The sequence below is a fragment of the Polaribacter sp. 11A2H genome, from assembly GCF_011379025.1.
Lineage (GTDB): Bacteria > Bacteroidota > Bacteroidia > Flavobacteriales > Flavobacteriaceae > Polaribacter.
Map to the genome: position 1 here is coordinate 519952 of NZ_WTLD01000001.1, position 51484 is coordinate 571435.

At 29.3% G+C, this 51484-nt stretch carries 46 protein-coding genes; 14 read left to right on the plus strand and 32 right to left on the minus strand.

Features of this window, described 5'->3' with window-relative positions; translation table 11 throughout:
- The 3 genes from GQS58_RS17015 to GQS58_RS17335 all read left to right on the plus strand — a co-directional run.
- On the plus strand, nt 1–917 hold a 917-nt coding region (locus GQS58_RS17015; RefSeq protein ID WP_205860358.1), incomplete at its 5' end, for a hypothetical protein.
- Between the two features lie 28 nt (nt 918–945).
- Complete coding sequence (locus GQS58_RS02250) at nt 946–2907, plus strand: tetratricopeptide repeat protein (protein WP_205860359.1); 1962 nt, start codon at nt 946–948, stop codon at nt 2905–2907.
- A gap of 5 nt (nt 2908–2912) precedes the next feature.
- A complete protein-coding gene (locus GQS58_RS17335; protein ID WP_166382406.1) occupies nt 2913–3548 on the plus strand; it encodes a response regulator transcription factor in 636 nt (211 codons plus the stop codon).
- Nucleotides 3549–3611: 63 nt separating this feature from the next.
- Here the strand turns inward: GQS58_RS17335 and GQS58_RS02260 are convergent, their stop codons facing one another.
- Complete coding sequence (locus tag GQS58_RS02260; protein ID WP_166382408.1) at nt 3612–4604, minus strand: hypothetical protein; 993 nt, start codon at nt 4602–4604, stop codon at nt 3612–3614.
- Nucleotides 4605–4754: 150 nt separating this feature from the next.
- Between GQS58_RS02260 and GQS58_RS02265 the strand changes: the two genes are divergently transcribed.
- Nucleotides 4755–5159, plus strand: coding sequence for a hypothetical protein (locus tag GQS58_RS02265; protein WP_166382410.1), 405 nt, complete (start codon nt 4755–4757; stop codon nt 5157–5159).
- A gap of 86 nt (nt 5160–5245) precedes the next feature.
- Here the strand turns inward: GQS58_RS02265 and tssD are convergent, their stop codons facing one another.
- A complete protein-coding gene (gene tssD / locus GQS58_RS02270; RefSeq protein ID WP_166382412.1) occupies nt 5246–5647 on the minus strand; it encodes a type VI secretion system tube protein TssD in 402 nt (133 codons plus the stop codon).
- A gap of 172 nt (nt 5648–5819) precedes the next feature.
- Here tssD and GQS58_RS02275 point away from each other — a divergent pair, with 172 nt between their 5' ends.
- The 8 genes from GQS58_RS02275 (at nt 5820) to GQS58_RS02310 (ending at nt 11090) form a co-directional block, all read left to right on the plus strand.
- On the plus strand, nt 5820–5987 hold the full coding sequence (locus GQS58_RS02275; RefSeq protein WP_166382413.1) for a Lacal_2735 family protein: 168 nt from the start codon (nt 5820–5822) through the stop codon (nt 5985–5987).
- A gap of 15 nt (nt 5988–6002) precedes the next feature.
- Complete coding sequence (locus tag GQS58_RS02280; protein ID WP_166382532.1) at nt 6003–6404, plus strand: DUF2452 domain-containing protein; 402 nt, start codon at nt 6003–6005, stop codon at nt 6402–6404.
- A 1-nt stretch (nt 6405) separates the two neighbouring features.
- Complete coding sequence (locus GQS58_RS02285; protein WP_166382415.1) at nt 6406–6696, plus strand: TIGR03643 family protein; 291 nt, start codon at nt 6406–6408, stop codon at nt 6694–6696.
- Between the two features lie 102 nt (nt 6697–6798).
- Nucleotides 6799–8256: a cryptochrome/deoxyribodipyrimidine photo-lyase family protein gene (locus GQS58_RS02290; RefSeq protein WP_166382417.1), complete on the plus strand. Its 1458-nt coding sequence runs from the start codon at nt 6799–6801 to the stop codon at nt 8254–8256.
- Nucleotides 8256–8882, plus strand: coding sequence for a flavin reductase family protein (locus tag GQS58_RS02295; RefSeq protein ID WP_166382419.1), 627 nt, complete (start codon nt 8256–8258; stop codon nt 8880–8882). The genes GQS58_RS02290 and GQS58_RS02295 overlap by 1 nt, the downstream gene beginning before the upstream one ends.
- A 103-nt stretch (nt 8883–8985) precedes the next feature.
- Entirely contained in the window at nt 8986–9114 is a 129-nt protein-coding gene (locus GQS58_RS02300) for a DUF2256 domain-containing protein (RefSeq protein ID WP_166382421.1), read from the plus strand.
- The gene (locus GQS58_RS02305; protein ID WP_166382423.1) at nt 9111–10592 is read left to right on the plus strand and encodes a cryptochrome/photolyase family protein; all 1482 of its coding nucleotides are present in this window, start codon (nt 9111–9113) and stop codon (nt 10590–10592) included. Before GQS58_RS02300 ends, GQS58_RS02305 begins: the two co-directional genes overlap by 4 nt.
- Before the next feature lie 9 nt (nt 10593–10601).
- Nucleotides 10602–11090: a CIA30 family protein gene (locus GQS58_RS02310; protein WP_166382426.1), complete on the plus strand. Its 489-nt coding sequence runs from the start codon at nt 10602–10604 to the stop codon at nt 11088–11090.
- A 268-nt stretch (nt 11091–11358) separates the two neighbouring features.
- On the opposite strand, the gene GQS58_RS02315 is transcribed toward GQS58_RS02310, so the two are convergent.
- The 27 genes from GQS58_RS02315 to GQS58_RS02445 form a co-directional block, all read right to left on the minus strand.
- The gene (locus tag GQS58_RS02315; protein ID WP_166382428.1) at nt 11359–12477 is read right to left on the minus strand and encodes a Fic family protein; all 1119 of its coding nucleotides are present in this window, start codon (nt 12475–12477) and stop codon (nt 11359–11361) included.
- A gap of 226 nt (nt 12478–12703) precedes the next feature.
- Nucleotides 12704–14002, minus strand: a complete 1299-nt coding sequence (locus GQS58_RS02320) for a hypothetical protein (protein WP_166382430.1) — start codon at nt 14000–14002, stop codon at nt 12704–12706.
- Nucleotides 14002–14307: a hypothetical protein gene (locus GQS58_RS02325; RefSeq protein WP_166382432.1), complete on the minus strand. Its 306-nt coding sequence runs from the start codon at nt 14305–14307 to the stop codon at nt 14002–14004. Before GQS58_RS02325 ends, GQS58_RS02320 begins: the two co-directional genes overlap by 1 nt.
- 12 nt (nt 14308–14319) lie before the next feature.
- Complete coding sequence (locus GQS58_RS02330) at nt 14320–14748, minus strand: hypothetical protein (protein ID WP_166382434.1); 429 nt, start codon at nt 14746–14748, stop codon at nt 14320–14322.
- A gap of 114 nt (nt 14749–14862) precedes the next feature.
- The gene (locus GQS58_RS02335; protein ID WP_166382436.1) at nt 14863–15264 is read right to left on the minus strand and encodes a hypothetical protein; all 402 of its coding nucleotides are present in this window, start codon (nt 15262–15264) and stop codon (nt 14863–14865) included.
- A gap of 16 nt (nt 15265–15280) precedes the next feature.
- Nucleotides 15281–15700 (minus strand): hypothetical protein, encoded by a 420-nt coding sequence (locus GQS58_RS02340; RefSeq protein WP_166382438.1) that lies wholly within the window; start codon nt 15698–15700, stop codon nt 15281–15283.
- A gap of 16 nt (nt 15701–15716) precedes the next feature.
- Complete coding sequence (locus tag GQS58_RS02345) at nt 15717–18560, minus strand: DEAD/DEAH box helicase (RefSeq protein ID WP_166382440.1); 2844 nt, start codon at nt 18558–18560, stop codon at nt 15717–15719.
- The gene (locus GQS58_RS02350; RefSeq protein WP_166382442.1) at nt 18560–19960 is read right to left on the minus strand and encodes an EH signature domain-containing protein; all 1401 of its coding nucleotides are present in this window, start codon (nt 19958–19960) and stop codon (nt 18560–18562) included. The genes GQS58_RS02345 and GQS58_RS02350 overlap by 1 nt, the downstream gene beginning before the upstream one ends.
- Complete coding sequence (locus tag GQS58_RS02355; protein ID WP_166382444.1) at nt 19947–20645, minus strand: OmpA family protein; 699 nt, start codon at nt 20643–20645, stop codon at nt 19947–19949. The genes GQS58_RS02350 and GQS58_RS02355 overlap by 14 nt, the downstream gene beginning before the upstream one ends.
- Nucleotides 20646–20650: 5 nt before the next feature.
- The gene (locus tag GQS58_RS02360; RefSeq protein WP_166382446.1) at nt 20651–22444 is read right to left on the minus strand and encodes a MotA/TolQ/ExbB proton channel family protein; all 1794 of its coding nucleotides are present in this window, start codon (nt 22442–22444) and stop codon (nt 20651–20653) included.
- 10 nt (nt 22445–22454) lie between these two features.
- Nucleotides 22455–24071, minus strand: coding sequence for a hypothetical protein (locus GQS58_RS02365; RefSeq protein ID WP_166382448.1), 1617 nt, complete (start codon nt 24069–24071; stop codon nt 22455–22457).
- A 63-nt stretch (nt 24072–24134) separates the two neighbouring features.
- Nucleotides 24135–25445, minus strand: coding sequence for a 5-methylcytosine restriction system specificity protein McrC (locus GQS58_RS02370; protein WP_166382450.1), 1311 nt, complete (start codon nt 25443–25445; stop codon nt 24135–24137).
- Nucleotides 25446–27062, minus strand: a complete 1617-nt coding sequence (locus tag GQS58_RS17105) for an McrB family protein (RefSeq protein ID WP_240914544.1) — start codon at nt 27060–27062, stop codon at nt 25446–25448. It lies immediately after the preceding gene.
- Nucleotides 27063–27092: 30 nt separating this feature from the next.
- Nucleotides 27093–28517 (minus strand): restriction endonuclease subunit S, encoded by a 1425-nt coding sequence (locus tag GQS58_RS02380; RefSeq protein WP_166382452.1) that lies wholly within the window; start codon nt 28515–28517, stop codon nt 27093–27095.
- Complete coding sequence (locus GQS58_RS02385) at nt 28510–29949, minus strand: class I SAM-dependent DNA methyltransferase (RefSeq protein ID WP_166382454.1); 1440 nt, start codon at nt 29947–29949, stop codon at nt 28510–28512. Before GQS58_RS02385 ends, GQS58_RS02380 begins: the two co-directional genes overlap by 8 nt.
- A 5-nt stretch (nt 29950–29954) precedes the next feature.
- Nucleotides 29955–30506, minus strand: coding sequence for a GNAT family N-acetyltransferase (locus GQS58_RS02390; protein WP_166382456.1), 552 nt, complete (start codon nt 30504–30506; stop codon nt 29955–29957).
- Nucleotides 30506–32962, minus strand: coding sequence for an EcoAI/FtnUII family type I restriction enzme subunit R (gene hsdR / locus GQS58_RS02395; RefSeq protein WP_166382458.1), 2457 nt, complete (start codon nt 32960–32962; stop codon nt 30506–30508). Before hsdR ends, GQS58_RS02390 begins: the two co-directional genes overlap by 1 nt.
- 103 nt (nt 32963–33065) lie before the next feature.
- Nucleotides 33066–33377, minus strand: coding sequence for a DUF6804 family protein (locus tag GQS58_RS02400; RefSeq protein WP_166382460.1), 312 nt, complete (start codon nt 33375–33377; stop codon nt 33066–33068).
- Entirely contained in the window at nt 33367–33906 is a 540-nt protein-coding gene (locus GQS58_RS02405; protein ID WP_166382462.1) for a hypothetical protein, read from the minus strand. Before GQS58_RS02405 ends, GQS58_RS02400 begins: the two co-directional genes overlap by 11 nt.
- A gap of 10 nt (nt 33907–33916) precedes the next feature.
- The gene (locus GQS58_RS02410; protein WP_166382464.1) at nt 33917–35680 is read right to left on the minus strand and encodes an AAA family ATPase; all 1764 of its coding nucleotides are present in this window, start codon (nt 35678–35680) and stop codon (nt 33917–33919) included.
- A complete protein-coding gene (locus GQS58_RS02415) occupies nt 35681–36379 on the minus strand; it encodes a hypothetical protein (RefSeq protein ID WP_166382466.1) in 699 nt (232 codons plus the stop codon).
- An 11-nt stretch (nt 36380–36390) separates the two neighbouring features.
- Nucleotides 36391–38916: an Hsp70 family protein gene (locus tag GQS58_RS02420; RefSeq protein ID WP_166382468.1), complete on the minus strand. Its 2526-nt coding sequence runs from the start codon at nt 38914–38916 to the stop codon at nt 36391–36393.
- Nucleotides 38917–38926: 10 nt separating this feature from the next.
- The gene (locus GQS58_RS02425) at nt 38927–39868 is read right to left on the minus strand and encodes a hypothetical protein (RefSeq protein ID WP_166382470.1); all 942 of its coding nucleotides are present in this window, start codon (nt 39866–39868) and stop codon (nt 38927–38929) included.
- Entirely contained in the window at nt 39868–41514 is a 1647-nt protein-coding gene (locus GQS58_RS02430) for a CFI-box-CTERM domain-containing protein (RefSeq protein ID WP_166382472.1), read from the minus strand. Before GQS58_RS02430 ends, GQS58_RS02425 begins: the two co-directional genes overlap by 1 nt.
- Nucleotides 41515–42088: 574 nt before the next feature.
- Nucleotides 42089–43483 (minus strand): tRNA uridine-5-carboxymethylaminomethyl(34) synthesis GTPase MnmE, encoded by a 1395-nt coding sequence (gene mnmE / locus GQS58_RS02435; protein WP_166382474.1) that lies wholly within the window; start codon nt 43481–43483, stop codon nt 42089–42091.
- A gap of 96 nt (nt 43484–43579) precedes the next feature.
- The gene (locus GQS58_RS02440) at nt 43580–44455 is read right to left on the minus strand and encodes a mechanosensitive ion channel family protein (RefSeq protein WP_166382476.1); all 876 of its coding nucleotides are present in this window, start codon (nt 44453–44455) and stop codon (nt 43580–43582) included.
- 52 nt (nt 44456–44507) lie between these two features.
- Nucleotides 44508–45008, minus strand: coding sequence for a Dps family protein (locus GQS58_RS02445; RefSeq protein ID WP_166382478.1), 501 nt, complete (start codon nt 45006–45008; stop codon nt 44508–44510).
- 177 nt (nt 45009–45185) lie between these two features.
- On the opposite strand from GQS58_RS02445, the gene GQS58_RS02450 reads away from it, so the two are divergent.
- Nucleotides 45186–45524 (plus strand): DUF4870 domain-containing protein, encoded by a 339-nt coding sequence (locus GQS58_RS02450; protein ID WP_166382480.1) that lies wholly within the window; start codon nt 45186–45188, stop codon nt 45522–45524.
- Nucleotides 45525–45926: 402 nt separating this feature from the next.
- On the opposite strand, the gene GQS58_RS02455 is transcribed toward GQS58_RS02450, so the two are convergent.
- The 3 genes from GQS58_RS02455 to GQS58_RS02465 are packed head-to-tail and all read right to left on the minus strand — an operon-like array spanning nt 45927 to nt 47366.
- Nucleotides 45927–46358 (minus strand): DUF4268 domain-containing protein, encoded by a 432-nt coding sequence (locus tag GQS58_RS02455; RefSeq protein WP_166382482.1) that lies wholly within the window; start codon nt 46356–46358, stop codon nt 45927–45929.
- Between the two features lie 3 nt (nt 46359–46361).
- Complete coding sequence (locus tag GQS58_RS02460; RefSeq protein ID WP_166382484.1) at nt 46362–46775, minus strand: hypothetical protein; 414 nt, start codon at nt 46773–46775, stop codon at nt 46362–46364.
- Nucleotides 46776–46784: 9 nt separating this feature from the next.
- The gene (locus tag GQS58_RS02465) at nt 46785–47366 is read right to left on the minus strand and encodes a tRNA-(ms[2]io[6]A)-hydroxylase (protein WP_166382486.1); all 582 of its coding nucleotides are present in this window, start codon (nt 47364–47366) and stop codon (nt 46785–46787) included.
- A 592-nt stretch (nt 47367–47958) separates the two neighbouring features.
- On the opposite strand from GQS58_RS02465, the gene GQS58_RS02470 reads away from it, so the two are divergent.
- Nucleotides 47959–49779: a cation:proton antiporter gene (locus GQS58_RS02470; protein WP_166382488.1), complete on the plus strand. Its 1821-nt coding sequence runs from the start codon at nt 47959–47961 to the stop codon at nt 49777–49779.
- Nucleotides 49780–51484 lie beyond the last annotated feature (1705 nt).

Below are 51484 nucleotides of genomic sequence, written 5' to 3' on the forward strand. Positions count from 1 at the left end.
AAAAAAAAAAAAAAAATCATAATTACACAGCCTTTTTTGAAGATATGCAAGAAGAAATCAATTTTTATAAAACAGGAGATGATGATTATTGTAACACCATGAATATGTGTGTTGAAGCACTTTTAGAAATGGGGAATTATGAAGAATGTTATAAATACGCCATTTATAATTACGAACAAGGGAAATTATTGCCTTATTTAAAACCTCTATTTAACTGGATTTGTTTTTATACATTTTTAAAAAAACCAGAAGATATAGGAGATGTTACAAGTGCCGATTTAATAGATAATCCCACTACATTTATCGCATATAGAAACAATGGCTTTATACAATGGATGTTAGGCGATAATACTGCTGGATCAGTATCTTTAAAAATGGCTGCAGAACTTTCTAGTAACAAAGCATGTTATTTAAAATTAGCATTAATATGTTTAGATGAAGGTTTTGATAAAACGTCTGTTCTAGCTCTTTGTGAGGACATTAAAAAAGAAGTTCCTGAGGCCAAAGATTGGCAATTAGGCTTCGATTATGCGAATTTATTAAAAGGAGAAAATAGACATAAAGAAGCTTCGGTTGCATATAAAGATTTATTACAAAGTTATCCAAATCAATCGTTCGTGAACCTTCCTAAAGATGAATACAATGTAATGTTAAGAGTCTTTAAAGATTTTTCTAAAGGATTAAATGATGTAGAAGGTTTTACAAAGTACAACGCGATGTATTTAAGTAAAGATAATCCGTCTGAAGATGCTTTATTAGAACAATTAGAAGTTGCAACAACAAATTATAAAGAAGATGTGTTTTTACAATATAATTTGTTAGTAGGAGTCTCTAAGTTAGATTTAGAATTTGAAAATGGAGAACTAGAAATGTTAAAAGAACTGAAATTAAAAATAAGAAACACTTATTTCGCTTAAAGGTATTAAGTTTACTTTTTTTTTAGAAATGAAGCAATTTACAAGATATATAATTTTAGTCCTTTTTTTAGGAATTTATAATGTGACTGTGTCGCAAGCAATAGAGAATTCAGCTCGTATAGATTCGCTTACTTTAGAATATCAAAACAACTTAAATTCTAATCCCCAAACAGCAAAGAAAGCAGCTAAAGAATGGCTTAAAGAAAGTAGAGAATTAAAAATAGGGATTCAAGAAGTTAGTGCGCTTTATGCTTTAGGAAACCTAAGTAACATTACTGGAGATTACAAAAACACCATTAAGTATTCAAGTGAAGCAATCTCTTTACTTCATAAATTAAAGCTAGAAAAAGGTTTGGCTGCTTGCTATAATATTATGGCATCTGCTTATAAGCATTTAGGAGAATATCCGAAGGCTATTGATTACTTTATGCAGTGTTTAAGTTATTCAGAAAAAACAAATGATAAAATACAAGAAGCAAATGCATATCAAAATATTGCGACACTTTATTTGCTTCAAAAGGAATATAAAAAATCTGCAGAAAATTTAGATCGTGCAGCCAATCTTTACAGAGAATTAGGGGATGATGATGGTGTTTTAACCACCTTATTTAATTTTGCTAATATTTTAAAAGAAGAAGGGAAGTTTGACCAAGCACGCAGGCATTATAAAACAATTTTAGATTACAGAGAGCGAGAAGGAAATAAAGCTGTTATTGCTTATGTAAATATTAATCTTTCTCAAATGTTGGTAGAGGAGGAGCGTTGTGGAGAAGCTGTAATTGCTTTAAAGAAAACATTAGCACTTTTAAAAGAGTTAAAATTTCATTCTGATATTGCTATTGTTTTAAACGATTTGGGTTTATGTGAAGCTAAATTAGGTCATAAAAAAGAAGCTATTAATTACTTTAAAGAAGCCTTGTCTATTGGTGATAAACAATCTTTATCGGTTTATAAATCTGATATTTATAAGAATTTAGCACAACTTTATGAAGAAGAAAAAAACTTTAAAAAAGCATTAGAATTTTATCAAAAAGGAGTTGCTACCGTTGCGGAACAAAAAACATTAGATAAAGAGAAATATGTAGCGAAAATTCAAGAAGGATATGAAACACAGTTAAAAGAAGCTAGAATTTTACTTTTAGAAAAAGAACAAAAATTAAGCGAAGTAGAGTTGCAAAAAGTAGAACTTACGGTTAAAAGACAACGTATTGTTAGAAATGCTTTTATAGCTGGATTTATATTGGTCTTGATTATTTTAATGATACTTAGATTATCTTACGTTAAACGTTTGCGCATTCAAAAAGAATTGAATTTACAACAAGAAGAAAATGCAAAACAAAAAATTACAGATATGATGAAGGATCATAAATTATCTGTAATAGAACGTTATCAAGAAGGACAATATGAAGAACGATCTCGATTAGCACGCGAAATTCATGATGGAATTGGAAGTGATTTGGCGGGTATAAAAATAGCTTTTGAACATTATACAGAAAATCATAAAGACGAATTACAATCTAAAAGAATTGCAAATGCTATAAATAATGCTTGTGTAGATGTACGTAGTCTTTCTCATCAATTACATCCGCTTTCTTTTTCTAAAATAGGTTTTACTAGTTTTTTAACCGATTTTATTGATCAAATAACAAAGAAATCGAAACTTGATATTCAAGCCTATTTTTTTCCGGAAGAAGATATCGATAAATTACCTGCAGAACTTTTAGCTGATGCCTATAGAATTGTACAAGAGTTAATAAATAACATCTTAAAACATGCAGAAGCAACAAAAGCAGATGTACAATTAACCAAGCATGAAGACCATTTAAATATTGTAATTACGGATAATGGTAAAGGATTTATAAAGAATAAAAAACAAGGAATTGGGCTACGTAATATTAAAGAACGTTTACAAAAAATAAAAGGTACTTTAGATATAGATAGCAGTTCTAGTCATGGAACTTCAATTACAATAGACATTCCAACAACATAAATATTGTGAAAAAAACAAACATCATTATTGCAGACGATCACCTTATGTTTTTAGAAGGCATAAATACCATATTAAGTGATATGGAAGAAATTGGTGAAATACATTTAGCAACAGAAGGTAAACAAGTAATTCGATTATTAAATCAGTTTGAAGTTGGTTTAATTATTAGTGATATCAGCATGCCTAAAATGGACGGAATTGAGTTACTAACCGAAATAAAGAAAAAGCATAGTAAGGTGAAAATTATTATGTTAAGCATGTTAGATAATCATAGAACGGTACATAAAGTAATACAAAAAGGTGCCGATGGTTTTGTACCAAAATTTACAAGCAAAGATGAATTACAGAAAGCAGTACGTACTGTTTTAGGAGACGAACAATATTTTTCTAAGTTGATAAAAGAGCGTTATATGGAAAGCGTTTTTAAGCGTAAGAAATATAAAAACATAGAACTTTCTCCTAGAGAAAAAGAAGTGTTAGCACTTTTAGGAGAAGAATTAACTTCTAAAGAAATTTCTGAAAAACTATTTATTTCTGTCAATACGGTGGAAACGCACCGAAAAAATATTCTTTTAAAAACAGGTTCTAAAACAACAACAGGAGCTGTAAAATATGCCATAGAATCTGGTTTATTTGATTAATAAAAAAAGAGGCTTTAAACATATTAAAGCCTCTTTTTTTATCTAAAATTTGAAATGAAATTATTATTTAGTTCTAATTCCTTCTTTTTCTATCGTTTCTATAATTTGTCTTAATTCTTTTACATAAGACATTTTATCATTTTCTTCTGTTAACAATTCTCCACGATATATAAATTTAGAATCTAAATCAAAATAGACCACATAAAGTCCTGTTTGTGGGTTTTTCCATTTCCCTTTTCCTTCATTTGTAATTCTCTTATCCTCTAAGTATTGTAACCAAGCACCTTTAGATAAAGAAGACTTGTCCATATAAATTTTGCTATGCTCAGTAATTTTATAATAAGGATACGGAGTTTCTAATTTCGCTTGAATGTTTTTATGAACCATTGTTTTTAAAACATCAAAATCACTATTAGATTCTGATAATAAATACGGTTTTCTCTGCCATTTACCATCTTCTATTTCTAATGGAATTATTATAAATCCTTCGGGATATGTAAGTGTTTTAATAACTAAACTAAATTGAAAGCTGGTATTTAATTCTTTAAAATTTTCATTTAAGCTAACCACAAAACGTGTAGTTACATCTTCTAGTTCATTTGGTTTTAGATTTCTCTTAAAATTTAATTCAATAGTTTCTGTAGAAAAAAATATTTCAGGAATTTCATTTTTAAAATCGGCTATCACCGCTTGTCTTGTTTCGTATTGTTTTATTGCATCTTGGTATAAATCATCAAAAGTCATTAAATCTGATATTGGATACATAGGCAAAGTATCATTTTCTAAAATCTCTTTTACATTAATGTGTGTGTAAAATTCAATTTCCGGAATGTCTTTATCATATATTAAGACACTAAACATATTAGGGTCCATTGTGGCTGCGTTAAAAAAACGTTTTAAATCACTAAAAACAAGTCTACCATTATATTCTCTTTGTAAATAGGTTTCTAAATTTAAAGATGCTTTCTTTTTAGATATTCCAATATAATTAGAACAACCTGCTACGATTAATACTAAAATTATTAAGCAGATTATTGACATAATTGTAATTTTCATATATTCTTATTTTATAAAATAAATGTAGACGAATCTATTGATGCTGTACTCACGGAATTCAGTGAGTTTTAAGTATCACTTAATGGTGGTGCTAATTTAAGAATCTCTTCTAATACCTTTGATACATTACTGAAACTAAAAACACCCATTATGAAATTAGAAGAAGAAAAAGCTGCAAAAGTAATAGAAGATCAGTATTTAGAAGGTTATCAAAAAGAGATTAATGAGATTGTTGGTAAAGAAATTCCGATTAACATCAACTGGAATACTTTTGAAATAGACTTCATTAAATTTGTGCCAAGTATTTGTTTACAACGCCTTACAGATGGTTTAAAAGCAGTTTGTAAGGACGAAAAATCAAAAGAAGTTGTAGCGAAAAAGATAAACTCAATTAATGTATTTTGTATACCTAATGAAGAAGCCGAAGCTAAAAAAGAATTAAAATTAGATACTGGTGTATTTTCGTTAACGGCTTGTTGGGGAGGTCACCAAAGTGGCTATTTTACAGACTTAGAAATTTGTGAGTATTTAGAAAGTAGTTTGCAGCAATCTTAATTATTTTTATGTTTTATAAATTGAATAAAAAAAGCCTTTAAGATGTTCGTCTTAAAGGCTTTTTAGGTAATTAAATTAAATATATCTTAATTCATTTTTACATCATTAAAAACAACACCTGTTAAAATTCCACTAAAATAAGTGTCTTGAGATTGTACGTTGTTCTCTGAAAAAGATTGATTGTAATTATGAATAATTGCATTGTCAAAAACAAAATTAATTACAGGTTTATCTTGATTTTGATGATAAATTTTTAAACTACCATACCATTCTCCAGGTTTATGAGATAACCATTCTAAAAAAAAAGTATCTATTTCATTACTCATTACGCCAGATAAATTTACATCTAATCCTCGTTCTTGCTCTTCGTTTGGGTGAAAAGTAGAAGATAGATTATAATCGCATTGCGATAGCTTAAATAATTTTTCTGTATGATCGTCTTTTTTAATTCTTAATTCTATACGCTGTATTACATTTAATTCTTTCATATTATTTATGTTTTTAATTGTTTCTTATTTATTACAAAGTTGAAATAGTTAGCCTAAATAATACTAACTGTTTTCAGTGATATTTAATATCAATCAATTTATAATTCTTTTTTTTGTTTAACTAAAATAATAAATAGTTAAACATTTTGTATCTTTACAAAAAAAAATAAAGATGTTCGGACTATTTAAAAAGAAATCAGAAGTAGAAAAATTACAAAGTAAGTATGAAAACCTTATGAAAGAGGCTTATTCTTTATCTACTTCGGATAGAAAAAAAAGTGATGAAAAGACATGTGAAGCAGAAGAAGTAATGAAGGAGCTTGAAAAATTAAATGTTTAGATTTCTTTAAGAATGATAAAAGAAGATAAAAAACCAGATAATGTAGTTTTTAATACAGAAACACAAAAGTATGATGCATCGTTAAAACCATATGCAACTTCTGTTGGTGCTCCGGTAATAACAACTTCTGATAGTATTGCTTGGAAAAACAGAAGCATTAATAAGGTAAATCATAAAATGAAGTCGAAATATTTAGAGTTAAAAGCTGAATATGACAATATGATGAAGGAGTATCAGTATAATAAAATGATTTTTGATGCAGAATTTACTTTTGAACCTATTCTTGGAGAAATATATCATTTGTACAGAAGAGATAACGAAGAAACTTTTTTGTCAATTATAGCTCCAAATGAATGTCGTTTTAATTCTTTAGGTAGTTTTTATTTAAGTGCAGAACAAATTTGGAAAAAATTATAATATGAAATTAGAAACCAAACAATTTACAGAAAGAGAATTAGATCGTATTATAGAGATGGCTTGGGAAGATAGAACTCCTTTTGAAGCTATTGAATTTCAATTCGGATTACCAGAAAAGCAAGTGATATTGGTAATGCGAGGTAATTTAAAAGAATCAAGTTTTAAACGTTGGCGTAAACGTGTACAAAGTGGTGTTAGTCAGAAACACTTAAAAAAACGGAATCCAGATATTACACGTTTTAAATGTTCTCGTCAAAAAGCAATCTCAGGGAATAGGATTAGTAAACGTTAATCGCAAGGAGATAACCAAATCTTTAATATCTAGATTTTGTGAGGATAAAAAGAATACCATAAAAACTCGTGTTTCCATCGAGGTAATTTATTTAAATACCTATTGAAAAAACAGCCTATAAATATTGTTTGGTTAAAACGAGATATTCGTTCGTTAGATCACGAACCTTTGCATAAAGCAGAGAAATCTGGTGTTCCTTACAAGATAATCTATTTGTTTGAACCTTCAATTATTGAATACCCAGATACAAGTCGGAGGCATTTAAAGTTTATTTATCAATCTTTAAAAGCATTAAATACAACACTAAAACCGTTTAATAGAAATGTGGACGTCTTTTATGGAGAAGCAGCATCTATCTTCGATTATTTAGAAGCATCATTTAGTATACATTCGGTTTTTAGTTATCAAGAAAGTGGAACACAAATAACATGGAACCGTGATAAACAGGTAAAGTCTTTTTTTAAACAACATAAAATAACTTGGCAAGAATTTCAACGAGATGGAATTTTACGCGGTATTAAAAACAGAGATAATTGGAATAAGCAATGGCACACAACGATGCATTCGCCAGTAACACAAAACAGGTATTCGGTTTCTAAAGAAGTTCTTTTAAAGCATTCTTTTTTACTTCCCAAGACATTGGAAACAGCATGGAATGAATATCCTTCGGAATTTCAACCCGCAGGAGAACAAAATGCTTGGCGTTATTTAAAATCATTTGTAGCTAAAAGAGGCGGGAACTATCAAAGGCATATTTCTAAGCCAACGGAAAGTAGAATGTCTTGTAGTAGATTGTCACCATATCTGGCTTGGGGAAATATCAGTATCAAACAAGTTTTTCAGTTTGTAGGTACACATCCTAACGGAACAAAAAACGACAAAGCATTTTCTGCGATGTTAACACGTTTGCATTGGCATTGTCATTTTATTCAGAAGTTTGAAGTAGAATGCAGATATGAAACATTGTGTATTAATCGAGGATACGAGTTATTAGAACATCAAAAGAATAATGTCTTTATAAAAGCTTGGAAAACAGGAATGACTGGTGTACCTTTAGTTGATGCTTGTATGCGAGCCGTTGAACAAACAGGCTGGATTAATTTTAGAATGCGTGCTATGGTAGTTTCGTTTTTAACATTGAATTTAGACCAAGATTGGAGAGACGGAGCATATCATTTAGCAAGACAGTTTTTAGATTATGATCCGGGTATTCATTATCCGCAGTTTCAAATGCAAGCAGGTACTACGGGGATTAACACTGTGCGGTTGTACAATCCTGTAAAGAATTCTCAAGAACACGATCCGGAGGGAGTTTTTATCAAAAAATGGATTCCAGAATTAGTAAATGTTCCCGTAGCGTATATTCACGAACCTTGGAAAATGACAACAATGGAGCAAACGTTTTGTGAAGTTGTTATTGGTGAAGATTATCCGTTACCAATTGTAGATTTACAAGAAAGTGCCAGATTAGCAAGAGATAAAATATGGGGACATAAAAAGCATCCCGCAGTACAAAAAGAAAAGAATCGCATTTTAAACATGCACGTAAATACAAAATAATGATTTACAATAAAGAAGCTATAAAAGCATTTGATCGTGTTACCAAATTAAAAATTATTAATTCGGTAACAGGTATAAAACCAGCAAACTTAATAGGTACCATAAATAATGAAAGGCAAACTAATTTAGCAATTTTTAGTTCTATAGTTCACTTAGGTAGTAGTCCGGCGCTTTTAGGTTTTATTACAAGGCCACAAACGGCAGAAGTTGGGCATACGTATGCTAACATCTTAGAAAACGATGTATATACGATAAATCATATTCATCAAAATTTTATAAAGAATGCACATTATACCTCTGCAAAGTTCGATGTAAATACATCAGAGTTTAAACGCTGTGGGCTTACCGAAGAATATATCGAAGATTTTAAAGCACCTTTTGTAAAAGAAAGTAATTTTAAAATAGGAATGCGCTTTGTAGAAGCCATTGATATAAAACATAACGGAACCAAATTAATTATAGGTGAAATAGAACAGTTAATTTTTCCAGATGTTGCTATCATAGATGGTGATATTGATTTAGAAGCTACGGAAAGCATTGGTATTTCTGGTTTAAATAGTTATTATTCCTTAAAAAAGATAGCGAAACATCCTTATGTAAGAATAGATGAAGTTCCTGAATTATAGTTGTAGTAAGACAACCAGGGTTTTAATTACCCGATGCTTTACATCAAGGAAATTTATTATGTTTCCGTAGTTATTTAATAACTTAATATAAGATTTTTTATCAATGAAGAAAGAGCATCTACCCGAAAAAATATGTGTGGTTTGTGAGCTACCATTTACGTGGCGTAAAAAATGGGAAAAGAATTGGGAAACGGTAAAATATTGTAGTGAACGCTGTAGAAGAAATAAATGAAAACAATTAACTTAATATTTCCACATCAACTATTTGAAGAATCACCAATTTTTCAAGTCGATGCTCCTGTCTATTTAGTAGAAGAATATTTGTTTTTTAGACAGTATTCTTTTCATAAACAAAAAATAGCTTTCCATAGGGCTACGATGAAATGTTATGCTGATTTTCTTCAGAAAGAAAAAAATGTTGATGTTCATTATATTGATGCAATAACAGATATTTCCGATATTAGAGCATTGATTTCTGCTTTAAAACAAAAAGGAATTGAACATATTAATTATATAGACCCTACGGATAATTGGCTTCAGAAAAGATTGGTAAAAGGATGTTTGGATAATAATATTTCTACAACGGTTTATGACTCGCCTTTGTTTTTAAATTCGAAAGAGGATTTAGAAGTTTTCTTTAGAAAGGATAAAAAGAAATACCATCAAACCACTTTTTATACAGAGCAACGTAAAAAAAGAAATATTCTTATTACTCCTGATGAAAAACCAATAGGAGGAAAGTGGACTTTTGATGCAGAGAATAGAAAAAAATATCCTGCTAAAAAAACGCCTCCATCAATTCAGTTTCCAGATATTGATAATTATTTTAAAGAAGCACAAGAATATGTAAATATTCACTTTTCTAATAACTTAGGGAGTTTAACAGATTACGCTTTATATCCTACCGATTTTAAAACGAGTAAAGATTGGTTGCAGCAGTTTTTTGAGCAACGCTTTATGGAGTTTGGCGTGTATGAAGATGCCATTGTTGCTGAAAATTCAATATTAAACCATAGCGTGTTAACACCAATGCTTAATGTTGGTTTAATAACACCTAAATATATTATTGAAGCTTGTTTGGTGTATGCTAAAGAAAATAAAATTCCTATTAATTCTACGGAAGGTTTTGTCCGTCAAATTATTGGTTGGAGAGAGTTTGTAAGAGGTATTTACGAAGTGAGAGGGAGTGAAGAACGGACTACCAATTTTTGGAAATTCACGAAGAAGATTCCGAAATCGTTTTACGACGGAACTACAGGTATACTACCAATTGATCAGACGATAAAGAAAGTATTAAAAACAGGATATTGTAATCATATAGAACGTTTAATGGTATTAGGCAATTTTATGATGTTGTGTGAATTTGATCCGGATGAGTTATATAAATGGTTTATGGAGCTGTTTATAGATGCTTACGATTGGGTAATGGTAACTAATATTTACGGCATGAGTCAGTTTGCAGATGGAGGATTAATGGCTACGAAGCCTTATATAAGTGGCAGTAATTATCTAATGAAAATGAGCAACTATAAAAAAGGAGAGTGGCAAGGAACTTGGGATGGACTTTTTTGGCGTTTTATGAACACTCATAGAGATTTCTTTTTGTCGAATCCTAGATTAGGAATGTTGGTTCGAATGTTTGATAAAATGCCTGATGAGAAGAAAGAAAATCATTTAAAAAACGGAGAAGAATATTTATTAATGCTATAAACAAAAGATATGGAATCGTTAGTTATTTTTGATTTAGAAAAGAACAGTCCCGATAATTGGAAGATTATAAATGATGCTGTTATGGGAGGGAAGTCTTTAGGTAGTTTCTATTTTAATGAAAAAGGAAATTGTGTTTTTGAAGGAAATGTATCCTTAGAAAATAACGGAGGTTTTTCTTTGTTGAGGTACCGTTTTGATGCGGTAAAAACTCAAAAGTATTCTAAAATTATTATAAAAGTTAAAGGAGACGGAAAGCGGTATCAATTTAGATTAAGAAGCAGGTTATCAGATGATCATGTTTATATTTCTTTTTTTGAAACGTCTAATGAATGGGAAGATATTGAAATATTGTTATCAGATATGTATCCTACATTTAGAGGTAATAAATTACAAAAGCCAAATTATAGTAAAGAGCGTCTTGAAGAAATTGCTTTTTTAATTGGAAATAAAAAGGCTGAAGGTTTTAAATTAGAGATAGACAGTATTATGCTAACTTAAATTAATTTAAAGCTGAATATTTTAGTAGTATTAAAACTACTAACAAAGTGTTTTGAAAGGAAAGAAAACGAAATTACTTTTATAAAAAATGCTGTTTACTAGCTCTTTATAGTCTTTTGCTTTCCTTTGTTAACTCTTGTTACTTTCCAATACAATATGTAATATTCCTTTTGTTTAAAGGGTTTTAAGTGTGTTGGGGTGGAGTAGTAGTGTAGTGTTTTGTCTTCTTTTGATTGATTTAGTCAAGTAAAAGAAGACAAATATAAAATTAGGTCATTTTTAAATTCAATTCATAACGACTGCTTTTTAAAGTTCCTGTTTTTGTTAAAATTCCTTTATCCACCATATCTTTTAAATCTCTCGTAGCTGTAGAAGCAGATGTTTTAGAAATTTTGGTATATTTTTCGGCACTTAATCCACCTATAAAACCAGTATGTCCAGCTTCAAAGACTCTTAACAACACTTTATGTTGTCGTTCGTTTAATTGATTTTTATATCGCTCAAAAAACTTTGCTTTTTGTATAATAAAATCTACACGTTTTAAAGTGTTTTCTTGAGCACTTAAAATAGTTTCACTAAAGTATTGCAACCAGTTTGTAATTTCTAAAGTTGTATTATTTGTTTCAAGCGATGTGTAATACATTTTTCTATTACCTTCTATCGTATGCGATAATGAACTTAATGTAGGTTGTTTAGAACTGATGGCAATAGATTTCTCTGCTAATGCTCTAGCAATTCTTCCATTCCCATCCTCAAAAGGGTGAATACAAACAAAATATAAATGCGTAATGCTAGCTTTTGCAAGTGGTAATAAACTTGTATCGTTTGGATGATGAACTTTATTAAACCATAGAATAAACTGTTCCATTTCAATAGGTACTTTGTCCGATGGAGGAGCTTCAAAATGAACAGTGGGTCTATCCAATCTTCCAGAAACAACTTGCATTGGATCTGTATGTGTTCTATAGCTACCAATATTTGCTAAATCTCTTCTACCATTGGTTAACATTTTATGCCAATTAAACAGTAGATTATGACTTAATGGTTGATTGAAGTTATGATACAAATCCACCATCATTTCAGAAATACCAAGTTCTGCAGGTGCTATTTTTCTTTTGTCCGTAGCAAAACCAAGATTTTTTTTAATAGAAGATTGTACACTTTCTCTATTCAAAATTTCTCCTTCAATTTCTGAAGTTTTTATAGCTTCTTCACTAAGTATTTCTACTAATAAATCATCTTTAGAGACTCCTTCTATATGTCTTATGGCACCTAATACGAGTCCTGAGTTTTTAGAAAATTGCATTTCTAATTGTTCAAGAGTTTCTTTGTTATAGGTGAAACTAGGCCATTCTTTGTGTAACCAATTCCAATTTTTATATGCCATGAGCTATAAATATGTTTTTTATAGCTCAAATATAATAATAATTTGAGCTATATTTTTTGTTTTTATAGCTCAAATTTTATTTTGAATTATTTGATGTTTTTTTTAATCAACTTAACGAAGTGAAACAAGCAAAATTTGAGATATGGAAGTACAATGACTTAGTGATAATTTTGCGCAGTTGAGTGAGATAAGGTTCCTTTTTTAGTTTTGAAAAAAGCAGCTGTATCTATTTCTTTTTAAGTTTGTTTTTTAAGTTTTGAGGCATGTATTTGTCTGTAAGAAAATCTCCTATATCACTCTCTGTTTCATCAATATCATCATCAGGGATTTCAGTAATATATTGACTTAAATTATCATCAAAAAAAGGATCTTCACTTTCATCAACTATTTCTATATTAGATGTGGTTAACTCTTGTTGTTGTCTTAATTCTAACTCTTCTTTTTCACGCTTTTTTCTTTCCTTATCTTCTCTCTCTTTTATTACTAGCTTTTCTCTTTGTATTCTAGCTTCTTGTCTTTTTATTTTTGCTGCTTCTTTTTCTTTCTGTTCCTGTTCTAACCTTCTTTTTTCTCGTGCTAATTTATTTCTTTTTATTCTTGCTGCTTCTTTTTTTTCTTTCTCTATCTTTTCTTTTTCTAACCTAATGAAATGTTCTCTTTTGGCTTTTTCTTTTAATCTTTTATCTGCCTCCTCAACTTGTTGAATAACTTTGTTTAACTCTCTTTGTTTTTTTAATTTTTCTTGAGACTGTTTTATACTTGAAGACTTGCTTGTTTTTTGTTTTTTATCTGCTTCAATCTTTTCTTTTTCTAAATTAATTGTAGTATCGCTCTTAGTTCTTTCTTTTAATTTTTCTGTCTCTTCTATTTTAATTAATCGATTTAACTCTATTTCATCTTTAAAAACATTGGTTACCTTGCTATCCTTTTTTCTTTTATTAAAAGAACTTATAGCCTGAATAGATAAATTAATTAGTAATAAAACTGTAAATAGAGGTACTAATCCTAGATTCTTCTTTTGAGGAATATCTTCTACATAAGAAAAATCTCTAATTAAATTATGATTAAGAATATATTCGTGATCAATTTTCTGTAAACTTAAATTAATAATGGAAGTGATTTTACCCAATTCATTAAATCTAAATTTAGTCTCAGATAACCTGTACCTATTTAGATTTCTAATATTTTTACTATAGATATATTTTGTTGTAAGTACATATTCATCATCACTAATCTTATCTATTTTTTGTATTTCATTTTCTGAATATTCATATCTCTTCCAATAACTTAGATATAATTCTTTTAAATCAATTTTACTTATTTCTTTATACTTCCAATAATCTAACACAGGAAACTCATAAAAAGATAAAACCTTATCTATATCTCTACTGTCTTCTGCATTTGTAAAATCAACAATTTCTTTTTTAAAATCTATTTTATTCTCAACTGGAGCTTCATAGAATAGAACTATCAGAATACAGGAAATTAAAAAAAGGCTAATAATGTTATGAAGGATGTTATTCACTATTTTTCAATTTGTAAGAAATCTTCAACTTCAATTTTAAGCTTCAGTAATTCGTTGTAATTTTTTTTGTTTTTTGTTATTTTAGAAGACAATTCTGTTGCATACGCTTTTATACTTTCTTCAAATAAATCTGGATGTACCTTTGTAATTAGTTCTTTATACAGTTTATCACTATGGGAAATACTTTTAGTAATATTTTCTGCGGTATCCGCATATGATATTTTTTCAGATAATATTTTTTTACGGAGTTCAGACTTTTTCCTACGCTCTAAAAGAAATGCTTTTACAAAAGAGAATATAGACATATTATATATTTTTTAATTAACCATGTAATCATTTAAGCTAGCAATTTCTTTAAGAGGTATCTCTAAACCTGTTGTACTAGACTTACCTTTTATCAAAAGAGTATCGTAACCTAATGCCATTAATTTTCTTGCGAAGGCTTTATTAATCACAAAATATTTGGCAATCTTAGAAAAATCTTGTTTTTTTAGATTGTCATCATTCATAATTGTAATTTTAAAACCACTTCTTAAGTAAATAGTACTTAGCTCGTGCTTAAAGTTTTGATTACCCTTAGAGGTTGTTACACTGCATAACCGATCAAACTCACCTATTTCAAAGGCAGACTTAAAAACTCTATTAAATTCACTTAAAACTTTAACCCTTTCTAAACCACCTTGGGTAATAATATCAACAACCCTATTTAATAGCGTACTTATTTTTGAAAATATATCAAATCTCATAACAATATTTATAATTTTACTAATTTAAAATAATAATTGGACTTTAAAGCTATTTTAAAGCACTCCGTAACACATTACATTATAATTCGAACGATTTTATCTAGAAGAAAAATTTCACTCCTCATACTCACCACATAATTTATGATAAGGTATCTCCTTTAGTTTTTCAATTATTTCTTTATCGATTGGGAATGCATAATCGTCTTGAAACCAAATAATTCTTAAAGAAGAAAAGTCTTTACTAGCATCTTTTAAGTTTTTATTTGACTGAACTGTTACTTTACAGATTACTAAGGGTATTGTATATTTATTATCTGAACTATATGATATTTTCGTTTGTTCTGGCTCTATAACATAAATTTCATTGAAGTCTTTATCTAAACCTACTCTATATATAATCTCTTCATTATAACTTTGGTCTGGAATACCCTCTAGCATATTTCCATAAGTTAAAAATTGCTCTAAACTGCTTATCGAAACTTCTAAATCACCATCAACAATTATTTTATCGTTCATCTTTACATCTTTTTACTTAATAAGAATATTTATTACAGACTTTACTATAAGGAATCTTCTTGATTTTCTCAATAATATTTTTTTCAATAGGATATGCGTAATCATCTTGAAACCAAACAATACTAAGGGAAGAAGAATCACAATCTTCAATCCAACCATCATAACTTACATCGACTCTGCACATAACTGAAGGTAAAACACGTTTGTATATTTTGAAGAACGGTAACTTTATTTTAGGAGGTTCAATTAAATAAGTTCCAGAACCCCAGCCTTTTACTTGATTTAGTATATTTTCATTTATTTGCTTATTTGGTTTTTCTGAGCTTACCCCACTATATGTTTTTTTCTGATAAAACAAAGAAATAATAACCTCCTTATCTTCTTCAACTATTAGTCTTTTATTTTTACCTTTTACTTTTTCTGTGTGAAAATCCATTTTTTAGTTCTTATTTTTAATTTTTTATAGAAAAAGCATCTAAAAATTCATCATTTTTTATTTCTATTTGTTGTGATGGAAATAAGGTGTTTGATGCTAATTGAGATTTATTTTCTAATAATTTATTTAAAATAATATCAAATGTTTTTAATTCTTCATTTGGAGCAATAGCCATCGGATAATACACGTGAACTGGTTTTGTTTGTCCAATACGATACGCTCTATCCGTAGCTTGATTTTCTTTAGCAGGATTCCAATGTCTGGTATAATGAATCACATGATTAGCTCCTGTAATGTTTAGACCAAAACCAGCTGCAATAGGAGACATGACAATCACATTAAAACCAATTTGATTTTGAAATTTATCTACTTCTTGTTGACGTGATAATTTTCCGTTTTTTAGGCTTACTGCATTAGAGCTTGATGGTGTATCTCCATTTATGATTGTTACATTTATATTGTAGATTTCTAAAAACACCCTTCTCAAAACTCTTTGCATTTTCTTATTATCTGTAAATACAATTACTTTTTCATTATGTTCTTTAATTTCATTTATGAGAGAAATTGTTTTCATTAATTTAGCAGAACTACCAACAACTTCTTCGATCTCTAAAGTTGCTAAATCGTCCGTTTTAAGTAATGGATGATCTGAAATAGATTTTAAATTTAAAATACCTTGTAAAATAGCAGCTCCACTGTTTCCTGACTTTTTTATCTCTTCAATATTTTGTAGCTCATTTATGTATGCCTTATATTGTTCTAAAGGCATTTGTTGCGCATGTGCTCTGTTTTCGATAGGAGTTATCTTCGGTAAATCTTTAGCGACATCAACCTTCATACGCCTCATAAAAGCTTCTCCTATTTTTCCGCGTAAATTTTTTGAATGTGTTTCAAAATCTGTATTGGCATCATTTAGTGGTTTTACATATTCTTTTGTAAAAGATCTAGCATCTAATAATAAACCAGGATTACAAAAATCCATAATACACCATAAATCTACTAAAGAGTTTTCTACTGGTGTACCTGTCATTGCTATTTTAAAATGTGCTTTTAGCGCTTTTGCTGCGTTGGTAACTAAAGTACCTGGAGTTTTAACTCTTTGCGCTTCATCTAATGCTACAATGCCCCAATTTACCATTGCAAATGGTATTTGATGTCTTCTAAGTGTTTCATAAGTTGTTAAATACAAACCAGGAGTACTTAAACTTTTTATGGTTAACTCTTTGTCATTTACATGAACGTAATTTCTAACATTACTACCCCATAACAATTTAATTTCTATATCAGATTCACTAAAAAATTTTTTATGTTCTTGTTCCCAATTTTCTAATAATGAAACAGGAGCAATCACCAAATTAGGTTTTGTATTTCCATTTTGAAAATACCATTCCATAAAATATAAAACTTGAATTGTTTTCCCCAATCCCATATCATCGGCTAATAATACACCTGGTAAATTATAAGGTTCTTTTGATAAGGTTTGCAACCAAGCAACTCCTTCTTTTTGGTGTTTTTTTAACTGAATTCCTTTAGAAAGGTTTGATATTTCACTTAAGTGATAATCAGCGTCTTTTATTACTTCTATATTTTCAACATATTCTTCAATCTCAGTATTTTCCTTAATGATCAAAACTTTTTTAACTTCTTTGTTTTGATCTTCTTTAGGTGAAACTACTGGTATTTTTGGTTGTTTTAGTTGCTTCTCAGCAATATCAATAATAGGCTGTATTTTTTCTATGTCTAAGACTTCATCTTTAAAAACAATTTCACTTTCTTTTTTTGCTTTTGCGGTTTCAAAGAGTTGTTTTAAACTTTCTAATTGATCATTATCCTCTATTGATACTAATCGTGTACCGTTAACCACATCTTCAATAGCAATACCAGGTATCCATTCTGATTTATAAGGACTAATAAAAGGATAAAATTTTGGTTTATAAATCCCCAATTCTGCAACCCTTTTACCAAAATCGTCTAAATCTAAAAGATCCGTATTCCAAAATTTAGAAGGTGTTTCCACCATTTCACTTATCTCTTCTTTAGAATACGTTCTTTGTTTTTTTACTTTTTCTAATTCCGTTTTAATTCCTTCCCCTTCTTCAGAATCATCTATTAAAACTCTAATTTTCTTTCCATCTTCAGAATAACTATATTCTGGTTTTACTCTGTTTAATAAATTGAATTTTTTATCAAAAACAGCTTGATTCACTTCTTCAAACTCTGGGATGATACGATATTTGTTTTCTCCTATTTCTTGTACATTTAATTTACAAGTAGCCGGATTTAAAATGATCGTTTCAGATAATATTCTAGACAAGAATACATTTTTACTTTTAGAAGCTATCAATTGTATTTTTGCAATTAATTTTAACCGTTCTTTTTCTGGTAAATCTAAGGCGGTATTAAACTCTTCTATAGCGTGAATCATATTTAGATTTATAATGTCTAAAATATACGAACAACTACTTTTTTCTAATAAGATTCCTTTTCTATCAGAATTTTTAAAAACAATATTTCCAGTTCCGTTTTTGTTTGTTTTATCCTGAAAAGAATATTCAAGAACACCGTTTTTATCTTTTAAACCAGCTCCTTTTAAGGTTATGTAAATTTCATAAGGATACAACTTAGGAATTTCTAAAATTGCAAAATCTTCTTCTTCAATTAAAGAAACATCTGCATTCTTAATTACAATTTTATCATCAATTTCTTCCGCAATACCATTTATCAATAAATCGTTAATGATATTAAAGGCAATAGGGTCTATGTTGTTATCAATCCAGTTAGAAAATGAAACGATTTTACCAGAATTTTTTTCATAGTATAACTCAACACAATCTTCTTTGTAGCTCTTTATTATTTCCATTAGTTATAAAAATATTTTTTCATCCAGATGTTTAACCTCAATTCCCAATTTTCTCCCATATGTGCATGTGTTCCTTCTGGCATAAACTCCCAATAATTACCAACGGATTTAATAACAGCCATACCTCTTGGCCAACTTTTTAAATCTGTTATTTTTTCTATGTGTTTTGTCTTTATATTAAAATTTTCCTTTTTATAAATATATACTGCACCTGTATCTGAAAATTCAACAAAAACATAGTCTCTAGCCCAAAAAATAAGCGCAGATGTACTCTGATTACTTCTTGTGATTGTATAACGAGCATCTACATATTTAGAGATCTCTTGATTATTTTTAAGGATGCTGTAATTTAATCGATTTCCTACAAACTTAACATCTTCAATATCATCTATAAACTTTAACCAGTATTTCTCTCTTCTTGGATCTTGAACTAATTTTGAGAAAAATATTTTAATAAACTTTTTATTCATTAAAATAAGTAACTTCTTTCTGGCACTTTCTACAAGTTCAATTTCTTCTTCATTTAAATGACCACTTAGCCAGTGTCTTTTTACAATCGGATCTCCAATAGTTGAAAAAGCTGCTTGTTGTATTGTGTTGATTGTTTTTGAAAATTTACCATAAGTAATTAATATACTTAGTAAAATTAGTTTGTATTTTTTTCTATTTACCCCTTTTATCTCAACTAATACTGATTCTACTAACTCTTTAGAGATATCCTTTTTATCAATTGTCTTTAAGTACAATATAAAACTCTCATAATAATAATCAGTACCAAGTATGTTGGTATTAAAGTTTAAAGATGTGCAAATAGCGTTAAATTGTATATTGTTTTTATTTAGGTAGTTAACAAAAGAACTGATACCTTTTGGCTGCCAAAAATTAAAATGTGTTTTAATTGCGAGAACATCTTTTCTAGACTTCTCATATTCATTACATTTCTTTTCAAACAATACAAGATATTCTTGAAATCTAGCTTTATTGTTATTTAAAGCTTCCCAATTTTTAAGTAATACAAACCAAAGCGGTATTATATAAGAGTCTCTCCAATACTCAATAACTAAACTAATAAACTTAGAAAAATGTGTGCCAAATAATATGGAATCTTCTCCTTTATAATCTAAAGACCAAACTAACAAGCGAACTTCTCTTTTTGTGAAACTTTCTAATAAAACCGCTATTGGCAGCGCTTCTAAGTTTTTAAACTTGTCATATATTTCTTCCACTAATTCTTGTTTAGGTAGTTCACTTCTCATCGTTTGCTGCAATGCTATATTACCTAACGTATCAATATTCGAATTAAAAATTTCTTTTGTTTTATGCGCAATCAACTTCTGTCCGTTAGTTTTAAAAGCAGAGTTTAATAAGTTCCAATTTAGAAGTTGTTTAATGTTCTCCATAAAGTAACATTTCTCTTATTTGTTGTTCAGCATCGGTTTTAATTCTAAATTCTACACGCCTGTTTAATTTCCTATTCTCCTCTGTATCATTTTCTGCAATTGGTTTTACCGATGACAAACCATTTGCGGTAGTTCTTAATTTTGTCCACTGATATACATTTTCATCTAACTGCTCTAGGACAAAGGATAAAACAGATCTTGTTCTATCTTGCGACAATTTCATGTTGTAAAAATAAGCTTGTTCGTCTGTCATATTATTTTGACCTTCTAAGGAGGTATGACCTTCTACTCGAATTTCTTCAATATGATCTTTGTAATTTTTACTACTTAGCACTTTTATATATCTTGGAAAAAAGCTTTGTAAAATATCTTTAAATTCCTGTTTTACTTCACTTCTTCCTACTCTAAATAAGATATCTGGCTCCGTAAATCGAAATATTAATTGTTCTTTATCTATTTCTGCTCCCCATTCTTTTAAATCGTCTTTAAACTCCTCGTTAAGATCTATGTATATTTGAGATTGTAATTCTTTATAACGTTCTGCTACCTTACTTTTGTCATCAAATTCTTCTTGTAATTGTAGCATGGTGCCAATTAAACACAATACAAAAACCATTAAAAGAGAGGCCATTAAATCTCCCGTAGATAAATCAAATTGATTCGTATTTTCGTCTGAAAAACCCATAATTTCTATTTAGATTTTCTTAGTTTATCTACAGATTCGGTTAAATCTTCTACCATCTCATTTAAGCTTCCTAAAATAGCAGATAATCCTTCTTGAGAGTCTTTTAAAGAGGTAGAAAAACTAACTAAATAATCATTTAAAGTTCCACTTGTAGTGGTTTGATATTCTACCAATCCTTCTTGTAAATGTTTAAAAATACCTTGTAAACCTTGTTCTATCGTTTCAAACTTATTAATGTAGGTTTCTGATACTCCTTGTGTTTTATCAATTGATTTATTAATATCAAGCAATAGGTTGTTTTGAGCTTCAGAAACACTTAATACTTCTTTTTTGTGGCTATCTATACTTGCAGTTAAACTATAGGTTATATTATCTAAGTGTTCTGAGTTTAATTGAAACTTAGTGGCAATACTATTTATTTTTTCTACGACACCTTTAGAACCGTTTAAAATCTCCTGATATTCTAAGTTAAGGTTCTTATTATAATCTAAAGTAGATTGTACTTCTTTTGTTACATCAGAGAAAAGCATTAAATTATTTTTTTGATCTTCAATAATTTTATCCATTCTAGTATTTACTTCAGCCAACGTTTCTTTATATACCGTATTTGCAGACTCAAATAATTCTTTATTCTCTGTGCTAGTTGCTTTTGACTCTTGATTTGCTTTTGAAATATTATCTATTACACTGTTTTTTAATAAATCGATGGTTTCAGAAATTTCTCTAGAAACATTTTGCATAGTTTCTGGAACCGAAAGTAAAGATTCTGATACTGTAGAAAGTCGTATGGACAATTGCTCCATTTCTTCCTTTGTATCCCCAGATATTTCTTCCTTAAAATTCTGCATCATTTCTCGCATAGAATTCGAAAGGTTTTCTATAGCTGTTTCAATAATTGCAGTACCCGAATCTTGCTTAATATCTTTTAACTCATTTAAAACAGGTACTAATTGACCTTCTATTAGTTCTGTTAATTGTTTTCCGTTTTCTTCTGTTAATTTTTCTAAAGTAGCTTCTAAGGTTTCTGCAATACTTTCTCCTAAATCATCGGCGAATTTTTGTAAGGCTACCGTTTGATTCATGGACTCTTCTAACAATTGCCTAAATACATTTTTAGGTAATTGTTTTCCTTCATCTGTTTCTGCTACTAGATATTCATTAAACAACTCATGAATTACTGCTTTTTGTTTTTCTGCCTGAATCACCTCTAAATCTTGCAATTCAATTTTATTTTCACTGTCTAAAAGCAAGCATAACTCGTTAATTTTTTTTGATATTTTAGCTTGTTTGTATTTATATATTAGCGTGAAAATTATGGATAAAATCATTCCCCAAATAGACGTGGTAAAAGCTGCTCCCATTCCTTTTAACAAGGTATCTATACTTGCTTTTATGGTTTCTGAATCTGTTAATTGAATTGATGAAACCCCTAAAGCCAACCCCAAAAAAGTACCCAAAACCCCTAAACCTACTAAAGAACTGGCTACGTTGTTTAACAGCCTAACATCTAACTTTACATTTAGAATGGCATATTCAGAAAAGAATTCTTTTGCATGATGATTTGTTTTTGTGATGCTACCATAATTTACAAAGGTCTTTTTATATGCTGACCAAATAGGAGCTAGTTCTTTGTCTGTTGCGATGTTTTGTTGTTCTATAGAAGTAAAAAGTTTTTTCCTTTTTACAAATAAATACAGTAATGCTCCTATAAAACTGGCAAGCAATATAACTACCACAATGGTACCAATAGGTGCGCTACCGTCTTTGGGATAGGCAAAAAAATTTTCTAATATTTTCATAGTTTTTTTCTTAATTCAAAATTTTCATATAATTTATTCTTGAAACCCTAAAAGATCTTTCTTCTAATCTATTATGGCAATACCCTTTAAAATGTTCTTTGTTACTATATCCAAATGTCATAAACTCTTGAGTATATTCTAATTTGCTAATTTTTCGAAGACTACTCTCTCCATTTTGTTTTGTATATTTCATTTCAATAGCATAACCTTCAGTTATCGCCATTTCTATTAAATCTGAAACTTCAGTATTACTCGAATTATACTCTTTTTTTGAAGGTGGGATTATAGGGGGACTTACCTTTCTTTGAATAACAATTTTCTTTGCAGGAACATCTCTAACTTTAGTTTTTAGAATTTCAACAAAAGCACTCGGATTTACTTTATCCTCTTCTAACTTTTCCTCTAAAGTAAGTGCGGTATCTATTATTTTTTTTTGCTCTCTATATGGTTTGAAATTATGATTTAGATAGTTCTCCCTATAATTTACTGATTCCCAGTAGCTAGCTTTATACTTTTCCCAACATTCTATTCTATCTATATTTCTAAATGAAGAAAGATTTTTACTACGAAAGCTAATGTGGACTGCTGCAATTACTTCTACTATTTCTTGTAAACACTCTTCTATTTGGTAATGCACTTGTTTTTCTGAAAAACGAATAACAAACCAACCTCTATCTACAAAATAATTATCTCGGTTTGTATCTTCTGGATAACAATGTGTAAGTTTTCTAGAAACACCAGCGTAAGGTTCGTCTATTTCAATATCTATATAGATGTTTTTTGCGCCTTTAGAAATCATTGCAATATCTGGCTCATAAGGGCTAGTACCTTCTCCTATAGCAAGCATTGCATTGTCTATAATATCAAAGTCATTATAAAAATGCTTTTTTATAGCATTATAAAACTCTTCTTCTTTATATCCTTTTCTATTATTTCTTCCTAATCGAAAAGATCTAATAATACTTTTTTGTTGAGGCTTTCTTACAACTGGATATTGAGTAGAACAGGTTCTTATTTTATCAGTAGAATAATTAACTCTTTTTGTAGTATTTGAATTTACAACTGCACTTTTATTTTTCTCTACAGTTTTTCTTCTAATTGGTTTTTCTACTTTTACATGGGGTCTTACATCTTTTGTCTTTAGCGGTGTAGTTACTTTTACATCCTCTTTTTTACCAATATTTTTAGAACTTACAGATCTGCTTATAACTGACTTTTTCTTCTCTTTTTCTTCTAAATCGATTAGCCTATTTAGTTCTTGCTCCTCCTTAAATAACCTCTTTTTCTCTCTTTTTATTTCAAGATTCCGCAATCTTTTTTTATTACCTTCTTTATAGCGTTCTTGAATCCTTTTTTCTTCTACTTTACTATGAACTGAGTCTTCAAGCAGCTCTGTTTTTCTTATTTCTTTTTCTTTTTTTAAACTTTTTTCAACAATACTACTTTCTGTTTCTTTAAAAAACAAAAAATATAAAGACCTAATTATTAAAAATAAGAAAATTATTGATACAACTATTCCAAGATAGTCCGTGTATCTATATTCTTTATTAATAACGTACTCAAAATCTACATATGAGAATGCATAGCAGGTTAACAATAATAAGGTTATAATAAATATCTTTTTCATAGCGGTGAGATATATTTATTTTTTAAATGTTGACAAAAGATTCATTTTTTAAGGGATTTCTTTTTAGCTTTTTAAAGGAATCTCGGGTAATTTAATACCATAACGATAAAAATTCACATAATGTTTAAATGGATCTGAAAGCAATTTTTCTTTACTAATATTTATATTTTGGTCTTGATTAGTATAAATTATTAGACAGTCAAGCACCTTGTTATAATTTTCTTCTCCAAGTTCATTATACATTTTTTTCATTCTTGCATATCCACTTACTTGTCTGGCATCATTCATTTCTATTTCATGATTCTCATAATGTGGTTTGTATTTTGCGTCTACTACAAATTTGAATGTTTGATCTTTACTTTTTAAAATATAATCAGGTTCTTGTTTATTCATTTTAGGATGATAAATTACTTCTCCTGTTTCCTTAAACTCTTCTCTCAACTTCTTAAAAACATATAACTCAAACAACTTAGTCATATCTATCCAAAATGGAGGCGTTTTTATTTTGTTTGCTGTAGTTTTAGAAATATTATACCCATATTTTTTGAGTATTAATTTTGCTAAGTTTAAAGCTTCTGTGTATTCTTTAAACATTGGATTTGGCTTGCTGCTTTTTAATGCTCTTATATCTATCTGTTCATCTATATATTGAAAAGCTGGAGAGATGTAGTTAAATACTTCATTTAAGTTTATCTCAGAATTTGTTTTGATATTTCCTAAAGCAGATTGAGTGAAAAGTAATGCTTTTTTTAATATTCTATTCTCTACTGAATTGTAACCAAACTCTTCATATTGACAAACATTATAAAGCATTTTTTGTTTGCTATGATTTTGTTTTACAGTTGCGTTTATTAATATTTTACCTTTTACTTTAGCGTTTAAGTTTTTAGTTACTTTATAGTAAGATTTTTTTAATCCTTTTCTTACAATTTGCTTTACTATTTGCAGAAATTGTAATAATAACAAAGGAGTTAATTTATCCTGATATTGCTCTATTTCCAATAAAGGAGCGTCAAAATCTATAGTATATAAGTTATTTAAATGTTCAAAGTTTTTAGGTTCTTCTAAAGCTTCAAAAAGCATTGACAAATAATCTACTTCTGTTACTGCCTCATTTACTTTTGGTTCAACGTAAATAGGTATATTAGTTTCACCTATCCAGTCAACACCAATATAATAACCAGTTTCAAATTGATATATATCTTCCTCTGACTTATTTAATTTGTAACAAAAAGTATCTTTTTGGCTATTAAATTCTTTGGTTAATTCACCTTCAAAATTTAGATTCTTACAATATTGTCTATTGTGATCATTTAAAAGATATCTATCACTTTTTTTAAATTTATTCCCAAAGTGTTCTCCAAGAATAATCATTTATAATGCGTTTATTTCTTCAAGAATCTTTTTATCACCACTATCTTTTAAGATACCATCTGTTACATATTCTCTTAAAATAGGTTTTATTTCGTATTTTAGTTTTAATTCAAAATTTCCTTTTTCGTAGATAAAATAACTATGCCCTAACCAAATGTCTTCTGGTTTAAATTCATCGGATAAAAAATCCGAAGATTCCAATACGGTTTCATCATTTACAGACAACACTTCATTTTTAATAAAGAATTTTGAAACAGCTATAAATTGTTCTGTTGCAAACTCTAATTCTTTTGGTTCTTTTTCATCTCTATCTCTTTTTAATTCTTCATTTGTTAGTACTTTTGGTAATACATCTACAAACGCAAAACGCCTTCTAATAGCATAATCTATATAGCCAACACTTCTATCGGCCGTATTCATGGTACCTATAATAAATAAATTTTTTGGTAATTCAATTCTAGAATCTCCATCTATTTCATATAAGCTATTTACATCTTCTCCACGATATTCCAAGGCGTAAATTAATTCTCCTAAAACAGACGATAAATTGGCACGATTTATTTCATCAATAATTAACACATAATTATTGTTAGGATTTTGAAGCGCATCGTTAGAAATATTAATTAATATCTTGTCTTCTGTCGAATAAGTGATATTGTTATCATCATCAGACTTCGCTACGATTCCTCTCACAAAATCCTCATACGTATAGGATGGATGAAATTGAACTAGTTGCACAAAGTCAGTACTGGTATCTTCTATTTCCAGCTCTGGTATTATACTAAAGTCATCAGATGTTAATTTCTCTTTAAGGTATTTAGCTACTGCATCCTCATACGATTTAAAGCCACCTGTTCTTCCAGGAATATTAAAAAGCTCCTCATTGTACGATTTTATAATTTTATTATATGAAGGTTTCCAAACTTTACTTGTTTTACTTTTTACACTTATAGTCTTAATGTCTAAAGATATAATTTCAAATTCTTTATTACTCTTACCTATAAATTTGTCTCCAACTTTAAAAAACGATTTTATGAGTGCAGGTGAAATACTAATTTCTTTATTTGGTTTTACAGTAGTATTAGTCTCAGTATTAAAATGATTATTCTCAGTTAATTTTTCTGCTATTTGTTTAGCCAATCTTGTTTTACCTGTTCCTGGAGGACCTTGTAAAATAATTTGTTTTTTATGTTCTAAAACAGAGATAATATTTTCAGTGTTTTCATCGATTTTCATCTGATTTAATGTTTTTTGTATTAACGTTATTATGCCTGTGCTTTGAATTTGGCTAATTCCAACCTGGTACTCATACTTAAAACTTGGGTATTTTATAGTATAAATATCAGCTTCATAATAAAATAATTTCTCATCAAAATAAATACCTTTCTCTATAAATTCTTTTTCAAGATGCTTTAATTTTGAAATCGGTTTTTTTTCGCTTTTAGTAACAGCAATGCCAATGGGAGTAAAGCCATCTGTTAATAAAACTATATTGTTTTTTCCAAAATCATTGTCTATCCAACTAATTACGATATTTTCTTTTTCCAATAAATCATTAAACAATGGTTTACCTTTTGATTTACTACCCCATCTACAACCTAATTTCCAATAGTTCATTTTTTTTTATTTATTCTTAATATATTTCGATTAACTATTACTAAAAGCCTCCTTCAATACCGCTTGCATTAGCATTTGTGCATTGGCTTCACTTTTTGTTATTTCTTGCTCAAGCTGTTGGCACTGTACCATTAATTGTTTTACTTTTTTTACGATTTCTTTTTGTTCAGAAAGTGGTGGAAGTCCAATTACTAATTCTTTACACATTGTAACCGAAATATTATCTTGACCTGCCATACCTTTATAATGTAAATAGTCTAAATACAAACCAGCACATAAATATTGATAAATAAATTGGTTTATAGATGAGTTAATACATCTAAATATTGATATTGCTTGATTACAATTCCACTCAGGATAATCTTCTGGTATAATAGCAACTTTCCCTAAAGGTGGGCCAACAATATTCATTACAACATCTCCAGGTTTTAAAATACATCTCTTTAAAGATGATTCATGTACAGCTTGTTTAATAAATTGTGGTTTATATTTAAAATCAATTTCTTGATTACGGATATTATAGACTTTTAAATATGGAATTTCATTACTTAAAAAAGAATCTTTTGATGGTGTAGAGCCTGATGTTATATTATTACAAATATCCCCAAGCCTTGTCCAAACCCAACTTTCAGGTAATTGGAAGTGGACATCTTCTTTAATAATGTTAGGTAAAGGTTTTTCCTTTTTTATATTTTTGTCTTTTATAAGTTGTGCTTTTTCTACTTTTATACGTTTTAGTAAGGCAGTTGCAGAATTAGATCCTGAAATAAGTTCTGGATTATTTACTCTCCAATCTTCTGTTAATTTTCCTTGTATCGCTTCTTGTAAAATGGATTGTTTTAGTTGGGATAAGTAATGTTTTTGGGATTCAATTTCAGTGTTAAGCAATTCCCAATTGTCAATAATTTCAATTTTAGAAATTATTTTTTTATACTTAATGTTCTTAAATTTAATATTACTTTCAATAGCATCAAGAATTTTAGAGAGTTCTTCTTGCTCTTCCAAAGGAATTAATGGTATTAATATATTTTTAATTCTTGTTTTACTGATAACAGGTTGCATCGCATTATTTGCAAACTGACCTAAGTTTGAAAATGCTAAAAAATGTCTTAAAAAATTCAAAGAAAATCTTTCATCAAAAGATTGAATTAATAAAGCGTTATCCGTTACCCAAGAGTTCTTTTTTATTTCAAAAACACAACCGCATCTTGCTCCAACACGACCTATTCCAATAGTTTTATAGTCTATATTAAATTTATGGTGTTTTTTATTTGTTGTTCCACCTCCGCCATAAACAATATGTTCACCAGGAACCATATTACTCTTTGTTAGATTATCACCACTTGTAATATCCAAAACTGAATGAATAAGTAATTCCTCTATAGGTTTTATCTCTCTAAAGATTGTTGCGTAAGCGATATCTAATCGATAATTATCAGTATATTTTTTAACCACTTATTGCATCTTTAATGGTTAATGCAATTTCATTAGATTTAGAAAATGATTTTGACAAAAGAGATATAATTTCATTCGCAGACTTCATTTCCTCTTCCTCCTCAACTGTAGGATTCTTATTGTCTAAATCCCAATTTTTCAAATCTTTTATATTCACTTTCCAAGAAAGGTCACTTACTTTTCGGTTTCCCCACCAATCTACAATAGGTTGAAATTCGTTAAATTGTATGGGTTTTGTTTTAGAATAACTTTTTTGTCCTTCTGGTAATTTGTGGTCATAATACCAAATGTCTTTGGTTTTACTCCCTTTTTCAAAAAACAATAAGTTGGTACTTACTGTTGCAGGAAAAAATGTGGTTTGCGGCAAACGTATAATGGTATGTAAATTACAGTCTGTTAATAATTTTTCTCTAATACGTGCTTTTACACCATCGCCAGTTATAGATCCATCTGGCAACACAATGGCACATCTTCCTTTGGGTTTTAATAATTGTAGCATTAAAATAACAAATAAATCTGCAGATTCTTTACATCTATAACTTGCAGGAAAGTTGGTTTCTACACCGTCTGCAATACTTGCCCCAAAAGGAGGGTTTGCCAATATTACATCTACCTTATCTTTGGTTTTTATACCATTGTATTCTATTTTTAAACTGTCTTGATATACATAATCTGGTATGTCAATTTCGTGTAAAATTAAATTGGTCAATCCTAAAACATAGGCTACTGGTTTTAATTCCCAACCAGTAATGCTATTCTGTAATTGGTGTTCGTCTTTTACAGTATGTACATAATGTGCTCTTACATGCTCTATCGCTTCTGTAAGAAAACCACCAGTTCCTGCAGCAGGGTCTAACACTTTTTCACCCAAGGTTGGGTTGGTCATCTTTGTCATTAACTGCGTTACAGCTCTTGGTGTATAATACTCACCTTTGTTACCTGCATCTCGTAATTCTACTAATATGCTTTCGTAAATATCTCCAAAAACTTGCTTGTCTTTAGAGTTATTAAAGTCAACTTCATTTAGTTTATTAATCACTTTACGCATTTCGTAACCCGATTTCATAAAGTTGTTAGAACCTTCAAATACCTCTTTTACAATGGCAGCTCTTTTTGGGTTGGTATTGCTTGTTAAGCTTCTTAAAGTAGCAAACAAACCTCTATTTCCTTCGGCATTACTGTCTATAAATTCTAATAATTCATCACCTGTAATTCCCTCTGTATTTGTCGCCCAAGTTCTCCATTGGTATTTTTCTGGTATTACAGAAACATAATTGTCTTTGGTTATTTCTAATTCTTGGTCTTTATCGTCAATTATTTTTAAAAATAGCATCCATCCTAATTGCTCTAATCTTTGTGCATCACCAGAGATACCTCTGTCTTGCCTCATTATATTTCTTATACTGCTAACTACAGCGCCTACATTTGCCATTTATGCTATTTTATATTTTTAATTAGTTGATCAATACTTGTTTTTGCGTAAAATCCAAAAGGTTTTAATGTTTTTAGTATTGGAATATTTTGTTCATTAACATTGGTTTCAATTAGCTTTAATCCTTCCATTTTTTCTATACAATTTATCAAAGCAGCAGAAATTAACCATTTCCCAAGGCTTTTCCCTCTTAATTCTTTCGATAAGTACATTGTCTCAAGCGTTACTGATTTTAATCCTTCTATTGTTACTTCTTGAAATCCTAAAACTTGATTATTTGATATTATTAATGCAAATACCTTCTTCAAAAAGAACTCATCTTTTTCAATTTGAATCAACATATCAATAGTTACTTCAGAAATTGGTTCATTAAAACTTTCTATAAGAAATCTCCTTACTTCATCATGACACTGAATAAAACTATCATGGTACTTAGATATAACCTTATCAGTAACGATAAAATTTAAATTGGAATTTTTCAATTCTAAATTAGACTTTAAAGTTTTGAGCTTTTCTATGCTTAATGAGCAAGTTTCTTTCGTTAGTTTAATTCCCATTACCCTACGTCTTTATATAATTCTTGTTCCAACTCCTTTAACGCTTGTAAGTATTTTGATTTGCCTCCAAAAGCTTTTATTAATTCTACGGCAGTACCTAATTTATTAAGAGGGTCTAACTTTAATACTTCTGTACTTTCTATGGTTACTAAGCCATCTTTTGCATATTTATCTAACAAGCTATTTAGAACAGCCTGAGCCTGTACACCGTATTTTGTAAAATAGTTTCGCTTCTTAACATTCTCTGCTCTTTCTTTTCTTGTTAATGGTTTTGCTTCAAAAGCAATATGACAAATTAAGTCAAATGGATCAAATTCTTTTCCCACTTTTTCTTTCAATTCGTCAAAGAAAACTCCTTGTTCTTCCAGTTCTTTTACAATGACTTTTTTCTTTTCTTCTTTATTCCATCTAAATAAGAAATCGTCTAAAGTTTGATATTGTTTATTTACGTTCTTCTTAGTATAATCATTAAAAGATTCAATAATTAGTTTTCCATCTGTACCTAAATACTGAACACTTTCTCCCATTATAGAAACCTTTACACCATGATCTATTCTTATTTTTTCATTCGACTCTTCAATAATATGTCCTCCTCCTGTTATTGGTGGATAATCATTTTCATCTTCAGGGAAATCTATTTCAGTTCCGTCTAAACCATCTATAATTGGTTCTTCTGGCTCAATATCGTCTACACCTGATACATCATCCACTTCATTAACCTCCTTAATCATTTCTGGATTACCATTAAAGTTAGGATCAGCAAAATGATGTGTTGCATTTCTAAAATCCATAATGGTAAAATACTTTTTACCATATTCCTCATTAATTCGAGTTCCTCTACCAATAATCTGCTTAAATTCTGTTGGAGAGCCAATATTGCTATCTAAAATAATTAATTTACAAGTTTGTGCATCTACACCAGTAGTCATTAACTTAGAAGTAATAGCAATTACAGGGTATTTTTCACTTGGAGAAATGAAATTATCTAATTGTCTTTTTCCTATTTTATTATCTCCTGTAATTTGTACTATGTATTTGTTGTTTTCATTATACAAATCGGCATTTGCATTTACCAAAGCAGTACGCATACCTTCTGCATGTTCTATATCTACGCAAAAGAGAATTGTTTTTGCAAAACGATCATAGCCTTTTAAGAATTCAGTAATTTTAGCTGCAACTACCTTTCTACGTTCCTTTATTACAATGTTCCTGTCAAAATCTGTTCTATTGTAAATTCTATCTTCTACAGGATTTCCTTTTTTATCTAAAAAACCTTTTGGAGGTCTCCATCCTTCCGCATCAATATCCAAGGTTACTTTTACAACTTTGTATGGCGCCAAAAATCCATCATCAATTCCTTGTTTTAAAGAGTAGGTATAAATAGGTTTTCCAAAATATTCAATATTTGAAACCTCTTTCGTTTCCTTAGGGGTTGCGGTTAAACCAATATGAGTTGCACTATCGAAGTACTTTAAAATCTCTCTCCATTTACTATCTTCTTTTGCACTTCCTCTATGGCACTCATCTATAATAATAAGATCGAAAAAATCTGGACTAAAATCTTTAAAAGCATCTGAAACTTCAGGGTCTGAATTGCTTAATCCTTGATACAAACCTAAAAAAATGTCAAAAGCTTTATCTGATGAATCTATTCCTCTTTTTTTATTAGAGACTAAAACATCTTTGCCATGCTCATCACTAACCACTTTCTTTTTAATAACAGTCATAGCATCTTTAAAGTGCCTAAAATCCCCTCTTAATGTTTGATCAATTAAGGCGGTTCTATCTGCTAAAAATAAGATCTTTCTTTTGGCTTTAGATTTGAATAATCTGTGTGCAATTTGAAAAGCGGTATATGTTTTACCAGTACCAGTAGCCATTACCAAAATAATTTTCTTCTGACCTTTTGCTACAGCTTCTATAGTTCTATTTACTGCTATTTGTTGGTAATATCTGGGACTTCTACCGGAGTTGTCTGAAAAATAATTTTGAGTAACAATACTTTCTTGCTCCTTTGTTTCAATTCCTTTGTACTTTTTATATTTCTCCCAAAGTTCTTGCGGAGAAGGAAACTCTTCTAAACTTAATTCTTTTTCAATTTGACCATCCGAAGCTGTTTTATCATGAAAATAGAATCCATCTCCATTACTACTAAACACGAAAGGAATATCTAATGTGTTTGCATAACCTAATGCTTGTTGAATACCACTTTTTAGGCTTTTATCATTTGATTTTGCTTCAATAACAGCAATAGGCATGTTTGGTTTATAAAACAAGATATAATCAGCAAACTTACGTTTACCTCTTCTTGTCATTTTTCCTTTTACATAGATTCTACCATCTGTAAAATATTTCTCACGTTCAATTTGTGTATGTTCATCCCAACCTGAACTAAGAATTGCAGGTGTAATGAATTTAGCCTTAATATCAGACTCGGATAGCTCTTTTTTATTCATACTCGATTACAATTTCTTTTCAAGCCCTAAAGTAAGAAAACCAACCGATATATAATTACGGATTTCCTTAATTGTATAAAACTATATTTATAGAAATATAGTTTTATAAAGTCTTATTTATCTTTTGATTTCTCACAATGTTAAGTAGTAGGTAGATCGCCGTAATTACATCTACGATATTCCATAAAGTTCTACCAAGTGCAATTTTAAAAAATGGCTGAAAGAGTAGGGCAAGGGAAGCATAAATAATTAGTTCACTTTTATTTTCTTTTTCTTTAGATTGATATGCCAAAATTCCAAAGGCAATAAGTGCTACAAACCTTACAAATTCATAGAATCCATAAGGCATATCTAATAAACATAACAATAAAAGTATTGCTAATGGAATTTTGATAACTGTTAAGTTATTCTTCATTATCTTCTTTTAGACTCTTTAAAATATCATCATCAATTTCATTAATTAATTGAAATTCATTTGAAATATGGGTGTCAAAAAAATCATCTTGTAATCTAGATAAATAAGAATCACTTATAATATCTTGCTCTAAATAGTCTTCAAAGTCAGGATATTTATCAAGAATAGGTTGATTTCCTATTTTTAATTTTGAACGAATTACTTTAAAAAATTTAATTTCACTGTATTCTATTTTATCATCTGCTTTAATGGTTTCAATAGCTACTTTAACAATTTCTAACTCGTTTGCTTCAGTTAGTGTGGTCGCTGTAAGTTCTTGAAAGTATTGTTTTAAAAATTGATGTCCATCTTTGTTAATAGCAATTAATAAATTGTCCATTTCTAGATTAATGTCAATATCTCCAAAAGTCTTTTTTTCCTTATGTAATCGCTTAATTAGTTTTACTTCTTTTTTATCAATATCTCCATCACATGCCATGCATGAAAATGCAGTTTTAAGTAATAATTTATTAAAATTTATAGTTTCCATATTAAATGTTTTAAAAACCAATACTTGGTCGATTATTTGTGTTTTCAGATATTCCTTCCATCTTTGATTTTATAGATTCATAGCTCTTTAAATCAATTAGAGAAATTGAAGGTCTATTGCTATTAATAGTTTCTAATAAAATTTCTTTTGTAATTCTAGATTTCATTTTTAAAGCTTTTCTAGACGCTTCATCACTCAAAAATTTAATATCACTAGAAACATAGTTTTCGGTTGCTTTTGCTAATTCGTTATAATCTAAACCTATTTCTCTAGGTCTCTTATCTAAATATAGTCTAAACATTAATTCACGTGCTTCAAAATCTGGTGGTGGTAAATAAATGGTTTTATCTAAACGTCCTGCTCTTAAAACAGCAGGGTCAATAACATTTGGTCTATTGGTAGCGCCAATAATAAAAACACCATCATCACCGCAATTATTCATTTGTGCTAAAAACTCATTAACAGCACTTGTATTCATGTGGTTAATACCCGTATTATTACGATTAGGAACTACTGCATCTAATTCATCAATAAAAATAATACTAGGTGCATTTTCTCTTGCTTCATCAAATAAACGTTTGATATTTTCTTGTGACTCATTTATAAATTTACTTTGAATATCTGAAGGTTTTATTTGATAAAAATTAAAACCTATTTCCTCCGACATTCGCTCTGCAAAAAATGTTTTACCACAACCTGGTGGGCCATATAATAACATTCCATTAGGAATTGTTAAGCCATATTCGGCATATCTTTCTTTGTCATTTAAGGCATCAATTACATCTACTTGTATCGTTTCTTTAAGCTCTTGCATTCCTGCAATAGCCTTAAAACCTTGTCCGTTTTTTAGGTTTTTAAGTTTTGGTTTAGCAGTTTCATTAACCGTTGAAAGCTGTTTAACCTCTAATTCGCCATTAATAGCCTGTATAAACTCTTTTACATTTTTAAAACGATTTTCAGTGTTTGGTTGTAAAGCTTTGGCTATAATATTTTGTGTTTGTTTATCTATATTTTTGTCAAATTTTAATGGCTTTTTACGTTCTTCTAAAACAGCATCTTCTAATCTTATTTTATCGGATTTATATTTTGAAATCTCAACAAACCAAGGAGGTAGGCCAAAAAGTAAATGATAATACAAGGCTCCTACAGAAAACACATCACTTTGTTCTGTAAATACTTTGTTGAAATTTTCATTAGCCTGATAAAATGGATTTAATCCGTCCTTTAAAAAATCTTTGTTTGATTGGTTCAAATAGCGAGCATAACCAAAGTCAATGATTTTTGGAATGGGAATTTTACCTGATAAATCAGTCATGATATTTAAATTCGTAATATCATTGTGTATTATTGGATTATCTAAATTGTGTAAATAGTTTAATCCATTTAAAACACCTGAAATTATATCTTTTGTTTCGTACTGATTTAATGTTTTCTCTCGTTTCATTTTATCAGCCAAAGTTTCTCCACTAATGAAATTGAGTATTACAAAAGCATATTTTTGATTTTCTAAAAGCAATTCGCCACTATCGTGATACGCAACCAAATTCGGATGTTTAATTTGCTTTAAAATTTCAATTTCCAAGATATCATCATTACTATCAAACTGTGTTCTGTCTAGTTTAGAATAGCGAAACAACTTTAAAAGTTTTGTTTTCCCTTCTAGATCTTTTACACGATAGGTTTCAGCATAACTCCCTTTTTTTAGAAAGAAAGTGATGCTGTATTTATTGTCAATATTTTGACCTTTGGATAATATGTGTTTTGATGTATTCATTTAAAAAGCTTCCTCTGAATTACTCGGTTTAGTACTAAAATTACCATTCTGTTCTAATATCAATTGATATTCTAAAATGTTATTATTTAACGTCTGTAGGTTGTCTTTTCCAAAATGCTCATTGGCAATAAAGCCACCTTTTAAAGTACCACAATCCGTTTTTTTCATTACTTTATTAGGATTCCATCCTTTACCATAATAAAAGTAGGTTTGATAGCTGCCATTTGGAAACTCAAACGTATAAGAACTATTCGCGTTTATATAAGCATGTCTATATACTTTTCCATTTTTTTTAATGGTTACCAAAACATCAGAATTAGTAGGTGTAGTAACCTTAATTTGAGAACATCCATAATCAGAACAAGAATTATTAGAACCAAAACAGTAAGCATAAGGTGTAGCGCCTGTGCGTAAAGAATTGTTTATATACCTATCATAGATTGCTTTTTCTTCACGTTCCTTTTTTAGTTTGGCTTCTCTTTTTATGCGTTTAGCCGTTTCTTCTTTTTCGCGTTCAATTCTTTTTTGTTCTTTTTGAAAAGCAACTACTTTAGCTTCTTTTTCCTTTCGAGCTTTTATCTGAATTTTTTGTTGAAGTTCTTTTGCTTCACGTTGTTCTTTTTCTGCTTTACTTTCGCAGGAAGCAATAATTAATGCTAAAAAAAAGAATGGAAGAAGAAGTTTAATTTTTAATTTCATATAACTTTATTTTAACCCTTTAAAATTTCTTTATCTTCACTAGGAAGCTCATTTTTAGGTAACATATCATATAATGAAATTAAGATTTGTCTTAATTCTTCTTTGTCTGGATTCTCTGATATTTTGCTGGTACCTTTATTTACCAATTGTCTTGCTCTGTTAGGATCGCTCCAAGAATAATCGCTGAAATTATCATTAAAGTCTCTTAACATTCCCATAAGTTGATAAATCATTGTTAATTGAAAAAAGAAGCCGCTAATTTCATCTAATAATGCGGTGCCTAGTTTTACGTCTTTAGTTTTTATGACTTCCTCTAATGGTGAACGAAGTTCATCGACTAATTGTGTACTTTTCTCGTTTCCTAAATCAGTATTTGCTTTTTCTAACCTGTAAAATTCTTCTTTAAGTTCTTCCTCTAGTTTAGGCCATTCTGTTGTTTCGTTTAAGGCATCAATTACTTTAAGTGATTTTCTTAAATTACTTAAGGCTTCTGATTTAGCATCAATATCATTTTTATTATTTTTAAATGATTTTTCAAGTTCAACTAATTCGATTTCTATTTTTTGAAGTTTAGCTTCATCAGGATTTCCTTCGTCTCTTAATTCACTTACACTTCCTTTGGCTTTCCTAATTTCATTAGCTAACCAAGATGTTTCTATAGTTGATTTGGTCGCATCAACTTCTATCTCTGTTGTAAAATCCAAATAAGGAAAATAAGCTGTAACAGTTATTTTTTCAGATCTATCAACATTTATAGTTAAATCTACATCGCTATTTTCTGGTAATAAAGCAGGTAAATCTATTCCACTAATAATGATATCTGTAACATGTTCATTATAAATAGCTCTAGTACCATCAGAAGCGTGCTCACCTTCATAAACTGATATTTTTATAAAATCAGATTCGATTCCTGGGCGAATTTGTTTTTGAGTTTTTAAACCATTACTTGTGCCGACGGCAGGAATAGATAGGTTTTTTTCTAAACCTTTAATTGATTTAAAACGTATTTTATTTGTTATTTTATCTTTTAACTCTATTCCAATATTATAAGCTAATGTTGCGTTTCCAATTTTTGAGCCTTGAATTACACTAAAGTTAGAAGGTTCTCCCTCTAAAATATTTCCTTTGTTATCATATAAAACAACGTCAAAAACATTTGTTTTGCCTTCATTTAATTGAATTTCAACAACATCACCAATAGTATTTATTTCTACTTTACCACTAGACCAAGCTTTATCACCTCTTGTTATTTCTGCAAATACTTTTTCAGGGATTTCGCCTTCTGTTTTATCAGCTAAAATTTTGATAGGTACAAATTCTTCTGTTTCAACTGTTGAAGATTCATTCGCTATTTCTAACTGTATTTTGGTTTTATCTCTTGTTTGTTCTCTTACTTCTTCAGAAATATTAACTGTTGAAGCGTACAATGCAGCACCTTTTGAAACAACAGTCATTGGATCTGCACTTGTATCAGGTTTACAAATTTGGGCTTCTAACATTTTACGTAATACAGGAGAAAATGTTGGCCCTCCAACTAATATTAAAGAATCTAAAGAAGAGCCTTTTAAATTATTTCGTTCTAAAAGATTTTTACTTACATCGATTGCTTTTTGGAAAACAGGTCCTAGTGCTTTTGTAATATCTGCTTGAGTAACTGTAATATCAAGTTCAAATTCTTCACCTTCATCATCTTCACCAGGGATGTCTCCTAAATCAGAAAGTATGTTGTGTGTATCATTAAATGAAAGTTTTATTTTTGTTTCTTCAGCATAAAACTTCATAGCGTTTCTTAATATTTGCTTTTTAGAGTCATCTGCTAAAATAGAATCTATCACAAAGTTTTCTTCTATATATGGTAATATGATTTCATCCACAATAGCAAAATCTAAATTTTTACCTCCTAAATAATTGTCCCCTTCGGTATCAATTACTTTCATAATACCTTCTTCAACTTTTAAAAGTGCAGCATCAAATGTTCCTCCTCCGAAATCAAAAACTAACCAAAAACCATCTTTTTTATCTGAACTTAACCCGTAAGCCATAGCTGCAGCAACAGGTTCTTGTAATAATTCTATATGGTCAAAACCTGCTAATTGCGCAGCTTCTCTAGTTGCTTCTTTCTGATTGTTTTTAAAAGCCGCTGGAACTGTAATTACTATGGAATTTACATTTTCATCTTTAACAAAAGATTTTAAAGTCTTTAAAACTTCGGCAGATAACTTTTCAGAGGTTAAATCTTTTCCAAGATTTGAACTTGAATAGGACTTATCACTTCCCATGGTTCTTTTAAATTCTATATAAGAATTGGAATTTGAATCATCCCAAGTTTTCATAGCCTTAAGTTTATCGCGTTTTAGGGCATTGTAGGCACTGTCTCCAACTTGTATTGCTTTTTTCTTGTTGATATAAACAGATGAAGGCATTGTGTCCTTTAGTGTATCAGTTTTTTTAATGGTTGCTTCTCCATTTTCCATTCTTGAAATTGCAGAATTAGTAGTTCCTAAATCAATTCCGTAATCTATTTTTGTTCTTGTCATTTGATATTTTTTATTCACCTACACTAACTTCAATTTGAGCAGCTTGTATCATTGTTCCTTTAAAGTTAACTTGTGGTTTTATAATTCTTGAAATAATTTGTTTTCCTGTTTCTAAATCTTCACTTGGAGTAAAATTAGCAGTAACTTTCATTCCTTCGTTGTATTCTTTACCAATCATTTCTACTAATTCGTAACCATTTGATGCAAAATTGTCTTGAATACGTTTTACAGAAGAGCCTAGTTGTTTTAATCCTTTTGTACTTTCGTCCATTCTGCTCAAATTCTTTTGAATCCTTATCACTTCATCGGCTACTTTTAAAGCTAATGAATGATCTTCTTTTTCGTTAGATGTTGTAGGTTGTACTTTGGTTTGCTCTTGTTTTAATTTCAATTGAGTTTCTAAGACTTCTACCAATTTGTTATCCAATTTCACACTTTCTTCTTCTAAAGCAGTTTTTGTGTTTTTAATTTGAGTTTCAACATCTGTTTTACTAGATTGAATACGTCTACCAAGTAACCAATAAACCAAGCCACCTAATATAAGTGTAGCCAAAGTTGCAATTATCCAATACAAACGGTTTTTGCTTAAATTACTATCTAGTTCAGAAATTTTAGAGTTAGCGTTGTCGTCTGTTTGTTTTATTTTTGTTCCTAATTCTGTTGAATTGGTTACAATATTCTTGCTGTTGGTTTGAATGAGTTGATTTAAACTATCAATAATATTTTCTTGTTTTTCTGATTTGAGGTTTAATGTTTTCAAACCCTTTTTTTGCTGATTTAGAATATACTGTTGATTGTTTAGTTTTTTAGTCAAAGAATTTATTTCTTGTCTTTGTTTAAAAACATTGTTTTTTATAGTTGGTATTTCTTTAACCAAAATAGAATCTTTTTGCTGTTGAGCAAAAAGGTTTGATGCTCCGAAAAACAGAGCTATGAATAAAATTTTTTTCATTATTTTTTGATTGCTTTAATAAATTGATCTAAACCTTTTCGGATTATGAGGTTAATACTTTGTTTGTTTTTTAACTTTTCAACTAAACTTGGTGAATATTTGTAGTAGAATTTGATAAAATGTCTTCCAACGATGGTTTTACTTAAAAAATCATCTCTAAAATTTCGTAATTCTATTACTTGAGGATGATTATAATCTCCATAAGCCATTGTAGCAATATAGCAGCCGCTATCAGTTGCATTACTGATAGTTGAACTAACTTTTTTTGCTGTAGATTTGGCTTGAACGGCTCTTACATCTTTCCAATAACATATATGTTTTACTTGATTTATTTGAATCGGTCCAAGTTTATTAAACAAGAAATCTACGAGATTTTTATATTCTGAAACTTTTCTTTGATGTTGACAAAGCTGTATTATTGCAATGTCATTTATACTTATTGAAGCCCTAACAACTTCTACCACTTTTGACCAATTAAGACAATTTTCCTTCAATTTATCTATTTTAGTATAATTGATAGACTGATTATATGACATTGACATAAGCATTTGAGATACTTGTGCTTCAATTTCGCTAATAGCTTTATTATATGCCAACTTAATAGAGCTCAAGACTTCAATAGCTTGATTTATCTCTCGGTCTTTCATGTCAGCAAGTGAAGCAAGACTATCTTTTGCTCTATCTTTTGTTAATTTACCAACCGCAATTCTATCAGCTATTTTTGTTAACTTTTGAGCTTGTTCTAAATAGTTGTCACTAGAATCATTTTCGAGACTATGGTTGAAATAATCAATTCCACATTGCATTATTTCATTTGCCAATTGGTCAGCAATTGTTTTATATTTTAAGTCAGTAGTTCCAAGTAAGGATTGCAGAGTTACTAAATTGTCTTTAGAGTATGCAGCTAAACTTAATCCAAATTGGTAAGCGTCTTCTTTGTTTTGGTTTCTTTTCTTTTTAGTGCTTTCAATTTGACTTTCAATATTATGAAGTGGTTCTTCTGTAAACTTTTTAGAAAGATACTTTTGTGTTGAACCGTTGCAATTACTAAATAATTGTAAGATTTCTGAGCTTGAATATTGGTTTTTGAATTGCCTAAGCAATTCATCAATAAATTTCTCTATTTGTTTCTCACTTGTAATAGCAAAGGTTTCATCAGCAACTGCGTTAATAAAACTTTTGAAATAATCAGATTCAATTAGTTTTATTTTTGTTTCAATACCATTTTGAATATCTTCTTGAAAATGACTTATAAGTTTAAGGGTTCCTAAATTATTAAAGGATGAGAAGTTTTTAGAGGTAACTTCTTTATTGATAGTTACTTTTTCCCATATTTCAATAGCTTTTAGTGGGTTCTCTTTCTTCAAGTATTCAAGAGCTGTTTTGTCAAAAGGATTTGCTTCCGCAAACCAGAACAAGGCGTAGTTTACTTTATCTTGAGCTTGTTGAATGTCTGAAAAAGCTTTATTTATTGAATCTTCAGTCCTTGTAATACTATCTAGAATTTGAAAATCATAATCAGATTTTATTTCCTTTCCAACTTTTGCAAATGCATTGATTCTACCTCTTTGTCTTTCTATTTCTCTAGCAGTAGCATTTGAAAGAATTCCTGCAATTCGGTAGGGGTTGTGATTTATTATATTCATAGAGAATATTTATGTTAATAATATTTAAAACATAAATGTATAGAGAACAATTGACTCATTGTTACGGGTTTCCGTATTCGCATGAAAAAAGAGTTGTATTTATATCTATTATTAACTAAAAGTCTGTTTTACAACCTCGGATCACCAGCAATACTCATTTTTTTAGACTGAATCACATTTATACTACAAAAATAAAAAGAGCTGTAGTGTTATGGGAATGTTTAATGGGTTAGGAGGGAATTTAGAGACTTTTAAGAAGTCTTTAGTTTGATATAATTATATAAGTGTCTAAGTATACTTTTGTGCAAAAACACATTTGTATAAAAGTATTTTTATATAAGTGTCTATTTATATCCATTAAAAAAACGAAGGTAAATTATTTTACAATTTACCTTCGTTTTTGTTTTAAGAGTAAAATATCCCCATGTAATTTTTCCGTTCTCAAAAATCAGTTGATTGTTTATTAAAAAAAAGGATAAAGATATTCTGAATGGTTTATATATTATATTCAGGTGGATTTTATAATTTTAAAATTAACTTTTAATAAGTATTTAAGTAGTTTTTAATCAATGATTTACTTCCCAATACAAAAATTCCCAAAAATATGCCCCAAAATATCTTTATCTACATCGTATTCTCCAGTGATATTACCAAGATGGCGCAAACACTCACGAATATCAATAGAAAACAAGTCTGTAGAAATATCTAAATCAATTCCCTCTTGCACAGAAGAAATAGCGATTAAAGCATTGTTTAAAGCCTCAAAATGACGCGAATTGGTAACAATCGTTTCATTATTACTTAAAGCACCAATATTAACCAAAGAAGTCAATTCGTTTTTTAGTTCTTCAATACCCGTTTTGTTTTTAGCAGAAAGTAAAATTAGATTTTCAATTTCCGATTGTAAAATAGAAGAATCAGAACAAGATAAAGTATCCACTTTGTTGGCAATCACTAATAATCGTTTATTTGGAAAACGTGTTTTTATGGTCTCAATTTCAGTTAAAAAATCTTCACTAGAATATGCATATTTATTAGAATCGATCAAGAAAATAATCAACTGCGCATTTTCTGCTTTCTCGTAGGCTTTTTTAATTCCGATGCTTTCTACAACATCCTCTGTCTCTCTAATTCCGGCAGTATCAATAAAACGGAAAGCAACACCATCAATAATCATTTCGTCTTCAATAGCATCACGCGTAGTACCAGCAATATCAGAAACAATGGCTTTTTCTTCATTTAAAAGCGTATTTAATAAAGTTGATTTTCCAACATTAGGTTCACCGATAATAGCAACCGGAATACCATATTTCATAGCATTTCCAAAAGAAAAACTATCAATTAAACGTTTTAACACAAACGTAATTTTAGCCACCAATTCTTTAAACTTCGTTCTATCAGCAAACTCAACATCTTCACCAGAAAAATCTAATTCTAATTCAATTAAAGCAGCAAAATCTAATAACTGAACACGTAAATCTTTCAATTCATTGGTAATTCCACCACGCATTTGCTGAATCGCCATTTGGTGACTCGCAGCAGAATTAGAAGCAATTACATCTGCCACAGCTTCCGCTTGCGATAAATCCATTTTACCGTTTAAAAAAGCACGCATGGTAAACTCACCATTATCTGCCATTCTACAACCATTTTGTAAAAATAACTGAATAATCTCTTGCTGAATAAAGCTAGAACCATGACAAGAAATTTCAACAACATTCTCACCTGTATACGAATTCGGATTCTTAAAAACCGATACCAAAACTTCATCAACAAGAATATCATTTTGTATAATATGTCCTAAGTGTATGGTGTGTGTCTTCTGATTTTTTAGTGTTTTTCCTTTTTTTATCGATTTAAAAAAAGCATCAACAATAGTAATGGCATTTTCACCAGAAAGTCTAATCACAGAAATTGCACCAACACCAGCAGGAGTTGCCAAAGCAATAATAGTATCGTTTTTAATCATAGTGCAAAAATACACAAAGATTTTACAGAAAAATAAAAAGCTCAACACAAAATGTGCTAAGCTTTTTAAGTCGTTAGGGGTATAAAGTTTATAAATTTAAGATTGCTCTTTATCTAAAACATTCTTAATATCTAACTGCTGATTTGGTAAAATTTCTAAAGTTCTCATAGGGAAAGGGATACTAATATTTTCTTTATCAAACGCTTGTTTAATTTTTATAATAGCATTACTTTTTCCTTTCAATCGTTCAAGTGCATTTTCAGACTCTATCCAAAATCTACATAAAAAATTAATAGAGCTGTCACCAAATTCGGTAAAATAGAACTCTACATTTTTCCCTAGCTTTTTTTGATCAAAATTAGTATTAATAACTTCTTTTGTTAAAGTTTCTACCCTCTCTAAATCCGCACCATATTCCACACCACATTCAAGAGAAATTCTCATTTTAGTAGTTAGAGAGTAATTTTTAAAAGGACTCTCTAATATGGTTTTATTAGGTATAACTACCATGTTATTATCTGCTTCTTTAATAACAAAGTAATTTAAATTTATATCCATTACTTCGCCAGAAAACCCATTTGTTTCTATCCAATTACCAATATTTAGGTTTTGTCTAAAAGATAAAACAACACCAGAAATCGTATTAGAAAGTGTTCCTTGTAGCGCCAAACCAATAACAATACCAGAAACACCGGCAGCAGATACAATTGCTTTTAAAGTATCATCAAACTTTAAAATTGTCATTGCAAAATATAAACCAAGTAAAATAGTAAGGGCAGAGGCAACTCTAGATACTAAATCTCTTACAGATTTTTGACTTATTTTTTTTCCTATCGTTTTATTTACTATAGAATTCATTGCTCTAGAAGCAAAGTAAGCTATAAATAATACAATTATGGCTATGGCAATATTCGGTATGTTTTTAATAAAAACATCTTTCCAGATTTCTAGTTTGTTAATTATTTTATTCATGTTTTGTTTTATGGGTTAGTGTTTTTTTAATTTGTTTATTAAAAAAAAAGCACTATTCAACAAAACTACTATCCAATACGTCACTCGTATTTTTAGACCATGCATTTAACATCCAAGAAGATTTCTCTAACTCTCTAATGTAAGCGCCAATTAAATCTAAGGTACCTTCATCTTCAGCTACATTTGCTTTTGTAATAACTTTAGACAGTTGTGTTAAAATAATTTTATGATCATTTTTTAAAATGTCTACCATTTCTACATCTGTTAACAATGGGCTAGACTCTTTTACATTAGAAACCTCTATATAATCAGATAATTTACTAATTGGGTGGTACTTTAAGGTAACTATTCTTTCTGCAATATCATCAATTTTAATTTTGGTGTCATTGTACATTACTTCAAATTGATTGTGCAATTCAAAAAAGTTTTTACCTAAAACATTCCAATGAAAATTTCTTAATTTCTGATAATACACTTGGTAATCTGCCAATAGCACATTTAATTCTGTTACAACTGGTAATACTTTGTCTTTGTCTATATTTAAGTAATTCATAACTATATATGTTTTTAAGTTCCATACAAAATTACAATCAATGCACAATTTGTCTTTGCTCAAATAGAGTACATCTTAACTCAAATACTTTTTTATAAAAAATAACAGACAAAAATATGTAACAAAACAAGTGTTTTTAAGTCTAATAAGTACACAACTAAAACTTTAAATATAAAAATGAAAGAAGATAAGCAGTTATTAATACTTACCCATTTAAGTCAATTATTAGATTTTGTAACCGTCATTGGTGGTTTTATAGTTCCCTTAATTTTATGGCTAACCAAAAAGGATGAAATTTTTGGAATGGATACACACGGGAAAGCAATTCTTAATTTTAGAATCTCTATGTTTATTTATATTCTAATTTGTATCCCTTTAATTTTTCTTTTTGGATTAGGAATTTTAGGGTTCATTGTAATCGGAATTTTCTATTTAATTTTTCCAATTATAAACGCCATAAAAGTAAGTAATAATGAAGCGCCTAATTATCCTTTAAGCATTACATTTATAAAATAGAAAAAGAAGAAAGTAGCTTATTAAAATCGTCCTTTTTTAGGACGATTTTTTTTTGTTATAAATACGCTTAGTAAGTTGGGCGTTCCCTAAAAAGGGCAGGCTTTACACTATATCTTTTTGTAAAAACAAAAAGGATGTCGTTCCAATCCTTAACGCAAGTAAAATATAGACTATAAGAAAAATTGATAGCTTGTGTTTGAAGCTATGTTTTTAATTTTAACATACTGTATATTAATTACTTAATAGTCCTTTGTTAAACCTTTTATTTAAGTATTTTTATTTATTTAGGATAGTTTTTTTAGCTCTATAATTTAATTAAAACTACAATTACATCAATATAATTTTCCTTTTAATCACAAAATAATAAGCAAATAGTTAAAGTAAATTTTTAAAATATAAAGATTAAATGTTCTTAATAATATCTTCATATTCATAATAAAAGAGTTCAAATTTAGGCATAGTTTCCATGTAGAATTCAAAACAATCTCTCCAAGAATTTTTATTATAAACGCTAAATTTCCCTTCAAAAGGGACGTAGATTCTATGAATTATTTTGCCACTTTCTAGCTCATATTCATCATTAAAAATCACCTCTGGCAACTCTGTTTCTAGCAAGGTTTTTAAAGATAACATTTGGTCGTAGTAGAGTAAATTAACCAATTCATCTGGGTTCTCTATGTCTATACAAACCATTGCTTGTTTTCTTTCGGCAACAAATTTAAAAGAGAAACCCTTAATTTTTGTATTATATAATAACCATTTTCTAGGAAAAGATTTCCCAAAACTAGTCCAAAAATCTTTTCGTAAAAGTGCTGATTCTTCTTTAGAGAACATTCGTTATTTTTTTTTCGGTGTAAATATGTGAACCTTTTCTGTGCTAAAACCAGTAGAAAACCAGGTTCTATAATATAAAAGATCTGTATTAAAATTGGTAGCAATAAGATTGCCTATTGCTTCTAATTTTGTGTTGTTAAAATCGGTATTTATTTTATCAATACTTAAAACAATTCCAAAATTATGCTCTTTAGGTACATTTTCATCCCATTCATTTAAGGTCCCAATTTTATTAGGTTTACTTATATTATAAGCAATTCCGTTAAAATTGACTTCTGCACTCTCAGTTTCATCTTCCGTAATAAAAGTCATCGGAGGCAATGATAACAACAAGCTAAATTGCTCACAAAACTCTTTTAAACTCAAATCTACAAAAGTAGAAAAATGTTCAATTTTAGAAATATTTTCAATATCCATATCTAATATTTATCCGTGTATTTTAGCAGTATTACCACGTTCTTTCATCAATTCGGCTTCAAAAGCTAACAAAGCATTCCATTTTTTATCAACAATTTCTCTATCTTGATATTCACGGGCAAACTGTAAAAAAGTAGTGTAATGTTGTGCCTCAGAGATCATTAAGTTGTTGTAGAATTTAGACAACTCTTCATCTTCCATGTTTTCAGAAAAAACTTTAAAACGCTCGCAACTTCTTGCTTCAATTAGGGCTGCAACTAATAAACGCTGAATTAAAGCATCGGTTCTGTCTCCAGTTTTTTTAAAGAATTTTTGCAATCGAATAGCATAATCATTCTTTTGCTCACGTCCTAAAACCATTCCGCGTTTTACCATTAACAAATGCACCATTTTAAAGTGTTGCATTTCTTCAATAGCAATATTGCTCATTTCCTTAACAAGTTCTGTTTCTTCAGAGTAATTAATAATAATAGAAACCGCATTAGAAGCCGCTTTTTGCTCTAAAAAGGCATGGTCTGTAAGTATTTGCTGTAAATTATCTTTGGCAATTTCTGCCCAAGAAGTTTCTGTTTCAAATTGTAATCCTAACATACTTTTATATTTTTTTATAATCTCAAACTAAAATAAGTAAGAGATTTCATTTCTTTTGCATTTAATAAAGGTGTACAATCTACTTTAAAAACAAGAGAAGCATTTACATTGTAATTAGTTAATACGGTTGTTAAAATAGCCTGTTTTAGAAATAGTGTACCTTCAAAAAAATTGAACGTCAAAAATAGTGCAATTTTCATTAAAAAGTATTGTAGATTCTTTATTTACTTGTTGCGGACTTTGTTTAAAAGAAACCGTTTTGTAAAATATTTAGGTAGATATTGATAAAAGTTGTTTCTAAAACAAGGTTTTTAACTTCAACATTAATTATAGTGCCTAATTTTAAAGGTTTCTTATTTATACATTCGTTTTCAAAAGCATTAGTTATTAGGGCTCTACGGAGAAAAAATAATTTTAATTTTTAAGAAAATGTAGCTTTATTTGTAATTTTATACATTTTATGTAAAAAAAAGATATATAGTTTCATTTATCCGTAGAATAATGTCAATTTTAGAAAAAATAAAAAAGTATCAATTTTATTTTTATGATACGCAAACATTCTTATTTTTACATTTAATAGAACGATTGATATATGATAGAGTTAGCGGGAATAATTATTTTAGGAATATTAGCACAATGGGTAGCATGGAAATTTAAAATACCAGCAATATTACCTTTAATATTAATTGGTTTGCTAGTAGGGCCAATTGCTGCAGAGTTTTTAAGTGAAGATGGCACTAAGTGGATAGAACCAATCTGGAATGGGCAAAAAGGTCTTTTTCCTGGAGATAGTTTGTACTACTTTGTTTCTTTAGCCATTAGTATTATTCTTTTTGAAGGTGGTTTAACCTTAAAAAGAAGTGAAATTAAAAATGTAGGACCCGTAATTACTAAATTAATAACGATAGGATCTACTATTACTTTTTTTGGAGCAGGAATTGTAGCACATTATGTTTTTTATTTAAGTTGGGAACTTTCTTTTCTGTTTGCGGGTTTAATTATTGTTACAGGACCTACAGTTATTACACCAATTTTAAGGAATATTCCATTAAAGAAAGACGTTTCTACTGTTTTAAAGTGGGAAGGGATTTTAATAGATCCAATAGGTGCCTTAGTTGCAGTATTGGTTTTTGAGTTTATTAGTGTAGGTGGCGGAAGTGGTTTTACTAAAACAGCCTTATTGGAGTTTGGTAAAATATTACTATTCGGAACCACTTTTGGGTTTACGTTTGCGCATGCTTTGGCGTATGCCATTAATAAAAAAATGATTCCTCATTATTTACTAAATGTAGTGTCTCTTTCTACCGTTTTATTAGTTTTTATAGAGTCGGAAGTTTTTGCACATGAGTCTGGTTTATTAGCTGTTGTGGTAATGGGAATGGTTTTAGGAAACGGAAAATTAAGCAACTTAAAAGAGCTTCTTTACTTTAAAGAATCTTTAAGTGTATTGTTAATTTCTATCCTATTTATTTTATTGGCTGCAAATATAAATATGGAAGATTTACTCTTGTTATATACCTGGAAAACAGCAACGCTTTTTGCTATTGTTGTCTTTGTAGTTAGGCCTTTAGCTGTTTTTGTAAGTACAAGAAATTCTAAATTAAAATTTAACGAAAAACTATTTATCAGTTGGGTAGGACCTCGTGGTATTGTAGCGGCTGGTATTGCGTCTTTATTTGGGAGTAAGCTAATAAAACAAGGTGTAGAAGGAGCAGAGTATATTACACCTTTGGTGTTTATGATTGTTTTAGGTACGGTTTTATTTAATGCTACTACGGCAAGGTTATTTGCAAAAATGGTAGGTGTTTTTCTAAAAAGTACCGATGCTATTTTAATTATTGGAGCTTCTAGCCCTGCAAGGCTAATTGCAAAATATTTAAAAGAAAATAACAAAAGAGTTATTTTGATAGACTCTAATAAAAACTTTATTCAAAAATCATTAAAAGCGGGTATAGAAGCTATCGAAATAGATATTTACAACCAAGATTTAACAGACAATATAGAGTTAAATGATGTAGGTTATTTAATTGCAATGACGGGAAGTGAAGCTGTAAATAAATATGCTATAGAAAGTTTTTCTAATAATTTTGGAGAGCAAGGTTCATATAGATTAGCAACTTCCGAAGAAATAAAAAATCCGAATTTAAGTAAAGAAGAGCAACAAATATTATTCAACCCAAAAGGTGATTATATCAATCTAAGTGAGGCTTTTAGAGAGAATCCTAAAATTTATGAAGTAGAAATTACTACGGAAGAAGAATATAAAACTATGGTTTCTAGATTGTTTAATGAATTCAAATCGGTACTTTTATTTATCAAAAAAGATGAAAAATTATACTTAATTCCTGAATTTGAAAAAACAGAATTACCTAAAGAGAATTGTACTTTAATATACTTAGGGAAAAATGTGTAATCATTTAATGAAAGAAATTTACTTAACTAAAGACGGTAAAACAATTCAACGTCAAGATGTCCTCCTGAGCCTGTCGAAGGATCATATTTGAGTTTTCAGTTCTATTTATATCAAGATAATTGGTGAAAAAAAAGACTTCGACAAGCTCAGCCAGACAAACATTAGTGTAATTGTGCTTTAGAAGTATTTTAATGAAATCACTTTACTTAACTAAAGACGGTAAAACAATTCAACGTCAAAATGTCCTCCTGAGCCTGTCGAAGGATCATATTCGAGTTTTCAGTTCTATTTACACCCAAGTAATTGGTGAAAAAAAAGTCTTCGACAAGCTCAGCCAGACAAACGCTAGTATAATTGTGCTTCGGATGTATTTTAATGAAAGAAATTTACTTAATTAAAGATGGTAAAACAATTCAACGTCAAAATGTCCTCCTGAGCCTGTCGAAGGATCATATTCGAGTTTTCAGTTCTATTTACACCCAAGTAATTGGTGAAAAAAAAGTCTTCGACAAGCTCAGCCAGACAAACGTTATTATAATTGTGCTTCGGATGTATTTTAATGAAAGAAATTTACTTAATTAAAGATGATAAAACAATTCAACGTCAAAATGTCCTCCTGAGCCTGTCGAAGGATCATATTTGAGTTCTCAGTTCTATTTACATCAAAGTAATTGGTTCAAAAAGACTTCGACAAGCTCAGCCAGACAAACGTTATTATAATTGTGCTTCGGATGTATTTTAATGAAAGAAATTACTTAACTAAAGACGATAAAACAATTCAACGTCAAAATGTCCTCCCGAGCCTGTAGAAGGATCATATTCGAGTTTTCAGTTCTATTTATAACAAGATAATTAGTTAAAAAAGTCTTCGACAAGCTCAGCCAGACAAACATTATTATAATTGTGCTTTAGAAGTATTTTAATGAAATCACTTTACTTAACTAAAAACAATAAAACAATTCAACGTCGAAATGTCCTCCTGAGCCTGTCGAAGGATCATATTCGAGTTCTCAGTTCTATTTACACCAAAGTAATTAGTTAAAAAAGACTTCGACAAGCTCAGCCAGACAAACGTTATTATAATTGTGCTTTAGAAGTATTTTAATGAAATCACTTTACTTAACTAAATACTATAAAACAATTCAACGTCAAAATGTCCTCCTGAGCCTGTCGAAGGATCATATTCGAGTTATCAGTTCTATTTATATCAAGATAATTAGTTAAAAAAGTCTTCGACAAGCTCAGCCAGACAAGCGTTAGTGTAATTGTGCTTCGGATGTATTTTAATGAAAGAAATTGACTTAACTAAAAACGCTAAACCAATAAAAACTCAAAATGTCCTCCTGAGCCTGTCGAAGGATCATATTCGAGTTCTCAGTTCTATTTACATCAAAGTAATTGGTAAAAAAAAAGACTTCGACAAGCTCAGCCAGACAAACGTTATTATAATTGTGCTTCGGATGTATTTTAATGAAAGAAATTGACTTAACTAAAAGCGCTAAACCAATGAAAACTCACAATGTCCTCCTGAGCCTGTCGAAGGATCATATTCGAGTTCTCAGTTCTATTTACATCAAAGTAATTGGTTCAAAAAGACTTCGACAAGCTCAGCCAGACAAACGTTAGTGTAATTGTGCTTCGGATGTATTTTAATGAAAGAAATTGACTTAACTAAAAGCGCTAAACCAATGAAAACTCACAATGT

Bases quoted from the DNA above. Each gene is read 5' to 3' on its own strand.
- GQS58_RS02335 (WP_166382436.1), bottom strand. From the start codon at position 15,264: ATGAACGATAAAATAATTGTTGATGGTGATTTAGAAGTTTCGATAAGC.
- GQS58_RS02355 (WP_166382444.1), bottom strand. From the start codon at position 20,645: ATGGGTTTTTCAGACGAAAATACGAATCAATTTGATTTATCTACGGGA.
- GQS58_RS02285 (WP_166382415.1), top strand. From the start codon at position 6,406: ATGAAATTAGAAACCAAACAATTTACAGAAAGAGAATTAGATCGTATT.
- GQS58_RS02385 (WP_166382454.1), bottom strand. From the start codon at position 29,949: ATGGCAAATGTAGGCGCTGTAGTTAGCAGTATAAGAAATATAATGAGG.
- GQS58_RS17105 (WP_240914544.1), bottom strand. From the start codon at position 27,062: ATGAACTATTGGAAATTAGGTTGTAGATGGGGTAGTAAATCAAAAGGT.
- GQS58_RS02295 (WP_166382419.1), top strand. From the start codon at position 8,256: ATGATTTACAATAAAGAAGCTATAAAAGCATTTGATCGTGTTACCAAA.
- GQS58_RS02330 (WP_166382434.1), bottom strand. From the start codon at position 14,748: ATGAGATTTGATATATTTTCAAAAATAAGTACGCTATTAAATAGGGTT.
- GQS58_RS02345 (WP_166382440.1), bottom strand. From the start codon at position 18,560: ATGGAAATAATAAAGAGCTACAAAGAAGATTGTGTTGAGTTATACTAT.
- GQS58_RS02460 (WP_166382484.1), bottom strand. From the start codon at position 46,775: ATGGATATTGAAAATATTTCTAAAATTGAACATTTTTCTACTTTTGTA.
- GQS58_RS02325 (WP_166382432.1), bottom strand. From the start codon at position 14,307: ATGTCTATATTCTCTTTTGTAAAAGCATTTCTTTTAGAGCGTAGGAAA.
- GQS58_RS02370 (WP_166382450.1), bottom strand. From the start codon at position 25,445: ATGATTATTCTTGGAGAACACTTTGGGAATAAATTTAAAAAAAGTGAT.
- GQS58_RS02310 (WP_166382426.1), top strand. From the start codon at position 10,602: ATGGAATCGTTAGTTATTTTTGATTTAGAAAAGAACAGTCCCGATAAT.
- GQS58_RS02350 (WP_166382442.1), bottom strand. From the start codon at position 19,960: ATGGAGAACATTAAACAACTTCTAAATTGGAACTTATTAAACTCTGCT.
- GQS58_RS02315 (WP_166382428.1), bottom strand. From the start codon at position 12,477: ATGGCATATAAAAATTGGAATTGGTTACACAAAGAATGGCCTAGTTTC.
- GQS58_RS02470 (WP_166382488.1), top strand. From the start codon at position 47,959: ATGATAGAGTTAGCGGGAATAATTATTTTAGGAATATTAGCACAATGG.
- GQS58_RS02265 (WP_166382410.1), top strand. From the start codon at position 4,755: ATGAAATTAGAAGAAGAAAAAGCTGCAAAAGTAATAGAAGATCAGTAT.
- GQS58_RS02425 (WP_166382470.1), bottom strand. From the start codon at position 39,868: ATGAAAAAAATTTTATTCATAGCTCTGTTTTTCGGAGCATCAAACCTT.
- GQS58_RS02275 (WP_166382413.1), top strand. From the start codon at position 5,820: ATGTTCGGACTATTTAAAAAGAAATCAGAAGTAGAAAAATTACAAAGT.
- GQS58_RS02410 (WP_166382464.1), bottom strand. From the start codon at position 35,680: ATGAATACATCAAAACACATATTATCCAAAGGTCAAAATATTGACAAT.
- GQS58_RS02405 (WP_166382462.1), bottom strand. From the start codon at position 33,906: ATGGAAACTATAAATTTTAATAAATTATTACTTAAAACTGCATTTTCA.
- GQS58_RS02390 (WP_166382456.1), bottom strand. From the start codon at position 30,506: ATGGGAATTAAACTAACGAAAGAAACTTGCTCATTAAGCATAGAAAAG.
- GQS58_RS02465 (WP_166382486.1), bottom strand. From the start codon at position 47,366: ATGTTAGGATTACAATTTGAAACAGAAACTTCTTGGGCAGAAATTGCC.
- GQS58_RS02415 (WP_166382466.1), bottom strand. From the start codon at position 36,379: ATGAAATTAAAAATTAAACTTCTTCTTCCATTCTTTTTTTTAGCATTA.
- GQS58_RS02260 (WP_166382408.1), bottom strand. From the start codon at position 4,604: ATGAAAATTACAATTATGTCAATAATCTGCTTAATAATTTTAGTATTA.
- GQS58_RS02420 (WP_166382468.1), bottom strand. From the start codon at position 38,916: ATGACAAGAACAAAAATAGATTACGGAATTGATTTAGGAACTACTAAT.
- GQS58_RS02450 (WP_166382480.1), top strand. From the start codon at position 45,186: ATGAAAGAAGATAAGCAGTTATTAATACTTACCCATTTAAGTCAATTA.
- mnmE (WP_166382474.1), bottom strand. From the start codon at position 43,483: ATGATTAAAAACGATACTATTATTGCTTTGGCAACTCCTGCTGGTGTT.
- GQS58_RS02360 (WP_166382446.1), bottom strand. From the start codon at position 22,444: ATGAAAATATTAGAAAATTTTTTTGCCTATCCCAAAGACGGTAGCGCA.
- GQS58_RS02430 (WP_166382472.1), bottom strand. From the start codon at position 41,514: ATGAATATAATAAATCACAACCCCTACCGAATTGCAGGAATTCTTTCA.
- GQS58_RS02445 (WP_166382478.1), bottom strand. From the start codon at position 45,008: ATGAATTACTTAAATATAGACAAAGACAAAGTATTACCAGTTGTAACA.
- GQS58_RS02440 (WP_166382476.1), bottom strand. From the start codon at position 44,455: ATGAATAAAATAATTAACAAACTAGAAATCTGGAAAGATGTTTTTATT.
- GQS58_RS02300 (WP_166382421.1), top strand. From the start codon at position 8,986: ATGAAGAAAGAGCATCTACCCGAAAAAATATGTGTGGTTTGTGAGCTA.
- GQS58_RS02400 (WP_166382460.1), bottom strand. From the start codon at position 33,377: ATGAAGAATAACTTAACAGTTATCAAAATTCCATTAGCAATACTTTTA.
- GQS58_RS02340 (WP_166382438.1), bottom strand. From the start codon at position 15,700: ATGGATTTTCACACAGAAAAAGTAAAAGGTAAAAATAAAAGACTAATA.
- GQS58_RS02455 (WP_166382482.1), bottom strand. From the start codon at position 46,358: ATGTTCTCTAAAGAAGAATCAGCACTTTTACGAAAAGATTTTTGGACT.
- GQS58_RS02365 (WP_166382448.1), bottom strand. From the start codon at position 24,071: ATGAAAAAGATATTTATTATAACCTTATTATTGTTAACCTGCTATGCA.
- hsdR (WP_166382458.1), bottom strand. From the start codon at position 32,962: ATGAATAAAAAAGAGCTATCCGAGTCTGATATTAAGGCTAAATTCATT.
- tssD (WP_166382412.1), bottom strand. From the start codon at position 5,647: ATGAAAGAATTAAATGTAATACAGCGTATAGAATTAAGAATTAAAAAA.
- GQS58_RS02250 (WP_205860359.1), top strand. From the start codon at position 946: ATGAAGCAATTTACAAGATATATAATTTTAGTCCTTTTTTTAGGAATT.
- GQS58_RS02305 (WP_166382423.1), top strand. From the start codon at position 9,111: ATGAAAACAATTAACTTAATATTTCCACATCAACTATTTGAAGAATCA.